We start from the raw sequence: 57,196 nt of genomic DNA on the forward strand, positions 1-57,196 counted from the left end.
GGCACGCCCTACAGCTGGGGCGGCGACGATCCCGTCGATGGTTTCGATTGCAGCGGGCTGGCCCTGTTCGTGTTCCGCGAAACGGCCGGCATCGAGCTGCCGCGCACCTCGCGCGCGCAGCGTCAATCGGGCAACAACGTCAACCGCCGCCAGCTGCGCCCGGGCGACCTGGTGTTCTTCGCGACCAATCGCCGCGGCGTGACCTCGCACGTGGGCATCTATATCGGCCAGAACCAGTTCGTGCACGCGCCCTCGCGCGGCGCCAAGGTGCGCGTCGACAAACTGGACAACGGCTATTGGGCCAAGCGCTACGTCGGCGCGCGCAGCTATGTCGACGACCGCCCCGCGCCGCTGCTGGCCCAGAACGCCGGCTGACACGGGGCGCGCCGCCCTCAGCCGCGGCCCACGAAAGGCATGTTGGTGGCCATGATGGTCATGAACTGCACATTGGCGTCCAGCGGCAGCTGCGCCATGCCGGCCACGGCCTGCGCCACATGGGCGACGTCCATGCGCGGCTCCACGCGGGTCGAGCCATCCGCCTGCAGCACGCCCTTGGCCATGCGCTCGGTCATGTCGGTGGCGGCATTGCCGATATCGATCTGGCCGCAGGCAATGCCATAGGCGCGGCAATCCAGCGAAATCGACTTGGTCAGGCCGGTGACGGCATGCTTGGTCGCGGTATAGGCGATCGAGTACGGCCGCGGCGCATGCGATGAAATCGAACCATTGTTGATGATGCGCCCGCCACGCGGGCTTTGCGCCTTCATGAGGCGGATCGCCGCCTGGGCGCACAGGAACATGCCGGTCAGGTTGGTGTCGACCACCGAGCGCCACACGTCCACGGGCAGGTCTTCGATGGGCACGGCCGGCGCGTTGCGCCCGGCATTGTTGAAGAGCACGTCCAGGCGGTCGTACTCGCGCTGGATCTCGTCGAACAGGGCGCGGACATCCGCCTCCTGCGTGACGTCGGTCGGCACGACCAGGGCGCGCACCCCGTCCTCGCCGGCGGCGATGCGTGTCTGCTCCAGGGGTTCGCGGCGCCGGCCGGCCAGCACCACCTTGTAGCCCTGAGCCAAAAACTCCAGCGCCACTGCCCGGCCGATGCCGGTTCCCGCGCCGGTGACCAGCGCCACCCGGGAACCGGGCGTGTCGTTCGATTGCATAAGCTTCTCCCGCAAGATTCGCAATGCCGGAATCCTAACCCAAACCCCGTCCCCGGATTGAAAGCGGGCGTGACGGAATCCTCGCATGTCCGGACCGGGCCGATGGACACGCGCCGCCCGGCCAGGCGCCCGATTTGCTATGCTTCGTCTCTCGTACCGTGCGTTTCTCTTCCATGTCCGCTCATTCCGGCAATGTCTTCATGGTCGTCGCTCCCAGTGGCGCCGGCAAATCCAGCCTGGTCCGGGCCCTGCTCGACCGCGACCCGTCCATCACGCTGTCCGTCTCCGCCACCACCCGCGCTCCGCGCCCGGGCGAACAGGATGGCCGCGAATATCGTTTTGTCACCAAGGAAACCTTCGCCGCCCTGCGCGAGGCCAACAGCCTGCTGGAGTGGGCCGAGGTGCACGGCAATTTCTATGGCACGCCGCGCGACCTGATCGACGAGGCCACCGCCGCCGGCCGCGACGTCCTGCTGGAAATCGACTGGCAGGGCGCGCGCCAGGTCAAGCAGCGCTACCCCGAGGCCATCGGCATCTTTATCCTGCCGCCGTCGATCGAAGAGCTCGAAGCGCGCCTGAAGGCCCGTGGCCAGGATTCCGAGCAGGTGATCTCGCGCCGGCTGCTGGCCGCCGGCGGCGAAATCGCCCACGCGCCGGAATGCGAATATGTTATTATTAATCAAGAATTTAGCGTGGCCTTGTCGGAGCTGATGCAAGTCATCAGCGCCGCGCGGCTGCGTTTTTCGTCTCAGGCGGTGCGCAACGCCAGCTTGTTTGCGCAGCTCGGCATCCCCGCATCGCACTGAAACGCCCCGTTCCCAACGTCAGCATATCCAGGTAATTCCATGGCCCGCATCACTGTCGAAGATTGTCTGAACCAGATCCCCAACCGATTCAAGCTCACGCTGGCGGCGACCTATCGCGCCCGCGAGCTGGCGCAAGGCCATGCCCCGCGCCTGGACAGCAAGGACAAGCCGACCGTGACCGCGCTGCGTGAAATTGCCTCCGGCCTGACCGGCCTGGAAATGCTGCGTAAAGTCCCGACCTGAGCCCGGCCGGGGAGGCGGCTAGCATGGCTTTTCCCGGACTGAAGTATGCCTCTTCAGGTCTACTCGCAGCGCTGCGCGCGGGCTCGCGCCTGGGCCGGCGCGGCGGCAAAAAGGCGCTAGTCAATGGCGGCCCCGCGCCCACGGCGGAGCAGGCCGCCGCCGTCGAAAACGCGGCCTCCCCCATCGCCTCCCTGGCGCCCCTGACCGAGATCATCAGCACCTATCTCGAACCCAAGGACGTCGAACGGGTGCGCGAAGCCTATCGCTTCGCCGACCAGGCCCACCTGGGCCAGTTCCGCGCCTCAGGCGCCCCGTATATCTCCCACCCCATCGCCGTCACCGAAATCTGCGCGGGCTGGAAGCTGGACGCCAATGCGCTGTCGGCCGCCCTGCTGCATGACGTAATCGAAGACCAGGGCGTCAGCAAGCAGGAGCTGGCCGAACGCTTCGGCCCCGAGGTCGCCGAGCTGGTCGACGGCCTGTCCAAGCTGGAGCGCCTGGACTTCGCGACCAAGGCGGAGCAGCAGGCCGAGAGCTTTCGCAAGATGCTGCTGGCCATGGCGCGCGATGTGCGCGTCATCCTCATCAAGCTGGCCGACCGCCTGCACAATATGCGCACGCTGGACGCGGTCAACCCCGAGAAGCGGCGGCGCATCGCCCGCGAGACCCTGGACATCTACGCGCCCATCGCGCATCGCCTGGGCCTGAACCTGCTGTTCCGCGAGCTGCAGGACCTGTGCTTCGCGGCCATGTATCCCAACCGTTACCAGGTGCTGTATAAGGCCGTGCTGGCTGCGCGCGGCAACCGGCGCGAGGTCATCAGCAAGATCGAGGACGCGGTGCGCGCCGCCCTGCCCGCCGCCGGCATCGAGGCCGAGGTCACGGGCCGCGAGAAAACGCTCTACGGCATCTACCGCAAGATGGCGGACCAGAAAAAGAGCTTCTCCGAGGTCCTGGACATCTACGGTTTTCGTGTCATCGTGCACACCCTGCCCGAGTGCTATCTGGCGCTGGGCACGCTGCATCAGCTCTACCGGCCCGTGCCGGGCAAGTTCAAGGATTACATCGCCATCCCCAAGGTCAATGGCTACCAGTCGCTGCACACCACGCTGGTCGGCCCCTATGGCACGCCGGTGGAGTTCCAGTTCCGCACGCGCGACATGCACCATATCGCCGAAGAAGGCGTGGCCTCGCACTGGCTCTACAAGGATGCCGACCTGACGCTCAACGAGCTGCAGAAACGCACGCACCAGTGGCTGCAATCGCTGCTGGACATCCAGAGCCAGACGGGCGACTCGGGCGAGTTCCTTGAGCACGTCAAGGTCGATCTCTTTCCGGATGCGGTGTATGTCTTCACCCCCCGCGGCAAGATCATCTCGCTGCCGCGCGGCGCCACGCCGGTGGACTTCGCCTACGCCATCCACACCGATATCGGCAACCAGGCCGTGGCCGCCAAGATCAATAGCGAGTTCGTGCCGCTGCGCACCGAGCTTGCCAGCGGCGACACGGTCGAAATCATCACCTCGCCGGCCTCGCGCCCGAATGCCCAGTGGCTCAACTACGTGCGCACCGGCCGCGCGCGCTCCGAGATCCGCCACTTCCTGCGCACGGTGCGCTATGAAGAATCGGTGGCCTTCGGCGAGCGCCTGCTGTCGCAGACCCTGCAAGAACTGCACCTGCCCATGCCGCCGGCCGACGACCCGGCCTGGAGCAAGCTGGCGCGCAGCACCGGCGCCAGTTCGCGCGACGAGATCCTGGCCGACATCGGCCTGGGCAAGCGCCTGGCCGCCGTGGTGGCGCGCCGCTTCGCCCCCGAACACGATCTGGTCGCCACCACCGCCGCGGCGGTGGACGAAATCACCTCGGCGCGCGCCGCGCCCATCCTCATCCAGGGCAACGAAGGCCAGGCCGTCCAGCTCGCGCCCTGTTGCGGCCCCCTGCCCGGCGACCCCATCATCGCCGGCATGCGCCTGGGCCATGGCCTGGTCGTGCATACGGCCGACTGCCCCGTGGCCATGCGCCAGCGCCTGCGCGAACCGGAGCGCTGGGTCACCGTCGCCTGGGACAAGCAGACCGCCAAGCACCTGCCCACCCGGCTGGACATCATCACCCGCAACGAGCGCGGCGTGCTGGGCCGCATCGCGGCCGAAGTCACGGCCGCCGACGCCAATATCGTCCATGTGACCATGCACGATGACGCCGTCTCCACGGTATCGCTGCACCTGACGGTGCAGGTCGACAGCCGCAAGCATCTGGCCCAGGTCATCCGCGCCATCCGGCACGTGCCCCAGGTCCAGAAGATCGTCCGCGTCAAGGGCTGAGGGCCCCCGGGGTGGCGCGCCGGCTTCAGGCCACGTGCTGCAGGAAATCCCTCAGGCGCTGGCTGGGCGGGTCGCTCAGCAAGGCTTCGGGCTTGCCGTCGTGCGCGATCTTGCCGCCGTCGATGAACAGCAGGCGGCTGCCGACCTTGCGCGCGAATTCCATCTCGTGCGTGACGACCACCATGGTCATGCCCTCTTCGGCCAGATCGCGCATGACCTTGAGCACTTCGTGCCGCAGCTCGGGGTCCAGGGCCGAGGTCGGCTCGTCGAACAGCATGAGCTTGGGCTTGATGGCCAGGGCGCGGGCGATGGCCACGCGCTGCTGCTGGCCGCCGGATAGCTCCGCCGGATAGTGGTCCATGCGCTCGGACAGGCCGACCTTGCCCAGCAGATCGCGGGCGATCTGGCGCGCCTCGTCCCGGCCCGCGCCCCGTGTATGCACCGGGCCGAACATCACATTCTCCAGCGCCGTCATCTGCGGAAAGAGATTGAACTGCTGGAACACCATGCCGGCCTCGCGGCGGATGGTGCGCACGTCCTCGGCCGAACCCAGCACGCTGATGCCATCGACGCGCAGATCGCCGCCGTCTATGGTTTCCAGCACATTGATGCAGCGCAGAAACGTCGACTTGCCCGAACCGGACGGCCCCACGACCACCACGACCTCGCCCACGTCGACATTGACCGTGATCCCGTCGAGCACGACCGAATCGCCGAAGCGCTTGATGACGTCCTTGAACTCGACCATGCTCATAGTATGCGCATCCTTTTTTCCAGCAGGCGCAGGCCCAGGGCCATCAGGCCGGTAAGAATCAGGTAGACGATGGCCACCGCCGACCAGATCTCGACCGCGCGGAAATTGCTGGCCATGATCTCCTGTCCCTGGCGCGTCAGCTCGGCCACGCCGATCACGATGAACAGCGATGAGTCCTTCAGGCTGATGATGCACTGGTTGCCCAGGGGCGGAATCATGCGCCGGAAGGCCACCGGCCCGATGATGTAGAACAGAATCTTCGAAAACGGCAGGCCCATGGCCTGTCCGGCTTCTTTCAGGCCGCGCGCCACCGACAGCAGCGAACCGCGCACGATCTCCGCGATATAGGCGCCCGAGTTGATGATGAGCGTGGCGATGGCGGCGGTCTCCGCCTCCACGCGCATGCCCGGCACCAGCAGCGGCAAGGCGAAGTAGATGAACATCACCTGCACGACGATGGGCGTGCCCCGTATCACGGCCACATAGACCTGCGCGATGCCGGAGACCAGCCTGGGCCCATAGGCCCGCGCCACGCCGGCCAGCGCGCCCAGGATGAAGCCCCCGACGAGCCCCCAGAGCGTGATCTTGACGGTCATCAAGGTGCCGTCAAGCAGATTGGGCAGTGCGTCCCAGATTACCGATACATCAAAATCCACGCTTCCCCCCTCCCGGCGGAAAAAACATGGCCGCTCGCGAAGCATGCTCCACGCGCGGCCACCGGTTTGTTCAGCGCAGGCGCATCAGGGCGCCTTGCCGAACCACTTGGTGTAGATCTTGTCGTACTCGCCATTGGCCTTGAGCGCGGCCAAGGCCTTGTTGACCTGCGGCACCAGCTCGCTGCCCTTGGGGAAGGCGATGCCATAGAAGTCGCCGCTCTTGACCGTGCCCACGACTTTCACGCGGCCCTTGCCCGCCGTATTGGCGTAGTACTGGACATTGGGCGTGTCGTGCACCGCGGCATCCACGCGACCGGTGGCCAGTTCGAGATAGGCGTTGTCGATATTGGGAAAGAGCTTGAGCTTGGCCTCGGGCACCTGGGCCTTGAGGAAGTCCACCGTCGCCGTGCCGGTCTTGACGGCCACCGTCTTGCCGGAGAGGTCCTTGGCGGCCTTGATGTCGTTGTTCTTGTCGGAGACCAGGATGGCCAGCCCGCTTTCGTAATAAGGGTCGGAAAAATCGATCACCTTCTTGCGATCGTCGCGGATCGTGATGCCGGCCAGCGCCGCGTCGATATTCTTGGTCTGCAAGCCCGGGATGATGCCGTTGAAATCCATGGGCTGCAGCCTGTACTTGAGGTTGAGTTCCTTGGCGATGGCCGCCCAGAGGTCGATGTCGAAACCGGTATAGGTGCTGCCCTGCTTGAACTCGAAGGGCACGAAGGCCGTATCGGTGGCCACGACCAGTTCCTTGCCCTGGGCCGAGGCGGTGGATATTGAACCGAACATCGTGGCGGACAGACCGATCAGGACGGCCGCGACTTTACCTTTGATCATGGTTTTCTCCTGTGGGTTCAACAGGCTGCGCCCATACCGCCAAGGTGAGCCGAGTCTGGGCGCCAGCCCGGGGCCCGAGGACGGACCGCGGCCTGGCTTGCGAACGATCTTAACGCAACCGTCCCCCGTGGCACAGCCATCGATCGAAATTACAATGGAAGCCCAGTCCCAATTCCCCGGGGAGCCGGCTGTGACGTTCAATCCCATCATCATCGAGGGCGGCCGGCAGCAGATCGGCCTGGAACTGGGCAAGCTGGCGCGCGCCATCATGCCCGCCTACCTGGATCAGAGCAGCACCTGGGCCGCCCTGCGCCCCTGGCGCGGCCATGCCTTCCTGGACGCGCTGGGCGAAGCCGCCAAGGCCGCCCTGCCGCACATCTGGCTGGAGCTCGAGGGCCTGGCCGAGGGGCTGCGCATGCCGCTCGAAGACGTGCTGCTCTGGAATTGCCGCGGCGACCTGCTGCGCAAATCCTCCGACGGCTGCACCTCGCTGGCCTGGCGCGGCGCCGACGGCGCGCGCTGGATGGCCCACAACGAAGACGGCGACCCCTATCTGCGCGGCCGCTGCCGCATCGTGGACGTGCGCCCGGAGGGCGCGCCCGGCTATGTCGGCTTTTACTACCCCGGTTCGCTGCCCGGCCATACCTTCGCCGGCAATCGGGCCGGGCTGGCGCAAACCATCAACAACGTGCGCGCGCGCCAGCGCCAGGCCGGCGTGCCGCGCATGCTGCTGGCCCGCGCCGTGCTGGATTGCACCGATCTGGACCAGGCCCTCGACCTGCTGCGCGACCTGCCGCGCGCCGGCGGCTTTCACCATATGCTGGGCTCGGCCCGCGACCGCCGCCTCTTCAGCGTCGAGGCCAGCCCGACGCAGTGCGCCATCCAGGAAATCAGCAAGGGCTACGCCCACGCCAACCACCTGCTGCACCCGGGCAGCCCGCCCCAGGTGATCACCGACTCATCCGCGGCGCGGCAGCGCCGCGCCGAGCAGCTGATGGACGGCTGGAGCGGCAGCGCCGGCGGCGGCGATCTGGTCACCGCCTTGCTGGATGCCAGCGGCGAGCTGCCCATCCTGCGCACCGACCCGCAGGACCCCGACGAAGAAAACACCCTCGCCACGGCGCTGTTCGAGTTGCGCGACGGGCGCCTGAGCCTGCGGGTCTATGACCGCGGGCCCGAGGCGGTGCTCAAGCTGGACATCCGCGGCGGCGATCAGGCCGGGCCATAACCGCCTCCTCCCGGGGTTTCGACCACGAAGACATCGCCGGCGGCCAGTTCGGTGCTGTCCTGCGGGCCCAGCTCGTCGATGCGGCCATCGGCGCGTTCGACATAGTTGCGGCCCATCCGGCCTTCGCCGCCCCCGGCCAGCCCGAAAGGGGCATACCGGCGGTTGTTGGACAGAATGGCCGCCGTCATGGGCTCCAGGAAGCGCACCCGCCGCACGCCGCCATCGCCGCCCCGATAGCGGCCGGCGCCGCCCGAGCCCTCGCGGATCTCATACGACTCCAGCCTGACCGGAAAGCGCAGCTCCAGCACTTCGGGGTCGGTCAGGCGCGAGTTGGTCATGTGCGCTTGCACCACCGAGGTTCCGGCAAAACCCTCGTCCTGCGGACCGGCCCGGTCGATACGCAAGGGACCGGCCCCGGTGCCGCCCGAGATGGTCTCGTAATACTGGTAGCGCGTATTGCCGAAGGTGAAGTTGTTCATCGTGCCCTGGCTGGCCGCCAGCACGCCCAGGGCCCCATAGAGCGCATTGACCACGCACATCGAGGTTTCCACGTTGCCGGCCACCACCGAGGCCGGCGGATTGGGACGCAGCATGGACGCCTCGGGGATGATGATCTCCAGGGGCTTGAGACAGCCCGCGTTCAGGGGGATCTCGTCATTGACCAGGGTGCGGAAGACATACAGCACCGCGGCCACCGAGATGGCGCCCGGGGCATTGAAATTGTTCTCCAGCTGCGCCGAGGTGCCGGTGAAATCCACCACGGCGCTGCGGGCCTCGCGGTCCACCTTGACCTTGACCTGGATCACCGCGCCGTTGTCCAGGGGATAGCGGTATTCGCCGTCCTTGAGCACCGAGATCACCCGGCGCACGGCCTCTTCCGCATTGTCCTGCACATGGCCCATATAGGCCCGCACCACGTCCAGGCCGAAGTGGTCGCACATGCGCAGCAGCTCCTGCACGCCCTTCTCGTTGGCGGCGATCTGCGCATGCAGGTCGGCGATGTTCTGGTCCGGGTTGCGCGCCGGCCAGCGGCCCGAGCCCAGGATGGCGCGCGCCTCGGCGTCGCGGAACTCGCCGTCGCGCACCAGCTGGAAGTTGGTGAACAACACCCCTTCGTCCTCGACCGTGCGCGAATCGGGCGGCATGGAGCCGGGCGTGGTGCCGCCGATATCGGCATGATGCCCGCGCGACCCCACGTAGAACAGGATGTCGCGGCCCTGCCGGTCAAAGACCGGCGTGATGACGGTGACGTCGGGCAAGTGCGTGCCGCCATGGTAGGGGTCGTTCACCACATAGGCGTCGCCCGGCTTCATGCGGCCCTGGTTGGCCCGCATGACCGTCTTGATGGACTCGCCCATGGACCCCAGGTGCACCGGCATATGCGGCGCATTGGCGATGAGATTGCCCTCGGCGTCGAAGATGGCGCAGGAGAAGTCCAGGCGCTCCTTGATGTTGACCGAATAGGCGGTGTTCTGCAGCCGATAGCCCATCTGCTCGGCGATCGACATGAAGAGGTTATTGAACACCTCCAGCATGACCGGGTCGGCCTGGGTGCCCACCTTGCGGCGCTCTACCCTGGCCTGCACGCGCTTGAGGACCAGATGGTCCAGCGTGCTGACCTCGGCCTGCCAGCCGGGCTCGACCACCGTCGTCTGATTGGGCTCGGAAATAATGGCCGGCCCGGCCATGACGTCGCCCGGCACCAGGTCCTCGCGCACGTAGAGCGGCGTATCGCGCCAGGCGCCGGCGCTATACATGCGCACCGAACCGCGGGCGGCCAGCGCACCCTGGCGATGGCGCGGGGCCACCGTCTCGGTGACGGTCTCGCCGCCGCCGGTGGCTTCGACCGAGATGGTCTCGACCACCAGCTCGCGCCCGGGCATGAGGAAGGAATAGCGTTGGCGATAGGCCGCCTCGAAGGCCGCCCGCGCCGCCTCGATGGGCCCATAGGGCACCTCCAGCGCCGTGTCCGTGCCCCGGTACTTCAGGTGCAGGCGGCGCTGCACCTTGATATCGGCCTCGGGCACATGCTGGCGCCGCAGTTCGCCCACCGCCTGCGCGGCCAGCGCCTCCAGCTCGCCGGCCAGGCTGTCCAGCAGCTCAGGCGTGAGCACCTGCTCGACGGTCTTCTGGCGCATATCGGTCTGGTCGGCCAGGCCCATGCCATAGGCCGACAGCACGCCGCCCAGCGGATGGGCGAAGACCGTGGTCATGCCCAGGGCGTCGGCCACCAGGCAGGCGTGCTGGCCGCCGGCGCCGCCGAAAGTCGTCAGCGCGTACTCGGTGACATCGTGGCCGCGCTGCACCGAAATACGCTTGATGGCCTCGGCCATATTGCCGACGGCGATCTCCAGAAAGCCTTCGGCCAGCTGTTCGGCCGTCATGGCGCGCCCGGTCGCCGCCCTCACCGCTTCGGCCAGGGCCTCGAACTTGGCGCGCACCACTTCGGCGTCCAGCGCCTCATCGGCCTGCGGCCCGAACACGCGCGGAAAGAAGGCCGGCTGTATCTTGCCCAGCAGCACGTTGCAGTCGGTCACGGCCAGCGGCCCGCCCCGGCGATAGCAGGCCGGACCCGGATTGGCCCCGGCCGAATCGGGCCCCACGCGCAGGCGCGCGCCATCAAAGTGCAGGATGGAGCCGCCGCCGGCGGCCACGGTGTGGATGCTCATCATGGGCGCGCGCATGCGCACCCCCGCCACCCGGGTCTCGAACTCGCGCTCGAACTCGCCGGCATAGTGCGAAACATCGGTGGACGTACCGCCCATGTCAAAGCCGATGATGCGGTCAAAGCCGGCCAGCTCGCTGGTGCGCACCATGCCGACGATGCCGCCGGCCGGCCCGGACAGGATGGCGTCCTTGCCACGGAAGCGGTGCGCGTCGGTCAAGCCGCCGTTGGACTGCATGAACATCAGCCGGATGCCCGGCAGTTCCGAGGCCACCTGGTCCACATAGCGCTGCAAGATGGGAGACAGATAGGCGTCCACCACCGTCGTATCGCCGCGCGACACAAACTTGATGAGCGGGCTGGTCTCATGCGAGACCGAAATCTGCGTAAAGCCGATCTCGCGCGCCAGGGCCGCGGCGCGCTGCTCGTGCGCCGGCGTCTTCCAGGCATGCATGAAGACGATGGCCAGGGCGCGTATGCCGCGGTCATAGGCCTGCTGCAACGAGGCGCGCAGGCCGGCCTCGTCGAGGGCGCGCACTTCGCTGCCATCGGCGGCCAGCCGCTCGTCGGCCTCGACCACCTGTTCATAGAGCATTTCCGGCAGCACGACATGGCGGTCGAACAGGCGCGGACGGTTCTGGTAGGCGATGCGCAAGGCATCGCGAAAGCCGCGCGTGGTCACCAGCAGGGTGCGCTCGCCTTTGCGCTCCAAGAGCGCATTGGTGGCGACCGTGGTGCCCATCTTGACGCACTCGACCTGCTCGGCGGGCACGGCCTGCCCGGGCGCCAAGCCCAGAAGCTTGCGGATGCCGGCCACGGCCGCATCGCGATATTGCTCGGGGTTTTCGGAGAGCATCTTGGCCGTCACCAGGCTGCCGTCCGGGCGGCGGCCGACGATGTCGGTAAACGTGCCCCCACGGTCGATCCAGAATTGCCACTTCATAGAAACCTCAGCAAAAAGTCAGGTAAAGGAGAAAACCGCTCAGAGAGACGTCGCCGCCCGCGCGGCCTGGTCATACAGGCCGGACAGGGCGCGCAGGGTATTGGCCAGCTGCCGCGTGAACTCCAGGCCGCCGGCGTTGGCCTCCATGCCGTCGAGCAAGCATTGCTCGCGGATGGTGGCGTAGCGCTTGATATGCCCGGCGCCCAGTTCGGTCACGCTGTAGAACACTTCCTTGCCGCTGCGGTCGCCGCGCACCAGGCCCTGGCGCTCGAGCTTTTTCAGGGCGTAGTTGATGATGTGCGTGTCCTCGACATTGAGCGTGAAGCAGATGTCGGCCAACTTCTTGGGGCGCTGGCGGTGATAGACGTGGTGCAGCACCATGACATCGGTGGCGGTCAGGTCCGGCAGGCCGGCGGCGGCCATGCAGCGCACCGTCCAGCGATCGAAGGCATGGCCGGCGATCATCAGGCCGAACTCGACCTCGGAAAGATCAGGCGCGCGTCCCGCGGCCAAATGCGCCGACGAAGCGATGAGATTCTCTTTCATGATGGCTCCGGCAAGATTCCGATGGAGCGAAATATTAATAATTTATCGACGTTTTCTCAACGAAAATCGGATTTTTTTAACGATAAAAAGGAGAGGGTTTTCCCCAGTCGCGTAAACGGCCCTCCCGTCCCCACAATGCGCACTTTGGAACTGCCCCGAAGCACAGCATGGCCTACTCCGACGTCATGGGCGAACTCTTCATCTGGACCGACATCGACCCCGCGCATGAGGCCGACTTCAACCGCTGGTACGACCGCGAACACATGGCCGAGCGGGCCGCCATCCCCGGTTTTGTCTGGGCGCGCCGCTACCGCGCCCGCCAGGCCGCGCCGCGCTACCTGGCCCTGTACCGCACCGACTCTCTTTCGGTCTTCGGCAGCGAAGCCTACCGCCAGGCCTTCTCCCAGCAGACGGCGTGGTCGCTGGCCAACTTCGGGCGCATGCGCAACACCCGCCGCCGCGTCATGGCGGTCACCCCCCTGGGCGGATATGGCACGGGCGCCATCCTGCTGCTGATTCCGCAAGCGCCGTCGCCCGCCGCGGTGCAAGCGCTGCTGGCCCTGGACGGCGTGCTGGGCCTGCGGCGGCTGACGCCCGACCCCGCCCTGTCCACCCCCTTGCCCTCCGAAGACGCCGCCACGCGCGTGCTGGCGCCGGTCTGCCTGGTCGAGGCCGCGACGCCCGAGGCCGCCCAGGCCGTCCTCGGCCAGCACCCCGACGCGCAGGTCTTCGACCTGCTCTGGGATCTGCAATCGGCCGAACTGTCAGCGCCCCGGGCACCCTAGGAATTACCCGCAAGCACCCTCCTCTTTTAGTCCTAAACCAATTCCGCCACCCTAGAATGCAACGGCCCCCGCGGCCGGTCCGTCCCGAGCGGCATCGCGAACCGCTCCTGTTCCATCCCCACACAAGAAGGACTTTCCATGTACAAAAAGCTCAGCTTGCTCGCCGGCGCTATCGTCCTGGCGTTCAGCGCCGGCGCCCAGGCCCAGACCAAATGGGACCTGCCCACCGCCTATCCGGCCAGCAACCTGCACGTCGAGAACCTGACGCAATTCGTCAAGGAAGTCGACGAACTCTCCGCCGGCAAGCTCAAGATCACGCTGCACAACAATGCCTCGCTGTATAAGGCGCCGGAGATCAAGCGCGCGGTCCAGGGCAACCAGGCCCAGATCGGCGAGATCCTCCTGAGCAACTTCGCCAACGAAGACCCCATCTATGAACTGGACGGCCTGCCCTTCCTGGCGACCGGCTACGAGGCTTCCTTCAAGCTCTACCAGGCGCAGAAGCCCTTTCTCGAGAAGAAGCTCAACTCGCAGGGCATGACGCTGCTGTACGCGGTCGCCTGGCCGCCGCAAGGCATCTTCGCCAATCGCGACATCAAGAAGGTCGCCGACATGAAGGGCCTGAAGTGGCGCGCCTACAGCCCGGTCACGGCCAAGATCGCCGAGCTGGCCGGCGCGCAGCCCGTCACCGTGCAGCAGGCCGAACTGGCCCAGGCCATGGCCACGGGCGTGATCGACTCCTATATGTCCTCCGGCTCCACGGGCTACGACACCAAGACCTACGAGTACATCAAGAAGTTCTACGACACCGAAGCCTGGCTGCCCAAGAACGCCGTCATCGTGAACAAAAAGGCCTTCGACGCCCTGGATCCCGCCACGCAGGAAGCCCTGAAGAAGGCTGGCGCCCAGGCTGAGGCCCGCGGCTGGAAGCTGTCCCAGGAAAAGAACACCTGGTACAAAGAGGCCCTGACCAAGAACGGCATGGAAATCGTCAAGCCCACGGTGGAACTCAAGGAAGGCCTGGGCGTGATCGGCAAGCGCATGCTGGATGATTGGCTCAAGAAGGCCGGCGCCGACGGCCAGGCCATGATCGCCGAGTTCCGGAAGCCCTGATATCCATGCGCCGTCTACTCGATACTCTGTACGGCGCGGCCGGCCTCTTGGCCGGCCTGTGCACCATCGGCGTGCTGGTCTCCGTGCTGGCCGCCATCATCGCCCGCCAACTGGGCCTGAATATCCCGGGCACCGACGCCTATGCCGGGTATTTCATGGCCGCGGCGGGCTTCCTGGCCCTGGCCAGCACATTCAAGCACGGCGAGCATATCCGGGTGACGCTGCTGCTGAACTCCTTGTCGCCGCTCAAGAGCCGGCGGCTGGATATCGCGGCGCTGGCCGTCGGGGTGCTCCTATCGGCCAGCTTCGCCTATTTCAGCGTCAAGCTCACCCACGACTCCTGGCTCTTCAATGACGTGTCGACGTCCAACGACGCCACGCCGCTGTGGATCCCGCAGATCTCGATGGCCGTGGGCACCGTGCTTTTCCTCGTCGCCATGATCGATGAACTGATCCGACGCCTACGCGGCCAGGCCGCCGCCACTTCGCAGCAAACCCATGAATGAAATCTTTGTCATCACCATGCTGGTCGTCTCCATCTTCGCCCTGCTCGCGGGCGGAGTCTGGGTCGGCCTGACGCTGGCGGGCACGGCCTGGATAGGGATGGAGATTTTCTCCAGCCGCCCGGCCGGCGACGCCATGGCCGTCACCATCTGGGGCGCGGCCTCGAGCTGGACCCTCACTGCCCTGCCGCTCTTTCTGTGGATGGGCGAAATCCTGTTCCGCACGCGGCTCTCGGAAGACCTCTTCAAGGGCCTGGCGCCCTGGCTCAACCGCCTGCCGGGCCGGCTGCTGCATACCAATGTGATCGGCTGCGCCATCTTCGCGGCGGTCTCGGGCTCGTCGGCGGCGACCTGCGCCACCGTGGGCAAGATGACCATCCCCGAGCTCACGCGCCGCGGCTACCCCGAGGCCAAGATCCTGGGCACCCTGTCGGGCGCCGGCACACTGGGCCTGCTGATCCCGCCGTCCATCATCATGATCGTCTACGGGGTCGCGGCCGATGTCTCCATCGCGCGGCTCTTCATGGCCGGCATCTTGCCTGGCATCCTGCTGGCCCTGCTCTTCATGGGCTACATCGCCTGGTGGGCCATCCGCAACCCCAAGGAAGTCCCCGCGGCCGATCCCGGCATGAGCCTGCGCCAGAAGCTGGCGCAATCGCGGCATTTGATCCCGGTGGTCCTGCTCATCGGCGCCGTGCTGGGCTCGATCTACACCGGCATCGCCACGGCCACCGAAGCGGCCGCGGTCGGCGTGGTGGGCGCCCTGGCGCTCTCGGCCCTGCAAGGTTCGCTGAACCGCTCGTCCTTCATGCAGTCGCTCATGGGCGCCACACGCCTGTACTGCATGATCGCCCTCATCCTGGCGGGCGCGCAATTCCTCACGCTGGCCATGGGTTATATCGGCCTGCCGCGCGCGCTGGCCGAATGGATAGGCGGACTGGGCCTGTCGCAGCTCGGCCTCATCATGGCGCTGATGGTGTTCTTCATCATCCTGGGCTGCTTCCTGGACGGCATCTCCATCGTGGTGCTGACCATGGGCGTGCTGCTGCCCACGGTGCAGGCCGCCGGCATCGATCTCATCTGGTTCGGCATCTTTATTGTGTTCGTGGTCGAGATGGCCCAGATCACGCCGCCGGTGGGCTTCAACCTCTTCGTGCTCTCGGGCATGAGCGGACGCGAGCTGCCCTATATCGCCCGCGCCTCGCTGCCCATGTTCTTCCTGATGATCCTGGCGGTGCTGATTCTCTACTACCTGCCCGGCATCGCCACCTGGCTGCCGCAGAACATGTAGCCCTGCCCCTAGAAGACGATGGAGGTATTGATGTACCACACCGGCTTCTTGGGCAGGGGCGACCACATCGGCTTGGCGTAGGTCGCCGACACATTCCAGTGGCGGGTGTTCACGCGCAAGCCGGCCGCCCAGCCCGCGATGTTCACCGCGCGGGCGCCTTCGTTGTTGTTCTTGAGTACGCCGGCGTCCAGGCCCACGAAGGGCGTGACGCGGACGCCGCCAAACCAGGGCAGGCTCATGGGCGCGGAGACCGTATTGGACAGATAAACGCCTTTGTCGCCGCTTTGCGAAGTCATGCGGCTGAAGCCGCGCACGGTGTACTCGTCACCCAGCGTCAGCTGATAGCTGTTGAGCAGCATCTGGCGCGAGTACTGGAAACCCAGCTGGGACTGCACCGTCAGCAGCTGGCCGCCGGGCGCGAAATCGGCCTGCCACGACAGGATGCCGTTGACCCGGGAGGCATAGGCATTGGCGTGGGTCGGGCTGAAGGCCGAATACTGGCCCTGGTTCATGCCCAGGCCGCGGTTCCAGGACAGGTCCGCGAACATGGCGTGCCGCCCGTGCTGTTTGCTCCACTGCATCCCCAACGTGCCATCGCTGTAGTGCTTGCTGCTGATGGCGAGCAAATGGCCGGCCAGGTAGTTTTTGTTCTGGCGGGTTTTCAGGCCGCCATACAGGCTGAATTGCGTCGTCGCATCGCGGTAGACGGTGCGCGTGACCCGCAAGCCCAGGTGGCGTGAATTCCCGGCCGACTGATAGGCCAGGCCATGGGCCCGCAACAGGTTTTTATAGCTGCTGTAGCCGGCCTGCAAGTCGATGCGGGTGTAGCCCAGCGGAATACGGTAGGCCAGGTCATAGGTTTCTTCTCCATCGTGGGCCGCGTCGCCAAAATAGCGCCGGCTGGTGAACAGGTTGAGCGTGTCGTTGATGCCCAGCAGATCGCCCATGGCCACCGAGACGTTGTATTTATCGCGTCCACGCTGGGGCGTGCCAAGGCCGGAATTGTCCCGCCCCACCGAAAACCGCGCCCAGGCCGCGCGCTGCACCGTCAGGTCGAGGTAGGAGTAGCCGTACTCTTCCGCCGGGGCGATGGTGACCGTGACCTGTTTGAAGCCGTTGTTCATGTTCTCGATGGCCTGGTCCATATCCCGGATGTTGAGAACGGCCCCCTGCCAGTTGGGCATGGCCCAAGCCACCATGGTGCGGTCGCGCCACGCCTCGACCGGCTTGCCGTCGATGCGCCAGCCCTTGATACGCCCCCAGTTGACGTGCAGCTGCAAACGCCCTTGCACCACGGCCGGCTTGCCCAAGGCGATATTGGAAGTGACATAGCCCAGTTCGTACAGCCGCCCTATCAACTGGCGAACCAGGTTGAATATGCCTTGATTGCCAAGTGGACGATGCAGATAGGAGGCCACCAGGGACTCGGCATCGAACAGGCTGGGCTGCGGCCCGAAATCCAGATCGACGCCACTGAGCGTGACGGTATGCCCCGGTTCGGTGATATCCGGCTCGGCCGGTAGCTCGGGCGCCTCAAGTCGGGTGCCGGGCGGCTGGGTCAAGGCACGGTCGATCAGCCGCTGCTGTTGCTCGCGCTCGAGGCGGTTCTGTTCGATGTTCAGGTCCCGTTGGCCGGGGGTGAGCGGCTGCTGGCCGGAAGGAGGCAGCCAGGGATGGGCGTGCTGGGCCATGGCCGACCAGGCCGGCAGCGACAAGGCCAGCGCCAGCGCAAGGCGCGCCCCACACGAAAAAGTAGTCTTAGTCATAATTGAGCGTAAAGGTATAGACGACCTGCAAGGGGCCGACGTTGATATCGCGGCGGGTCTGGTAGTAGCGGGCGCGCAAGGCGATGGGGATGTTCACGACGTCGCTGGAGGCCACGGCCTCCGCCAGGGGGCGAACCGACGAAAAGTCCCAGGGAACATCGCCGCTGGCGTCCTTGAGCAGCTGCACGCCCACGCCCTTGGTGTCGGCGACATCGGCCAGGCCCAAGCCCGCCACCGAGGCATCCGCGTGGCGCGGCGTGATGGAGAACTTCACGCTGGGCGAGCCATAGCAGGTGATAGGCACCTCGAAGGGCGTTTCGGCCAAGGTGCTCCCGACGCCGCCGAACTCGCTGCGCCGCACCCGCGGCAAGCTGCGAACGACATTGCTGTAGTTGCAGCCCTGCGCCATGACGGACAGCGCCGTGCCGTGCGACATGTCCACCGTGCTGATGCCCACGACCTTGGCCTCGGACGTCCCGTAGCGGACCACCCACTTCACCGTGAACAGACCGAAGTATTGGCCCACGAGCCTCCGTCCGGGCGTGGTTGTCTGGGCGACCTTGGCCAAACGATAGGTCAGGCTCTGCGTGTCGGGCGTCCGGAGCCGGATCTTGCCGTCGTCAAAGAAATAGTTGACCTCGCCGTCAGTGCCGATCACCCATTCCTTCTGGCCGGGCGCGAGCGTCTGGCCATTGGCGGTTTCCACCTGCAGGGCGACACCGATGGCGTCGGTAATGCTCGGCAGGCGGATCATCACGCCGTAGGGACTGTCGATCTGCGGATACTGCGGGCTGGCGGTCAGGACAAGCGCCACGGGTTCGCCGTCCATGCTTTCGGCGAGGTCAGGATCTCCGGTGTCATATTCACAAAACGCCGCCAGAATGCTGTTACTGCCTGTTGGCGGACTGAGCTGCGTGCCTAGCGGCATGTCGGGCGTCACGCGGACTTCGGTGCCTGCCAGGGTGGTGATGAAATTGCTTTTCGTGGAGCAGTTGGCGGGCGGCGCCTCGAAGGCCGCCTGCGCCGGCCCTGCCCAGGACAGCATGGCCAGGCACAGGGGAATGGCCGGCGCCAAGCCGCGCCCAAGCAAACCAAGGGGATTCATGGTTGTTCCTCGCATTGCATGGCGATGACGGGCAGGCCGCCCTCGCCGGTTTTCGTGGTGTCGTCCAGGCGGTAAGGCCTGCGGCACACCGTGCCGTCGCTCAGCCGCGCGTGCAGCTCGCCTTCGGCGGGCAGGCCTCGCAGCAGGGCGCGACCGCCCTGCCCGGTCGTGCCCAGCGTGGCGCCCTGGCCGTCGGTGACCGGGCTGCCAAAGGGCAGACGCTCGCGCAGCGCATCGGCGATGACCAGCAAGGCCGAACGCTCGCGGCGCGTCTTGAACACCAAGGGCACGACGGCGCCGGCGCGCGGAATCGCCTCCTCCACCGTGGACTGCAGCTCGACGTCCAGGGAAAGGTTTTCGGGCGAGAGATGGACTTCGTTGTATGAATAGGGCGACAGGGGCACCAGGCCATAGCCATTGCCATCGACACTGGCATTGCTCATGTTGGCGATGGCCGCGCCTTCCGCCTCGCGCGCATCGATCAGGCCAATGCTGTCGGGCAGTATCTGGCCCAGCGTCACGCCGCCGCCATGCACCACGAGGCCACCGCTGCCATTGACCGAAACCTGCGTGCCCTGCGGCTGGCGGTTCAGCGCGCCGGCAATCTGCCCATAGCGCCCCTGGTAATTGGCATTCAGGCCATAGCTCAGGCTCTTGTCGGCGCTGCGCGTCACGTCCAGGCCGTATGACAACGCCCTCGACTCGCCCACCGTGGCGTCGTAGGAGACACGCTGCGTGTTGCCGCGGTTGCGCTCCTGCTGCAGGCTGGTCCGAAGGGTGCCCGAACTGCCGGAGATCGGGATCGCGAAGTTCAGCATCACCTGCTGGTCGCGGCCGAAGCTGCCGTTGCTGAACGAAGCCGTGAGCTGTACGCCCACCCCTTTGACGCTGGTGCCATATCCCAGCTCCCATTGCGTCTGCCTGGCCTCCGAACGCCAGTAGTTACGCAAGGCGCCGGACACATAGAGACTGCCGTAGCCGCCCAAGGGCTGGCTCAAGGCCAGGCTGAATTCGCCCCGGGGCCGCCCGGGCCGCAAGGTCGTGAAGCCACGCGCCAGCGTGTCGGCAAGCGTCCAGAATCCTTCGGAGGAGTAACGCAAGGTTGCCAGGCGCACGACGGTGCGCGTGGATTCCAGCGTCTTGCTGTAGGACAAGCGATAGCTCGTCCCAAGGTCGCTGCGCTGCCCCACCGGGCGGGCGTAGGCCCAGGTCGTATCCAGGCTGATCGCGCCCAGCGGCGTGTTGTAGGCGCCGCCCAGCGTCATGGCCGCATAGGTCTTGTCCGCGGCCAGGACGCCGCCATACAGGTTGACGCCGTCGTGCACGCCCCAGCGGCCGGTCAGCTGCGCCACCCAGGGTCTGACAGCAGTGTGCCGGTTGCCGGTATAGCGTCCGGCGCTGGCCGCGTACTGGACCTGACCCTTGCGAATCAGGCGCACCGCGTTGCCGAAGGGCACGGTAAAGCGATGCACGGCGCCATTGGACTCGGTGACAATCACCGTAAGATCGCCGCCATACCCAATCGGGGAATAATCGTCGATCGCGAAGGGGCCGGGCGCGACGCTGCCCTGATAGATCACACTATTGGCTTGCAGGATCTTGACCGTCGCCTGGCTGGCCGCCACGCCCCGGACCGTGGGACGGTACAGCCGCTCCGAATACGGCAGCATGGCCGGATCGGTCGACAGCATCACGCCGCGCATCTGATAGGGGCTGAAGTACTCCGAACCGGCAAAGATGTCGCCCAGCACCAGGCGAGCGCGCCATGACGGAATATCGGTCTGCAGGGTCGTACGCTGCGAACGGAAGGCGCTGCGCCCGCCCGCATGGCTGATCCAGGCGCTATTGCGCAGATACCAGCCGCCGATATTCAAGCCGCTGTCGAGCAGGCCGCTGAAGGACTGGAACGACGCGCCGTTGAAGTCATAACGGTTGTAGCTATAGCTATAGTTGCTGCGAAAGGCCGTAATGCCGGTCTGCCACTGGTCGGGCGAGATGTCGCGGTGATATCGATTTCGCACATAGGCCTGCGGCACGCTGATGGACAATTGTCCCGTCGCGAAATCAAAGCTCTCGACGCTATCGGGATAGATATCCTTGACGCTCACGCAGGCGCCGTCCGCCAGCGCCGCGCGCAACGCCGGGTCGAGCGCATCCAGATTGACGCCCAGCGTTTCCAACTGGCCCTGGTCCAGGCAGGCGAGCGCGTCCGCATACTCGGACGTAGAAGACGCTTGTTCGCGGAAACGGACCGTCATGGGCACGGCGCGCTGCTCATTGAGCAGGACCTCGACCTGGTGCAACCCGGGCTGCAGCACATTGCGCCGCGCGAAACGCCGCAGATCAGCCTGGCTGGCCGACCCCCACAGCATCCGGGGATCGAACTGCAGCTCGGCCTGAAGCTCCGGCGCCGCATGCGCGATCGGCGCGGCGACGGAAGCAGCCAGGGAGGCGGCCAGCGAGAGGCAAAGCCGCGAAGCCGTTGGAAAGCGATTGAAAACCATGATCACGCCGGGCCTGCTACTGCTTGCCCACCTCCTTCTCGAAGAAGTGGATGGCGCCCAGGTCGCTGATCGCGGCATAGCGCATCGTCGCCGGCTTGCCGCCACCCAGGTCCAGGGTTTCGCTGCCGAAGGGCGCGATCATCATGGCCGGATAGCGCTGCGTGGGACGGTCTTCGGGTCCATAGGCCAGCTCGCGAAGATTCACGTAGTAAGGCGTGGGATTCGCGACCTCCAACTTGCCGCCGGCCAGCGTCTTGAAACGCAGGTCCGCGGGCGCGCTCTCGGCCGAGCCGGCCAGGCCCTTGGGGCGGAAGAAGAGCTTGAGGCGGGAGCGCACACTGATCTGCAGGATGGCGCCCGCCTCTTCGTCGCTATCGACCTTGGGCGGCACATCCAATACGTTCAGCCAGAACAGCGATTCACGGTCTTGCGGCAGGGGCTGCCCGCCTTCGGTATGGAAAATGCGCAGGGCCTGGCCCTTGCCCGGTTCGACCCGGGCCAAGGGCGGCGTGAGGAAAAAGGGCACATTCATCTGATCCGGCGTGGCCTGGGCGCGGCCGTCATCGATCCAGGCCTGCATCAGCGAGGCCACGGCGCCGTCGTTCGTCAACTTGACGACGACTTCCGACGCACCGGCCTTGTAGACCACGCGGGTGCCTTCGACGACCAGGCTGGCCTGGGCGGAGGCGCCCAGGCCCAGGGCCAGGGCGCCAGCACACGCCCGCAGCGCCAGGCCGCGCCAGAAACCTGGCTTTCGGACAGACAAAAACTCTCCCTTGGCGCGCATCGTGCGCCGCTTAGAAATGTTCATGATCAGAATCCAGTCACAAGTGCCGTCCGCCATCGCAATGCGGCGGATACACGGCGCTTCAGAAAAGAGAGACCGCCGGAAAGGACCCGACGAGCCTCTCCGGGGTCAGGGATACATCACGGAAAACTGCACGGCAGTACCGACATGACTCGCGGCGATTGCTCCCGCCGATATTCGCTTGTAGCGAGCGATAAAACGCGCTGCGGTCTTGTTATCCGTCACTCGGAAGGTGTTGCCTGCAATCGCCTTTTGCACATCCGAGGTGCTGCCCATGGGGATCTGCACGCCGTCCAGGCCGGCGAGCTCGATGCGCAGATGGTCGTAGCGCGTGCCGGCCGCGCCGGCGCCAGGGATGGCGGTGCCCGCCGCCGCCAGCTGATACGGAATCAGGGTCTTGGAGGCGTAGTCGGTGGTGTGCCCAGGTTCGAAATAGATATGGACGTCCTGGCCGTTGATGGCGGCGGGACACTCGGTCAGGTTGATGTTGAACACCGTCGCGCCGGCCGTGTCGTTGACGTTCTTGATCGCCGCCGTGGAGATCTTGGGCAGCCGGACATTGATATTGGCCGGCGGCAGAGCGCCCTCGATCTTGCAGGTGGTGTCAACGATTTCACCGCGAATCGTGATGGTGCCGTCGGCGGCCTGCGCCGCCGCGGCCATGCCGACGAACGGAATCAGCAGCAAGGTCTTTCGCATGAAGTGCATGGTTTTTTCTTTGCGTAGGAGTTAAAGGGATTTCCCACATCCAAACGCAAACCAGAGACAGAAAAAACCAAAAACAGAGCACTCGTGTTTCAGTCTTTTGGCCTTGATTTGCAGGGAAATGAGATAAGAAGAATCCTATTGAGACCACGCGCATCCATCCATCAGCCAACACCTTTCAGTGCGTAGGAAATTTCCTATTGATGAGCAATGATCCGAGGACGGCCGCCTGTCGCCGTCGGCTTGATAAAAAAAAAGCGGAAAAGGGAAACCACCCCTTTTCCGCCCGGCAATTGCCGACAGGAACTACTTGGCCGTCTTGTATGTCACGCGGTAATTCTTGCCGCCGACATCTTCGATCTTCAGCAGGAACTTCTGTTCGGCTCCCTGCGCCGGCTTGCTCGTCAAGACCTTGCCGTCAAGCTTCATCAGCTGCTCACGCTTGGTGATGGTGACTGTTTCCGTGCCATTGGGCCCGGTGAAGGTCAGCTTGATGGGCTTGGCCAGCTTGCCGCCCACGTCTTTCATGAGGTTCATTTCGGACACCAATTTCTGCGCGGCCTTGACCTGTTCCTGCACGGCGTATCGTCCGCCCTCGGACTGAGGCTTGGGTTTGGCCTGAGGTTTCGGCTTGGGCTCAGGCTTGGGCTCAGGCTTGGGCTCAGGCTTGGGCTCAGGCTTGGGCTCAGGCTTCGGCTTGGGCTTGGGCTTGGGCTTGGGCTTGGGCTTGGGCGTAGCCTTCGGTCCGCCATCGACCTGATCAGCGGCCGGCGGCGTCACCAGCTCGGCTTGCTGCGGCTTGGGCGTGGTCGTCAGCGTCGTCGTCTCGGTCTTGACCGCCTTGGTCTTGACCGGCGGCGCCGGCAGACCCGGATCCACCAGCTCGGCCTGCTGCGGCTTGGGCGTGGCCGTCAGCGTCGCCGTTTCGGTCTTGACCGCCTTGGTCTTGGCCGGCGGCGCCGGCAGACCCGGATCCACCAGCTCGGCGTGCTGCGGCTTGGGCGTGGCCGTCAGCGTCGCCGTTTCGGTCTTGACCACCTTGGTCTTGACCGGCGGCGCCGGCAGACCCGGATCCACCAGCTCGGCGCGCTGCGGCTTGGGCGTGGCCGTCAGCGTTGCCGTTTCGGTCTTGACCACCTTGGTCTTGACCGGCGGCGCCGGCAGACCCGGATCCACCAGCTCGGCGCGCTGCGGATTGGACGTGGCCGTCAGCGTTGCCGTTTCGGTCTTGACCACTTTGATCTTGACCGGCGGCGCCGGCAGGCCCGGATCGACCTGCTCGGCACGCTGCGGCTTGGGCGTGGCCGTCACCGTGGCCGTCTCGGTCTTGACCACCTTGGTCTTGGCCGTCGCCGGCGGATGCTCGACCGGGCCATTCTTCTTCGGCTTCTGCTTTGTCTTGTCTCGCGTCGGCCTGGCCAAGGTCAGCGCGGATTCGCCGCCCGCGTAATACTCTTCCCGAGTCACCTCATACTGCTTGGCCTGGTCCGTATTGAGCGGCCCTTGGACGCCCTCGACGGCCTGCACCTTGGCGGGATCGCCAACGTCGACGGTAGCCCTGTGGACCGCCTCGACATGGTCGCGCGCATCGCGCCCATACTCGATACCCACCGTGGGCAGGCCCGTGGTCGGATTCACCCCGATCGACATGCCTCCCTTGCCGCCATCCTTGTCGATCTTGTCGTGCAGGTCGCTAGCGGTGATCTTGCTCACATCAACCGTGCCCGACTTGCCGCTCGCCGTCGCTCCGGTCAGGTCCAGCGTTCCGCCCGCTTTCAGGGCCAGATTGGCGCCCGCCTCGATGCCTGCGCGCTCCGCCACCGTCTTGGCATTGTCGTGGTGATGCTCGGCCGACCAGCCAACCGTGGGCGAACCCGAGAGTATGGTCTTGGTGTTGACGCTGGCCACGACGCCGCCGCTCCAGGTTCCGCCCTCTTGCTTCTTGTTGATATCGTCCTGCAAGCTGGCGGCCCGCACATCGCCCTGGACATCGACGTTGGCGTTTTCAGTCGCCTTGACCTTGGCGCCGATGAGCAGCAGATCGCCGCCGGCCTTGATGTCGATCTGACGTGCATCGGCCTTGCTGGTCTGATACGTCTTGCTGTCTTCGGTCGTGACCATGTGCGAACCCGACATGTCGGTCGCGACGCCCACCCCGGCCGAGGCCATGGGGGCATTGGCCCCGGCATTGATCGACGTGGATGTCCCCGTCGAGTGATCTTCGCCATGGCTGACGGTCCTGGATTCCGCCGCCCGCATCGCCACATCGCCCTTGGCGTCGAAAGCGAGCAGGTCTCCGCCCTTAAACTGCGCGCCGGCCAGATCGATATTGCCCTTATCCGCGGACATCTTGATATTGCCGCCAAAGGTTTGCGTGTTCTCCTTGGTCTCTGTGCTCTTGCTATGGCCCCACTCATAGCCCGCCTTCATCGATCCGGTGAGCGCGCCGGTGTCGGTCAAGAGCAGCTGCGTGGCCTCGGTCGCGGCCATCGCGGCGGCCAGCTCGGGATCGATCTTGCGCTTGGGGTCATCCACGGTTTGCGCGATCATGTCGCCAAAGCGCGTAGCGGTCGTCGCGACGGAAGAAGTCGCCTTGGCTTCGACGCCCATCGTGAAGCTCCAGTGCGAGGTCTCGGTCTCCTCCTCATCGACGTATTTGGTGGTCTTGATATCTCCCGCCGCGATCGTCAGTCCCCCGGTGGCGGCGCCCTCGGGCGTTTCGGAGCGGTCGCTATTGACGTCCGCGCCGCCCAGATCGGCTGTGCCCCCCACCTTCACGGCGCCATCGCCGACATTGAACTGGCCATTGGTATACGTCTTAGCTTGCGTCGTGCTTGCTTCGGACGACACAGTGAAGCTCGCATTCACGCGCGCGCCCGCCATCTTGCCGCGGCCGGCATACGACTGCTCGCCCGTTTCGCTGCTCACCGATGCACTGACCTCATAGCCGCCCACACCCACGGCGACTCCCAGGGAGAGATCGCGCTTGTCTTCGCGGGCGTAGCCATAGTGATGGTTTTCGCCGGCCTTCAGGCTGAGGTCGCCAGCGATATCGACGTCGCTTTCCTGGGCGTTGACCGCGCCGCCGACGACGCTCATGTCGCCGTTGACGTCGACCACCAGCTTCTTCGCGTTGAGCGTGCTTCCCTTGTCCGCGGCGCTGGCCGATTGCTCCACCGTCATGGTCTGCGACAAGAAGCTCAAGAAGTCGCCCAGCGCATTCTCGACCTCGAAGCTGTACTGCGAGCTCACCTCCTTGACCGCGTCAAGCTGGATCTTGCTGGCCTTCAGGTTGACTTCACCGTCCGACTCGACGACGGCCCCTTCGGTCCGGAGGTCCGTGGCGGCGAGCCTGACCGATTCCTCGCCCTTGACCTGGGGCGTGTCATCGCGCGCCACCAGGTTCCCCTTGTCGTCGTAGCGCATGCCGACCACGACCTTGAGCTTGCCTTCGGCCTCGAGATCCACGGTCTTGCCCTGCATCTTGCCGCCGACCACCCGCATATCGCCGGCCTTGATATTCAGGGCGCTGTCGCTCTGGGCGCCGCCCGCCACGCCGCCCGTGCTGGTGAAACTGGCGTCGCCAATGGCCGCCTTGATGGCATAGCTGCCCTTGGCGCGCATCTCGCGCTCGGCCAGTCTCTGGGCGGCCTTGGTCACGCGGGCCACGGCCGGCTTGTCCACGGCCACCGCGCCCGTGGCCATCGCCGCGGCGCGTTGCAGCACATCGATCAGCTGCTTCGTGGTCAGGGGCTCGCCCTTGTCCTTCTCCTTGCGCCAGTCGGCGGCACGCCGAGCCAGCAGACCGCTGGCGTCCTCGGCGGCCAGCGTCCGCTGGGCGACCCGGGTGCCGTCTTCGTTCAGGCCGACCGCGCCGCCGGCCAGATCGAGCAGATCACCGGCGCCCACTTGGCTGTCCCAGTAGAAGTCTTGCGCCCTGGCCTGCAGCTGAGCGAGTTTTTCCGGGCTCAAGGCATCGGGGTCGAACGACGGCTTGCCATCCGGGCCCTTGGACAGGATGCCGCCCACCGCGGCCAAGACCTTGGCGGCGGCGCCCTGCAACTGCCGCTGCTGCGCCTGCGCCAGCGTGTCGATCGCCGCGTTCAGGGGCGTCGCCAGCTCCTGGCCCAACTTGGCCAGCAAGGCGTCGCGCGCGGCCATTTCCTGCTTGGCTTCTTCGCTGCGGGTATCGATGTCAACCTTGCCGCCCACGAAAGCCGCGTTGTCCACTGTGACCGCGGCGCCATTGGTGTCGATGCGGATCGCATTGGCGGAGGCCATGACGGCGCCGCCCTTCTTGCGCATCTCGTCGGCGGCCTGCTTGCTGGCGTTGGCCAGATAGAGGCGCGGCATCAGGACCCTGGTGCCCTGGATGCTGGCCCAGCTGTACCAGACCGTATCCTTGTCCAGCTTGGCGATCTGCTCCTCGGTCAGGGCTTTGCCGACCACCAGGCCGAGCCGGGCGGCCTGCTCCGCGCCATTGTCCATCAAGGCCTTGACCGTCTCGGCGTCGCCGCTGCCCATGCGCCCTTCGACGCCACCCAGCAACCGCGCGCGCTCGCGCAGGATCCACTGCGTATCGAAATAGTTGTCGCCACTGACCTGCATGCCGCTTTGCGGCTTATAGCCCAATCGCTGGAAGAAGTAGTCCGACCCATAGAACTGCTTCTGGTCGATGAACTTCATGCGCGTCTCGAAATAGGGACGAGGCAGGACCCGCCCATCGGGCGCCGTGAGCGTAGCCGTATCCACCCGCTTGGGCGCCCGGCCAAACATGAAGCGGTTGCTCAACAGATCGGCCAGGACCGGATCCCGGAACTCCAGCGTGAAGTTGTCGGCTTCCGGCCCGGCAAAGGCCAGGTCCATGGCGGTCGGGTCGAATTCCCCGAGGTCCAGATCCAGATCGCTCAGGTCGGACGCGCCCGAACCCAGGTCGAAGCTGGCGTCCAGGGTGCCGGCCAGCGCGGAAACCGCCGCCTTGCCGATCTGGGCCTGCTGGCGCTTCTCGGCGTTCAGGCTGGCGGCGGCCGCATCCTGGCTGGAATTGCCGCCCATGACCATGCGCCCGCCGGCATGCTTGACGCCGTCATGCCCGGCCATCACGGTCTGCGCCATGGGATAGAAGTCCAGCGTCCCGCCGCGCTTGCCCTGCTTGAACTCGTTCCAGCGCTGCGAGGCGGCCTGCGCGCCCAGACCTCGCCAGTCGGCGCCCAGGGCCGCGGCCAGGACCTTCTCCAAATCGGGCGCCTGGCTCATGTCGGCCGACATGAGCACCGGCAGCAGGTTCTCCGTCGGCACATACCAGTAAGCGCCGCCCAGGCTGATCCATTTTTTGTGGTCGGCCAGGAGGAAATCCAGCATGTCGTAGAGCGAAGCGAATCGGCCTTCGTGCCCGCCGGTCGGCAAAGCGACCTCCATGACCCAGGAGCGGTAATTGCCCGTGTTCATCTTCAGATAGTCCATGACGCTCAGCTGCTTGGACATGGAGCGGTTTTCGACGCTGCCGTCGACGCGCAATTGCTTGCCGGCCAGCATCGTGCCCTCGTTGTGAACATGGGCTTTGTGCCCCTTTTGTTCGGCCTGGTTGAGGTTCATGTCGCCGCCGGCCCGCATCACGCCCTGCTTCACTTTGAGCGTGCTGACCGGCTTGCGCACCTCGAAATCGCCGATCTGCGTCTTGACCCAACGCCCGCCGCTCCAATAGCCCAGGCTCTTGGAGACGGTGACGCGCTCGTGCTCGCTATCGCTGACCCGCAGATCGCCCGAGAGCTGCGAGAGGTTTTCGATGAGCGGCGCGTCCGCGTTCAGGTCGCGGCCCGCCTCGATACGGCCCATTTCATTGCGCAGCTTGATGGCGGCCTTCAGCGTGACGTCGCCATCCTGAGAGATGATCCAGGCGTCTGTCTGGTTGTGGATGGTCTGGGCCGACAGGCTGGCATCGCCCCCTGCCCAGACCAGCGAGCCGGAATGGTTGTTGATATCTCCCGTGGCCGTCATGGTGAGCACGCCCGGCGTGGCGATCTGCTCGTAGTTGTCGATATCCCCCGCCGTGGCCTTCATGACGACGTTGCCGGGATTCTGCACGCCGCCCTCGCGCACGGCGATGGAGGCGGCTTCCAGGGTCAGCGTGCCGTTGGCGATGGGCGAGCGATGTTCCGCGTCGATGGTCAGGCCGGCCGGATTCTTGATCACCAGGGTCAGATCGTGACCGGCGCTGAACTCGCCCGTATTGCGGTAGTCGTGCGTGGTGGCCGAGAGATCGTTGCTGGCCCGTATGGTGCCGGCATTGGCCAGCGTCTGCGTCTTCAGGACGGCGTCATCGACCAGGATCTGGCCGCTGGCCTGGTTGGTCAGCGTTCTGGCATCGGCCGTGAGTTGCGCGACCTTGATCTGGCCGGCGTTGTCGATGTCCTCCTGCATCTTCAGGTCGGCGGTATCCGATTGGATCAAGGCGCCGTCCTGATTGCTCAGGCCCTTGCCCGACAGCGTCAGCTGCTTGGTCTTGATCTGTCCGGCATTGCGCAAGTCTTGCGACAGGGTCAGCGCGGCCTGATCGGCGCGCAGCATGCCGCCGGCCGCATTGCTCAGCGAGCGCGCCGTGGCGGTCAGGGTCTTGGCCGAGATGTCGCCCGCATTGTCCATATCCTCTTGCAGGGTCAGACGCACGTTATCCGATTGGATCATCCCGCCTTGGCGGTTGTTCAAACCCTTGGCCGCCAGCGTCAGCTGCTTGACCTTGATCTGCCCGCCATTGGCGGCATCGTCCCGCAGCGCCAGCGAGGCGGTATCGGCCAGCAGTGTGCCGCTTGCCTGGTTGTCCAGCGTTTGCGCGCTGGCCTGCAGTTCACCCTGGACCTTGATCTCGCCAGCGTTGCTCAGGCCCTGATCCAGGGTCAAGGCGGCCTGGGCGGCGCGCAGCGCGCCGCCCGCCTCATTGCGCAGCTCATGCGCCTTGAGCACAGCCTGCTCCTTGGCCATGATGTCTCCCGCGTTGACCAGGCTTTGCTTGAGCGTCAGGCGGGCGGTCTGCGCATGGATGCCTCCGCCTTGCTGATTGTTCAGCTCGCGGGCCGTGAGCGTCAGCTCGCTCTTGACCTTGATCTGGCCAGCGTTCGAGGCCGCGCCGCTTGCCGTGAGCGAAGCCGTATCGGCCAGCAACTGTCCGCCCGCGAGATTCTGGATCTTGGCCGCCGAGGCGGTCAGCATCCCGCTGATCTTGATCTCGCCGGCGTTGAGCAGCGCCTGCGTCGTCTTCACCTTGGCCTCGGTGGCATGCAGCTGGCCGCCCGCCTGGTTTTCCAGGCGTCGGGCCTGGATATCGGCTTGCTTGATCGTGATCTTGCCCTGATTGGCGATCTTGCCAGTCGCCGTCAGGCTGCCCGACTGATCACCGTCGATCTTGGCGCCGGCGCGATTCTCGATGCTGGCCGCCTTCAGGGTGAGCGTCTTGCCGCGCATGCGGCCTTCATTGACCATATCGCGGCCGGCCTGCGCCGACAAGGACGTCATGCTACGCATGACGGCCTGGCTGCCCAGGTTGCGAATATCCCGCTGGGCCGACAGATCGAGCTTGCGGGCCTGCAGCTTGCCGCGGTTGATGATATCCTGGCTCGCCTCCACGGTAGCCTCGCCGCTGACGCGAAGCACCCCGGCATTGCTGAGGTCCCGGGTGGTGAGCGTCATATTCTTGGCCTCGACGTTGGCTCCCGAGGCGAATTCCGTATCGTCAGTGACCGCGAGCTTCATGCCCCGGGCCGACTTCAGTATGCCGTCGACGTGCATGCTGCCGGCCCGCAGATCCAGGCTATGGTCGCCGCCGTTCTTGCCCAGGGCCATGAACTGGCCGGTCGAGCGGAACGCGCCATCGACGTCGACCCGGGCCATGCCGTTGCGCGCCGTGGCCACCCCCTCGCTATCGAAGCTTGCGCCGGCGATGGTCAGCTCAGCGCCATCGATGCGGCCGGCGCGCGTATTGACCATCGCGGGGCGGGCCGCCGCGCCGTCCTGCCCGGCGACACCCTCGATCAGGATCTTGCCCGTAGAGGCGACAAAACCGCTGTTGCTGAACGCGCTGCCGGCGCGCAGCGTCAACTGCTGCTCGCCGGCGCCGGGCACGACGCCGGCTCCGACCAGGCTCGAGATTTCGCCCTGGTTTTCGAGCTTTTCGCGCGCGCTGACATCCACCTTGCCCTGGGAGCTGAGTTCGAAGGTGTTCTTGATGTTCTGTGCCGATACGCTCAGGCCCTTTTTGCCTCGGACCAAACCTTGGTTTTCCATATCGGCGGTGAGATCCACCGTCATCTTGCCGGCCAGCGCCGCGATGACGCTGTTCTGGTTCTCCAACGTGCCGCCTTTGAGCAGAACATCGCCCTTGAGGGCGCGTATGCCCACATTGGAGCCCACCACATAACCATGGAGCGTCTCGCCGGTGCTGGCCTTCTGCACGACCGGGCGGCCTTCGATGACCTTGACCAGGGAGTCGGTGAGCACGGCGCCGGCGTCATCGGCCCCGTGCAGGCTGCCCGCCAGCACGATGCGCCCGCTGACGTCGATATCCACGCTGTTGGCCACGCCGTCCTTGCCCGTGACCTCGGCCACCGCGTTGCGCAAGACCCAATTCTTTGCCCTGACCTTGAGCGCGTCGGTCTTGAAACCGCGCGACAGGATGACACTGCCTTGTCGGGCCGAGATGTCGAGCTCGCCCGTCAGTTCGGAGCTGTCGACTTCCCTATTGCCGTCCGGACCCATGCGCAGGTCGCCCGACTCGGCGGTCAGGCGCGCCCCATTGCCGGTCACCAAGGCGTCCACGGCCAGGTTGCCACCCGCGATGGCCGACAGCTTGCCCGCCGTCTGCACCATGGCGGCCTTGACGTCGGCACGCGAATGCAGATCGAGTTGACGGGCCTTGGCGCTGCCGACTTCGATATTGCCCCTGGCATTGATCATGATGTCGCCCGGCGACACCAGCATGCCGGGCTGGCGCACGCCCAGGCCGGCGTCGGTGGAAATCAGCGAGATGGCCCTGCCATGCATGGCGCCAGCGGCGCTGCCATCGATTGCATATCCAGTATGCGCATCGGCCGCCCGGCGAACGCGGCGCACGGCGCTGCTCAAATCGCGCGTCGAGGTGTCGAAACTGCCGCTGCCGGCCACGGCCTTGATGTCGGTCGTGGCGCCTGTGCCGTCGCCGACCGCGCCATCGATACGGATCATCTTGGCGACCAGATCGAAGGTGCTCAGGCCGTCGGTGTTGACCCCGCCGCTGCCCACGGTGATATTGCCCCGGTTGACGTCCAGCGTGACCACGCCGTCACGCGCGTTCGGCACCCCCGTGGACAGGGTCAGGCTGTTGGTGTTCAGTGTGGTCAGGCCGTTGACACTGATGCCATTGGGATTGGCAATGATGAGGCTGGCCTTGCCGCCGAAGACTTCCAGCGTGCCCTGCAGGGTGCTCGGGCCGGTGCCGGTGACTTCGGAAAGAATGGTGCTGGCCAGCGCGCCGCCCAGGTTCGGATTGCGGCTGATCTGGCCGGCAACCTGGGACCGGCCATCGGCCGTGCTGTTGTTGAACACGGCGCCAGGCATCGCGGTATTGAATTGCTGGAAGCGGTTGTGCGACAGGCCATGGGCATCGGGCGCGGCGATATTGACAACCGGCACGCCGGAGGCCGAGTGATGCGTTGTCGTCGCAGCGCCGGCAGCCGGGACGATCTGGGCGGACGACTGGCCCTGCAGGCCAAAGGCCAGACACAAGGCCGATGAGAGCAGGCTCAGCCGGGCGGGCCGGAGCGCGCCCTTGCGCGCCCGCGCGGTCTTGCGGCGGCCGGCGGTCTTGATCTCGGAGACCGGGACATACATCCCCAGCACTTTGCTGAATATCAATCGGTAGAGTGAGGCGTTCACGGTGGATTCCTGCCAACGTTTTCAGTTTTTCCGGCTAATAGGGGTTCTTTTTCGCTTGATGGCCGGACTCGATAGGAAAAGACTGGGCGTATGATGCCGGCCACCTATCGGACGGAATACTTGATGCATTCCTAAGAATGTGTAGGAATGTTCTTAATAGATGCAGAACGGATGCCGGCCTCTCTGAAATCCATAGCCTGAAGTCAGGCAGTCGCCCGATCGGGGCGCAGAAAGGTAGGACAAATTAACCTTCACCATGGCGCGCCTGGGCCCCTGGGCTGTCTTGGGAAGCGCGTATGATTGACGGCGCGCTAGCGCTCACCGATAAGAAACAGACTCAAGGAGATCCCCATGCAACAGGCCCGCGCCGGCCTGGGCAAGCCATCCGGCCTGTCGCATCCCCAGGCCGCGGCCAGCCGTCCTCTGGTCGGCGTGCTGTTGCTGATCCTGTCGCTATGGACACTGTCCTGCCTGGACGCCAGCGGCAAATGGGTCATGGCCGCCGGCGTGCCGCTGCTGGTCCTGTGCTGGGTGCGCTATGTCGTGCACCTGATCCTGGTGACCGCGCTCATCGTGCCGGCGCGCGGCGCGGCCATCCTGCGCGCCAAGCGGCCCCGCGACCAGATCCTGCGCGGCGCGGCCATGTTCTGCGCCACCTTGATGTTTTTCACGACCTTGCGCTATCTGCATCAGGCCGAGGCCACCGCCATCAATTTCCTGGCGCCCTTGATCGTGTTGTCGGTCGCGCCCTGGATCCTGCGCGAGCCGCCGCGGCTGTCGCGCTGGATCGCCTGCGGCGTGGCTTTTCTGGGGGTGCTGATCGTCATCCGGCCTGGCGGCGGCCTGGACCCGGTGGGCGTGGTCTTCGGCCTGTTGACCGCGCTGTGCTTCGCGGCGCAGTTCATCCTGACGCGGCGGGTGGCCAGCGACGACGCCTATACTTCATTGATCTGGAGCGGCCTGGTGGGCACGGTCTGCCTGACGGCCGCCCTGCCCTTCATCCTGCCGCCCGCGCTGCCGGCGCTGGCGCAATTGAGCCCGCTCAACTGGCTGGTGCTGATATCGACCGGCCTGTCCGGCGCCCTGGGGCATTTGCTGCAGATCGCCGCCTATCGCAATGCCTCGGCCTCTACGCTGGCGCCTTTTGTCTACCTGCAGATCGTCAGCGCCACCACCATGGGCTGGCTATTGTGGGGGCACTTCCCGGATGCGCTGACCTGGCTGGGCATCGCCATCATCTGCGCCAGCGGCATCGTGATCGGCATGCTGGAATGGCGCCGCGCCGGCAGGCGCCAAGACCAAGGGCGCTAGGCCTGCAGGCGCCCGGCGGACAGCACCAGCTGGCGGTCGCAGCGCGCCGCCAGCTCGGGATCGTGGGTGACCAGCACCAGGGTGGCCCCGTGCTCGCGATGCAGGTCGAACATCAGGTCGATGACGGTCTGCCCGGTGGCCGCGTCCAGGCTGCCGGTGGGCTCATCGGCGAAAAGCAATGAAGGCTTGACCACGAAGGCGCGAGCCAGCGACACACGCTGCTGTTCTCCGCCGGAGAGCGTGCGCGGATAGTGATGCAGGCGCGCGCCCAGGCCGACCCGTTCGAGCATGAGCTGGGCCGCCTGGCGGGTGTCGGCGCCGGGTTTGCCGGCCAGCTCCAGCGGCAGCATGACGTTTTCCAGCGCGGTGAGGTTGGGCAGGAGTTGAAAGGACTGGAAGACAAAGCCCAGATGGCTGGCCCGCAGCCGCGCCCGCCCGTCTTCGTCCAGCGCGAACAGGTCCTGCCCGGCCAGGCGGACCTCGCCCTCCGAGGGAACATCCAGGCCGGCCAGCAGTCCGAGCAACGTGGACTTGCCCGAGCCCGAGCTGCCCGTGATGGCGACGGCCTCGCCGGCACGGATCGTAAAATCGAGGCCATCCAGTATGGTGAGCTCACCCGTGGCATCGGCCACGCGCTTGCCCAGACCCACCACTTCTATCGCGTTCCTGTTATCCATGCGCTCATTTTTCCGTGTTTTGTCCGCATCGCTGTTGACGCTGGCGCTGCTGCCGGCGGCACAGGCTCAGACCGCATCCGCCGCGCCGGGTTCCCATACCGTGCTGGTGGTGGGAGACAGCCTGTCGGCCGAATATGGCCTGGCGCGCGGATCCGGCTGGGTGCCCCTGCTGGCCCGCCGTCTGTCTGAACAATACCCGAATTACCAGGTCGTCAACGCCAGCATCAGCGGCGACACCACCAGCGGCGGCAAGGCGCGCCTGCCTGCCTTGCTGGCCCGGCATGCGCCCGCCGTGGTCGTGCTGGAGCTGGGCTCCAACGATGCCCTGCGCGGCCTGGCCCTGACCATGACCGAAAGCAATCTCAGCGCCATGACGCAGCAGGCCAAGTCGGCCGGCGCGCGGGTGCTCATCGTCGGCATGCAAATCCCGCCCAACTATGGCCGGGACTACGCCGAGCGCTTTGCCCGCGTGTTCCAGACCGTGGCGCAACAGGAGAACGCGGCGCTGGTGCCTTTCCTGATGGAAGGGATGGCGACGGACCGGGCGCTCTTTCAGGCTGACGGGATACACCCCAATGAAAAGGCCCAGCCGACGCTGTTGGACAACGTCTGGCCGGGCCTGGAACCCTTGCTGCGCGCGGATCAGCCTTCGGCGGGCTGACCTCCCTTGATGACGGGAGACGCGGCGGGCAGGATCTGGACCTTATAGGCTTCGCGCAGCATCTTGAGGACCGCCTGGTCCTCGGCCTCGCCCCAGGCGCTGCCCAGCTGGCGGCCCAGCATCGCGGCGCCCTGGGCATCCGGCTGGCCGGCCTCGACCTTTTCGAGGCGGACCAGCACATAGTCATTGCCCGAGGCCACGCCGGTAAAGGCCGGCAGCTTGGCGGCATCCAGGCGCATGGCGGCGTCCACCAGATTGCTCGGCAGATTGGCCGGATCCTGGCGGGAGATGGTCAGCGCCGCGGCGAAACCTTCGGCCTGGCCCTGGGCTTGCAACGCCTTCAGGGCCTGTTCGCCGGCTTCGCGGGCGGCCTGGGCCGAGCGCTCATCCAGCAGGCGGGCGCGGATGCTGTCCTTGACCTTGTCCAGCGGCGGGATCTGCGAGGGCTCGACCGCCGCCACGCGCAGGGCCAGCAAGGTGTCCGGGGCCAGTTCGATGACGCCGGTATTCTGTTTTTCGCGCAGCACGTCGGCGGCGAACAAGGCCTGGCGCACGCGCGGATTGTCCAACTTGGCGGCATCGGGGCTGGCCGAGGCCGAGCCCGCGCCCACCTGGTCGGCGGGCAACAGGCCGCCGCGGCTGATGCCGGCCGCCGTGCGCAGCTTCAGGCCCAGGGCGTCGGCGGCGGGCTGCAGGCTGTCGCGCTGGTCGTAGACGGCGCCTTGCAGCTTGGTGGCCATTTCGGCAAAGCGGGCCGAGGCCAGCTGCTTGCGGATCTCGGCGGTGATCTGCTCCTTGACCTCGGCCAGGGGCTTGATCTGCGCCGGCTTGATGTCGGTGACCTTGATCACGTGGAAGCCGAACGGGCTTTCCACCACGCCGGAGACCGCATCCTTGGCCAGGCCGGCGACGGCCTGCTGCACGCTGGGCGGCACCGAATTGGCGGCAATCCAGCCCAGGTCGCCGCCCTGGGCGGCCGAGCCGGCATCCTGCGAGGCTTGCTTGGCCAGGTCGGCGAAACCGGCCGGGTTGGCGGCGGCCTGGCGGGCGATATCCTCGGCCTTGGCGCGGGCCGCCTTGCGCGCATCCTGCGATTCGCCGGCCGCGGCATTGATCAGGATATGGCTGGCGCGGCGCTGCTCCGGCGTGCCGAAGCGGTTCTTGTTCTGTTCGTAATAGGTGGCGACGTCCTCGTCCTTGACCTCGATGCCCTGGGTGGCGGCGGCTTCGTCCAGAACCAGGTACTGCGCCTGGACCTGCTCGGGCACGCGCAGCGACTCCTTGTTGGCGTCGTACCAGGACTGGATGTCCTGCGGCGTCACGGTGACCTTGGAGCGGTAATCGGCGGCGGCAAAGCTGCGCAGCTGGATGGTGCGCTTCTGGGTCAGGGCCTGTTCGATACCCTGGACCACGGCTTGCGGCGCGCGCGCCGACAGGCCCACGGGTTCAAGCACGCGGGCCACGGCCAGGTCGCGGCGCAGGCCGTTTTCAAAGGCCGTGGGCGACAGGCCCTGGGCGGCCAGCACCTGGCGATAACGTTCGGGCGAGAAACGGCCATCATCCTGGACCTGCGGGATGGCGGCGATGGTGTTGCGCAGCGTCTCGTCCGAGACCGAGAAGCGGTTGTCGAGGGCGACCTGGGCCAGCAGGCGCTGGTCGATCAGCTGATTGAGCAGCTGTTCGCGCATGGCGGGCGTGTCGAGCACGGCAGGGTCGAATTGCGTACCCAGGCGCTGGCGGAATTGCTCCAGCTGGTTGCGGTGGGCCATGTCGAATTCCGACTGTTTGATTCCCTGCCCCGCGACAGTGGCCAGCTCGGGTTCGCCATTGACGAAATGGGTGTAGCTCTGCACGCCGACCAATGCGAACGACGGCACGATCAGAAGCAGCAGGATGAACTGCATCCAACGCCGATGGGTGCGAATAAATTCAAACATGTATTTCCTGTTGCCAGATTGGCGCGGCCCCGTGCCAAGCCAAAACGCATAAAAAAAGGCGAACACAATTCGCCCGGACGCTCGCCCGGACCCCGCAGCGCTCTTTGCAGAACCGTGCCGGGCCAGCCGCCGGAGTTTACCACCTCCGGGGCCCCTGCCCACCCCCTGCGGGAGCAAGCCCCGTCCCTCGTTAGGGAGTATGCTTGCAAGCCGTGAAACCCGCTGTTTCCGACCTGTATTTCTTGCTTGAGGTCTTGCACATGACGTCCCCCCTGCCGGCCTGGCCCTATTCTCCTTATATCGCCCATCGCGGCGGCGGCCATTTGGCCCCCGAAAATACCCTGGCGGCCATGCATGTCGGCGCGGCGCAGGGCTTCACGATGTTCGAGTTCGACGTGAAGCTCAGCCGCGACAATGTCGCCATCCTGATGCACGACGACAACGTCGACCGCACCACGAACGGCCGCGGGCCGGCCCGGGACATGAGCTATACCGAACTCTCGTTGCTGGACGCCGGCAGCTGGCACTCGCCCGCCTATGCCGGCGAGCCGGTGCCCAGCTTTGTCTCGGTCGCGCGCTACACGCGCGCCAACGGCATCGCCTGCAATGTGGAGATCAAGCCCTGCCCGGGACGGGAGGCCGAGACCGGCGCCGAAGTCGCGCGCCTGTGCGCCGAATACTGGCAAGGCGCCGCCGTCCTGCCCCTGCTTTCTTCCTTCGAGGAGCCCTCGCTGGCCGAAGCCCAGCGCGTCGCCCCGCAGCTGCCCCGCGCCCTGCTGGTCGAGAAAGTGCCCGCCGACTGGCGCGAACGCCTGGCGCATCACGGCTGCATCGCCCTGAACATCAACCAGAAGGACGCCACGCCCGAGCTCATCGACGCCGTGCATGCCGCCGGCTACCGGATCGCCGCCTGGACGGTCAATGATCCGGCCCGCGCCCGCGAACTGCTGGGCTGGGGCATGGACGCCATCTTCACCGACAAGCTGGCCGATATCCGGCCGACGGCATAAAGGGCCGCCGTGTTCAGTTACCGCCACGCTTTTCATGCCGGCAACCACGCCGACGTCCTCAAGCATGCCATCCTGATCCACACGCTGGCGTATTTCAATCGCAAGGACGCGCCCTATTGGGTGGTCGACACCCATGCCGGCGCCGGCCTGTATGCCCTGGACAGCGACTGGGCCAGCAAGAACGCCGAATTCGCCGACGGCATCGGCCGGCTGTGGGAGCGCGATGACCTGCCTGCCCTCCTGGCCGATTATGTGGCCCAGGTGCGGGCCTACAACCCTTCGGGCAAGCTGCGCCACTACCCCGGCTCGCCCTGGCTGACGCTGGACGCCTTGCGCGACCGCGACCGCCTGCGCCTGTTCGAGATGCACCCGAACGAATCCGGCATCCTGGTCAACAACCTGGAGCAGCGCGACCGGGTGTCGCTGCGCCAGACCACGGTCTATTCCACCGACGGCTTCGAAGGGATGAAGGCGCTGCTGCCGCCGCCCACGCGGCGGGGCATGGTGCTCATCGATCCTTCCTATGAAGACAAGCAGGACTACCGCCGCACGCTGACGGCGGTCAAGGAAGGCATCAAGCGCTTTGCCACCGGCACCTATGCCGTGTGGTATCCGCTGGTGCAGCGACGCGAGGCCGGCGAGATGGCCCGCCTGCTCGAACGCCTGCCGGTCAAGAGCTGGCTGCATGCCACCCTGAGCGTCAAGCGTCCGGCCGCCGACGGCTTCGGCCTGCACGGCAGCGGGATGTTCCTGGTCAACCCGCCCTGGACGCTGGAAGCCGCCCTCAAGGAGGCCATGCCCTATCTGGCGCGCGAATTGGCCCAGGACGACCGCGCCGGGTTCACGCTGCAATACGTGGAAAACCCCGGACGCGCCGCCTGAACCGCCACCCTCAGGCGGCGCGCCGCGCGCCGGCCTGGGCCAGGCGGGCCGCCGCATCGCGCAAGGCGGTGCGCAAACCCTCCTCCACCACCGGATGGTAGAAAGGCATCTCCAGCATCTGGGCGATGGTCAGCTCCTGCTGCGCCGCCCAGGCCAGCAGATGGCCGATATGCTCGGCGCTGGGGCCTATCATCTCGGCGCCCAGGAAACGGCCCGTGGCGATGTCGGCATAGACATGCAGCATGCCGCGGTTTTTCAGCATCACGCGCGAACGCCCCTGGTCGCCGAAATCCACCGCGCCGGTCACGAACTGGCCGGTCTGCAGGCGCGCATGGGGCGTGCCCACCAGCGCGATCTGCGGGTCCGAAAACACCACGCCCAGCGGCGCGCGCCGCAGGCCCGGGCGCCGCTCGGGATAGCGCGCGGCATTCTCGCCCGCGATGCGGCCTTCGTCGGCCGCCTCGTGCAGCAAGGGCGCATCGGCGTTGGCATCGCCGGCGATGAAGATGGCCGAGTCGCCGGCCTGCATGGTCAGTCGGTCATAGTGCGGCACCCCGCGCCCGTCGAGCTTGAGCGTGGTGTTCTCCAGGCCCAGCTGGTCGACATTGGGCCGGCGGCCCGTCGCCACCAGCGCATACTCGAAGCGCTCGACGCGCTCGGTATTGTCCAGGGCGATATAGCGGATCTCGACCTCGTCGCCGACGCGCTGGGTCTCCAGCACCCGGGCATCCGGATCGAGGTAGAACTCGCCCTGGAAGATCTTGCGCGCGGCCTGGCGCACGGCCGGGTCGCTAATGCCGCCCAGGCTGCCGCTCACGCCGAAGACACGCACTTTCACGCCCAGGCGCGCCAGCGCCTGGCCAAGCTCCAGGCCGATGACGCCCGGGCCGAAGACCGCCACGCTGGCCGGCAGCGTGTCCCAGGCGAAGACATCGTCATTGACCACCAGCCGGTCGCCCAGGGACAGGAAAGGCGCGGGAATGGCGGGCCGTGAGCCCGTGGCGATGACCACGCGGGAGGCATGCACCTCGGTGTGGTCGTCCACGCGCAGCACTGTGTCGCTCACAAAGCGCGCATAGCCATGCAGCTTGTCCTCGGCGGGCAGATTCTCCACGCCTTCGAGCACAAAGCCCACGAAACGGTCGCGCTCGCGCTTGACCCGGTCCATCACGGCGGGGCCGTCCACGCTCACCGCGCCGGCCACCCGCACGCCAAAGGCATCGGTGTGGCGGGCCGCATGGGCCGCCTCGGCGGCCGCGATCAAGAGCTTGGAGGGCATGCAGCCCACGCGGGCGCAGGTGGTGCCATAGGGGCCGCCCTCGATGATGACGGCGCGCTTGCCGGCGGCGCGCGCCGCCCGGTAGGCCGCCAGGCCGGCCGTGCCGGCGCCGATGACAGCGATATCGGTATGGAGGGTTTTCATGTCTGTCCTTTGATCTGCAAGCGCGCATGCCCGCCGGCCACCGCGCAAGGCGGCCGGCGGGCACGACGCAAGGGAGAGGGAAGCGCGGGGCCTGACCGCCCCGCGGCGATCAGGCGAAGTGCGCCTTCAGATCGTCCAGGCCGCCGATGAGCTTGCCGTTGATGAAGACCTGCGGCGCGGTGCCGCGGCCCGAGACGGCGCCGATCACGCGGCCGCGCACCTTGTGCTCCAGCGGGATCTCGATGGGGTCATAGCCCTTGGCGTCCAGCAAGGCCTTGGCCTCGACGCAGAAGGGGCAACCCGGCTTGGAGAACACCACGACCTGGTCAGGCTTCTTGGCGGCCGGAGCAAGATAGGCCAGCATGGTGTCGGCGTCCGAGACTTCGAAGGGATCGCCGTCCTTCTCGGGCTCGATGAACATCTTCTTGACCACGCCGTCTTCGACCAGCATGGAGTAGCGCCAGCTGCGCTTGCCAAAACCGAGGTCGCTCTTGTCGACCAGCATGCCCATGCCGGCGGTGAACTCGCCATTGCCGTCGGGCAGCAGGGTGATGTTGGCGGACTCCTGGTCCTTGGCCCATTCGTTCATCACGAAGGTGTCGTTGACCGACACGCAGATGATGTCGTCCACGCCATTGTCGAAGAAGGTCTGGGCCAGCTCGTTGTAGCGCGGCAGGTGGGTCGAAGAGCACGTGGGCGTGAAGGCGCCCGGCAGGGAGAACACCACCACCGTTTTGTTCTTGAACAGGTCGTCGGTGCTGACCTTTTTCCAGGTGTTGTTCTCGCGGACGGGGAAAGTCACGTTCGGGACACGTTGGCCTTCGTGGTTTTGCAGCATCTAGTTCTCCTGAGGTGTTGGGAAGGCGGCGTCTGGGCACCACCGAAGGCTTAACTTTAGATTTTTACTATCAATTAGTCTAATTTAATTATTTCAATTGATTGATAGCTAATCCCAATCACCTCAGGAAAATCAATTATTGTTTTTGGGGATCATAACCGGCTTCGCGGATGGCGGCCTCGATGGCGGCCGCCTGGCCGGCGGGACTCACCGTGACGCGGTGGGCGGACAGGTCCACCTCGACCGTGGCGCCGGGCACGGCCTGCTGCACGGCCTGGGTAATGGATTTGACGCAATGGCCGCAGGTCATATTGGGGACAGTAAAGACAACGCTCATGTTCGACTCCTGGAAAGGGTGGCGACAGGCCACCGCAACACCGAGCTTAAAGATTCCCACAATGGGAAGGTCAAGCATAAAATAACGGTTGACCTTCCCATTATGGCAAGGATCAGACTGCATGCATCGCAGACTCATGGGATTTTCCATCATGACCTCTTCCTCGCTCACTACCGGCCGCCTGGAGCTTGCCATCGAAGGCATGACCTGCGCGTCCTGCGTCAAGCGGGTCCAGAATGCGCTGGCCGCCGTGCCCGGCGTCAGCCAGGCCAATGTCAATCTCGCCACCGAGACGGCCCAGGTGGAGCTGCGTGACGCCGATCCCCAGGCGCTGGTGGCCGCTGTGGCGCGCGTCGGCTACGAGGCCCGCCCGCTGACGGCCGATGATCATCATGCCGAAGCGCTCGCCGGCCAGCGCGCCGCCGAGGCCGATCGTCTCAAGCGGGCCTTTGGCTGGTCGCTGGCGCTGACCCTGCCTGTCTTCATCCTGGAAATGGGTTCGCACCTGCTGCCGCCCATGCACCACTGGGTGATGGACACGCTGGGCCAGCAGAACAGCTGGCTGCTGCAATTCGTGCTGACCACCCTGGTGCTGATCGGCCCGGGCCGGGCCTTCTTCAGCAAGGGCTTCGCCGCGCTGGCGCGCCGCGCCCCCGAGATGAATTCCCTGGTGGCCCTGGGCTCCGGGGCGGCCTGGGCCTATTCGGTGGTCGCCACCTTCGCGCCGCAGTGGCTGCCCGAAGCCTCGCGCAACGTCTATTTCGAGGCGGCCGCCGTCATCGTGACGCTGATCCTGCTCGGGCGCATGCTCGAGGCGCGCGCCAAGGGCAAGACGGGCGCGGCCATCCAGCGCCTGATCGGCCTGCAGCCCCGCACCGCGCGCGTGCTGCGCGACGGCCAGGCGGTGGATATCCCGATCGAGCGCGTGCGCATGGGCGATACCGTGATGGTGCGGCCGGGCGAGAAGGTCCCCGTGGATGGCGAGATCACCGAGGGCCATTCCTATGTGGATGAGTCCATGCTGACGGGCGAACCGGTGCCGGTCGAAAAACAGGCCGGCGACCAGGCCACCGGCGGCACGCTGAACACCTCGGGCAGCTTCAGCCTGCGCGTGACCCATACCGGCTCGGACACCGTGCTGGCGCGCATCATCCGCATGGTGGAAAACGCCCAGGGCGCGCGCCTGCCCATCCAGGCCCTGGTAGACCAGGTCACGGCCTGGTTCGTGCCGGCCGTCATGGCCGCGGCCGCCCTCACCTTCCTGGCCTGGCTGATCTGGGGCCCCTCGCCCGTGCTGAGCCATGCCCTGGTGGCCGCCGTGGCCGTCCTCATCATCGCCTGCCCCTGCGCCATGGGCCTGGCTACGCCGACCTCCATCATGGTGGGCACCGGCCGCGCCGCCGAACTGGGCGTGCTGTTCCGCCAGGGCGATGCGCTGCAAAGCCTGCGCGACGTGCGCACGGTCGCCTTCGACAAGACCGGCACGCTGACGCTGGGCAAGCCCACCTTGACCGACATCGCGCCGGCCGCGGGCATGGACCGCGATACCGTGCTGGCCTGGCTGGCCGCGGTGCAGGCGCGCTCCGAGCACCCGATCGCCCACGCCATCGTCAACGCCGCCCGCGAACAGGGTCTCAGCCTGGCGCCGGCCGAAGGATTCGAAGCCATCACCGGGGCCGGCGTGCGCGCCCGTGTCCAGGGCCGGACCATCGTCGCCGGCGCGGCCCGCCTGATGCAGGCCGAGCAGGTGGATGTCACGGGCTTTGGCGACCTGGCCCGCCAGTGGGGCGACGCGGGCAAGACGCCCATCTATGTGGCCGCCGATGGCCGCGCCGTGGCGATGATGGCCATCGCCGATCCCGTCAAGCCCTCGGCCCGCGCCGCGCTGCGGGCGTTGCACGGGCTGGGCGTGCGCGCGGCCATGATCACGGGCGACAACCCGCATACGGCCGCCGCCGTGGCCCGCGAGCTGGGCATCGATGATGTGCGCGCCGAAGTCCTGCCCGACGGCAAGGTCGAGGCCCTGGAATCACTGCGCGCGGCTTACGGCAAGGTGGCCTTCGTGGGAGACGGCATCAATGACGCGCCCGCCCTGGCGGCCGCCGATGTGGGCATCGCCATCGGCAGCGGCACCGACGTGGCCATCGAGGCCGCCTCGGTGGTGCTGATGGCCGAGGACCTGCGCGGCGTGCCCAATGCGCTGGCCATCAGCCAGGCCACCATGCGCAATATCCGCCAGAACCTGTTCTGGGCCTTTGCCTATAACGCCGCCCTGATCCCGGTCGCCGCCGGCGTCCTGTACCCGGCCTTCGGCTTGCTGCTCTCGCCGATATTCGCGGCCGGCGCCATGGCCTTGTCCAGCGTCTTCGTGCTGGGCAATGCGCTGCGGCTCAAGGCATTGCGGCCCCTGGGAGACCAAGCATGAATATCGGCCAGGCCGCGCAGGCCAGCGGCATTTCCGCCAAGATGATCCGCTATTACGAGAGCATCGGCCTGATCCATCCGGCCGCGCGCAGCGATTCCGGCTACCGGCGCTACGGCGAGGATGATCTGCACACGCTGCGCTTTATCCGGCGCGCGCGCAATCTGGGGTTTTCGGTCGAACAGATGCAGGAGCTGCTGGCCCTGTGGCGCGACCGCAGCCGCGCCAGCGCCGACGTCAAGCGCATCGCGCTGGAGCATGTGGCCGAGCTGGAGCGCAAGGCCGCCGAACTGCGCGAGATGGCCGACACGCTCAAGCACCTGGCCCGGCATTGCCACGGCGATGACCGGCCGGACTGCCCCATCATCGCCGACCTGAGCCAGCCGCGGACTTAAGCCGCCTGCTGCGCCGCCTGCGCCTGTTCGGCCTTCAGGCGCGCCTGTTCCTGCACGCGCAGCACATCCGCCTCGGGCAGGGACTCGAAGACGGCGATGGATTCGACATGGCCGGTGTGCGGGAACATATTGATCACCCCCGCGGCCTGGAGCACATAGCCGCCCTCATGGACCATGATGGCCGCGTCGCGCGCCAGCGTGGCCGGGTTACAGGACACGTACACAATGCGGCGCGGCCGCTCGGCCGGCGTCAGCAGCGACAAGGCCTGGGCCACCGCCTGCGCGCCTTCGCGCGGCGGGTCGATCAGCATGCGGTCGAAATAGCCCAGGCCGCGCAGCCAGGACACGTCCACCTCGAACAGATTGAGCGTCGCGAAGCTCGTGCTGGCGGCCAGGCCATGGCGGGCGGCTGCTTCCAGCGCCCGGTCGGTCAGGGCCTTGCTGCCCTCCACGCCCACCGCCTCGCGGCCCTGGGTGGCCAGGGGCAGCGTGAAATTGCCCAGGCCGCAGAACAGATCGGCCACGCGGTCGGTCGGCTGCACGTCCAGCAGGGTCAGGGCGCGCGACACCATGGCGCGGTTGATGGCGTGGTTGACCTGCGTGAAATCGGTGGGCCGGTAAGGCATGCGCAGGCCGAACTCGGGCATGGTGTAGGCCAGGGCGTCGGCATCGGCCGGCTCCAGCGGGTGCACCGTGTCCGGGCCCTTGGGCTGCAGCCACCACTGCACATTGTGCCGCGCGGCGAAGGCGCGCAGGATGGCGATGTCCTGCTCGTTGAGCGCTTCGAGATGGCGCAGGACCAGGGCCGTCACGGCGTCGCCCAGCGCGACTTCGATCTGCGGCATGCGGTCCGGGCGCGACATCGAGGCGATCATGGCGCGCAAAGGCAGCAGCAGGTCGCTGACATGGCGCGGCAGCACATGGCATTCGCGCATATCCGCGACATAGCTGCTCTTGCGCTCATGGAAACCCACCAGCACGCCGCCCTTCTTGGGCACGACGCGCACCGACAGACGGGCGCGGTAGCGATAGCCCCAGGTCGGGCCGTGCAGCGGCGGCAGCACGCGCCGCGGCCGGATCTTGCCCACGTGCCAGAACGTATCCTCGAGCGCGCGCTGCTTGATGGCGACCTGGGAGGTCGGCTCCAGATGCTGCATGGCGCAGCCGCCGCAGACCCCGAAATGCGGGCAGCGCGGCGCCACCCGTTGCGACGAAGGCCGCAGCACCGTCTCGACGCGGGCGATCTCATAGGAAGGTTTTTTGCGCACGGTGGCGGCGAGCACGCGCTCGCCCGGCAGCGCGCCTTCCACGAACACCACTTTGCCATCGCGGCGGGCAATACCCCTGGCTTCCAGGTCCAGGGACTCGATATTCAGCACTTCGTCGGCCATCTCACAAGCGTCCAGATTCTTAGACAGCCGAGCATTGTAATCGGGCCGGGCGCGCCGGGCGGGACCCCACCCGTCCCGCTCAGGCGCCTGGCCCCCGCCAGGTCAGAAGCTGCGCGACACCGAGAACACGGCGCCCAGGCGGCCCGAGGGATGGCCGTATTTGGTGGGCAGCCAGTTGTCCTTGCTCGCGCCCACGGCGGCCAGGCCCAGCACCCAGCCCTTCAGGTCCTTGGTGACGCCCAGTTTGTAGTCCACGTAGTGGCCGATGCTGTCGCCGTCCATATTGACCTGGTTCTTGAGCTTTTGGTAGCCCAAGTGCCCCACCAGGCCCCAGCCGTCGCCCAGGTCGAAGGTCGCCGTGCCGTCCAGATACCAGGTGCCCTTGGTGTCCGGCGCGCTGAAGAAATCGCTGGGGGTATAGGAATACTTGAGCGAGTAATTGGCGTAGCTCAGGCCGACATAAAGGTCGGTGTTGTTGTAATTGCCGCCCTTGGGCGAGCTGGAGCCCGGGTAGTAATAGTGCAGCACGCCCACGTCCAGGCCCAGGCCGCCGCCGACATCGCCCTTCCAGCCGCCGTAGAAATCCATTTCCAGGTTGCCGTCGGTAAAGACGAAGTCGGAGACGTTGGAGTTCCAGTTGCCGAGATAGAAGCCCGAGCTATGAGCCAAGTCGAAACCCACTTGCACGGCCGGACGGAAATCGGTCTGCGAGTATCCGCGGAAGCGATAGTCGCTGACGATGGCGGCATTGCCGCTCAGGGAGAAGCCGGCGCCCAGATCCGTGGGCTCCGCGTGCGCGGGAAACACCGTGACGGCGCCGAGCGCCAGAGGCAGGCAAAGCAAGGTCTTCTTCATCATTCCTGGATCCTGATTGATTGAATGTGGGCAGACGCACTGCGTCCGTCCGCCGGTCGCGTGGGCTAACCGGCGCATACAATCAGAAGCATTTTCCGTGCCAGGTTTTTGAAAGCCTGATGCCCGATCTGCGCGCCTTCTTTTTGCACTATTGCGGTGCCAGGAGGGATTCAGGGACAGGCTGGCGGCCTTGAAATGGTGAAATGCCCCGCGCCACGCCCCAGGATGGCGCGCAAAACAAAAACCCGGCCGAAGCCGGGTTGTCCTTGCCTGCGCAAGCGGGCTTACTGGGCCTTGGCGGCCGGTTGGGCCGCGGTGGCCGGTTGGGCTTCGGCGCCCGACTGGGCGGCGCGGCCCGGGCGGTGTTCGCCGCGCTTGGCGTGGCGCTCCTGCATCTTGGCCTGGCGCTCCTTGACGATTTGCGTCACCTGGGCGCGTTGGCCGTCGTTCAGGCTATCCCACACGGCCAGCCACTTGTCGCGCAGCTGGGTCTGCTGGCCTTCGAACTGCTGGCGGCGCTTGTCGCCTTCGGCGGCCAGGGCGCGCGGATCCAGCTTGCCCGCCTTGAGTTGGGCGTCGAGCAGCTCATGCTGGCCGCGGCCGGCGTCGCGGCGGGCCTGCATCGCCTCGCGGGAGGCGTCGCGGGCCTGGTCGAACAGGGCCTGCTGCTTGGCATCAAGCTTGAGCGCCTCGACCTGCGTCTTGGACAGAGGGCCCAGGCCAGGCACCCACAGGCCGTCACGCTCCATCATGGGGCCGCGATGGTGATGGCCCGCGGGACCCGCGCCGGGCGCGGCGATAACAGGCGCGACCGCCGTGCCGGCGGCAATCGCCACGGCCAGGACGGCCAACGAGGAACGAATAACGGAACGGGACATATTGATCTCCTGGATTGAAAGAATGCAGGGTCATTGTGCGAGCCCGCGGATTTCATTCAGGTTTCAGGCAGCCCGGGCAATGTTTCAGTCGATTGCTTGGCCCCGCCCCTCAGGCCGCGTCCCAGGCCGCCAGATATTCTTTCCAGTGCGGCGCATCGCTGGCGGCCAGCGTGTCGCGCACCAGGGCGATTTCGGCGTCATAGGCGGTCTGGTCGAGCTCGCCGCGCAAAAAGCGGAAGCGGCAATAGACCAGCCAGGTATTGACGACGTCGGTTTCGCAATAGGCCCGCACGGCGTCGGCCTGGCCTTGGTTCCAGGCTTCCCAGACCTTGCTGCCGTCCATGCCCAGCTTGCCCGGAAAGCCGCAGAGCTTGGCCAGCTCGTCCAGCGGCGCATTGGCGCGGCCGTTGTACTTGGCCAGCACGTCCATGAGATCGAGGTGGCGGGTGTGATAGCGGCTCAGGTAGTTGTTGTACTTGAAGTCGCGGTCCTCGTCGCCCCAGTCCCAGTAGCGCGGCGCGGGCACGCCGTGGATGAGGCTGCGGTAGTGCAGCACGGGCAGGTCGAAGCCGGAGCCGTTCCAGCTCACCAGCCGAGGCGTGTAGCGCTCGATGGTCTTGAAGAAGCCGGCCAACAGCGCGGCTTCGGGATCGTCGGGCTGGCCCAGCGTCTTGACGCGAAAGCCCTGGTCGTCGCGAAAGACGCAGCCCACCACCGCCACGCGGTGCAGGTGCAGCGGCAGGAAATCATGGCCGACCGCCTCGCGGCGCGCCGCGAAGGCGCGCTCGGCGACCTCGGTGTCGCTGACGTCCGGACCCCAGCCATGCAGCCGGCGCAGGCCGGCCACATCGGGCAGGGTTTCAAGGTCGAAAACCAGGGTGGGTGTCATCGCGCCGGCAGATATTGCATGGGATCGACCGGCGTGCCCTGACGCCGGATCTCGAAATGCAGCTTGGGCGCGTTGGTGTCGGACTGGCCAAGCTCGGCGATCTTGGCGCCGCGCTTGACGTCCTGGCCGGTCTTCACGAGCAGGGCCCGGTTATGGGCATAGGCCGTGATGAAGCCGTTCTGGTGGTTGATGATGATCAGGTTGCCCAGACCGCGCACCCCGTTGCCGCTATACATGACCTTGCCGTCGGCGGCGGCCACGACCGGATCGCCCGGATTGCCGGCGATGTCGATGCCCTTGCTGTTGGCATTGAAGGTCTGCAGGATCTGGCCGCTCGAGGGCCAGCCCCAGTTGATGACGCCGGCGTCGGCGGCCCGGGCCACGGGCTTGGTTTCGGCCGGCGCGGGGGCCGGCGTGGCCGGGGCGGCTGGCGTGGCCGCGGGCTCGCCAGCGCCGCCTTCGGCGGGCTCCAGCGGCTTGGCCGGGATCTTGCCGCCGGTAATGGGCTGGGGCTGGCCGCCGCCGCTGCCCGACAGCTTGAGCACCTGGCCCACATGGATCTGGTTAGGATCGGACAGGCTGTTCAGACGCTTGATCGTTTCGACGTCGACGTTGTTGGCCCGCGCGATCTTGAACAGGGTGTCGCCGGGTTTGACGACATAGCTGCCTGGCGTGGCCGAGGCCGAGGAAGCGGGCTGGTTGGTCAGGTCGACCACCGGCGCGCGCTGGCCCTTGCTGGCGCAGCCGGCCAGGGCGATCAGGCCCAGCACGCCCAGCCAGCGCACGGACCGGTTGGTGTTCATGAAAAAAGTCCCGGTCAGTGGCAACTGCCCGTTGAGCATACGTATCTCCTGTTTGCTCAAGATTGTATTCCTGCCTTCAGGGGAACGAACCGCACGGCTTCGAGTTCCGTGCGCTTCCAGTTTGCGGCGCCGGTGCGTTCGATCAGCACCAGCCGTTGGCTGGTCGAGCCCTCGGGTGCGATCAGCCGGCCGCCCGGCGCCAGTTGGTTCAAAAGGGCCTGGGGAATGGCCAGGCCGGCGGCAGCCACAACAATAGCATCGAATGGCGCCACGCCGGGAACGCCCTGGGTGCCATCGCCGTAGATCAGCCGCACGCGGGTCGTCAGCTTCAGGGCGCGCAGATTGGCGCGCGCCAGTTCGTAGAGGCCGCGGATGCGCTCGATGGCATGCACCTCCCTGACGAACTGGGCCAGCACGGCGGCCTGGTAGCCGCAGCCGGCGCCGACTTCGAGCACCCGCGTGGGCGTGCGCCCTTCGCAGACGGCGGCGATCATGCGCGCCACCACCCAGGGCTGGGAAATGGTTTGCGAGTGCCCGATGGGCAGGGCCGCGTCCTCATAGGCGCGGCTGGCCAGGGCCTCGTCGACGAACAGATGGCGCGGCACGGCGGCCATGGCGTCGAGCACGCGCTCATCGGTCGCGCCCTGCTGGCGCAGGCGCTGCACCATGGCCTGGCGCAGGCGGTCGGAGTTCAGGCCCAGGTTGGCCGGGCCCGCGGCCGGCTTGAGCGGCTCGGGACGCTGCAGGGTGGCGGCCGAGATGCGGGTATTGCTGTTGGCCGGCGTGTAACCCGGCCCCAGGCCCTGGCGCGAGTAGCCGCCCGCCGCGTCCTTGGGATCTATACGTTTGCGCATAGGGGGCTCGCCCATTGGCCGACCAGATCGAGCTGGGCGTGTTGCGTCAGATCCAGCCGAAGCGGCGTGAGCGACACCGCGCCTTCGGCGATGGCGTGGAAGTCCGTGCCCGGGGCGGCATCGGCGGCCAGGCCGACCGGCCCGATCCAGTACACCGTATCGCCGTAGGGCGTGGTCGTGCGGACCACGGGTTCGGAGGGGTGGCGTTTGCCCAGGCGGGTGACGCGCAGGCCGCGCATATCCTCGTAGGGCCGGTTGGGGATGTTGACGTTGAGCAGGATGGGCGCGGCCAAGGGCTCGGCTATCTGGCGCTCGACCACGCGGCGCGCGGCGCGCGCGGCCGACTCCAGGTGGGACCATCCTTTTTCGACCAGCGAGAAGGCGATAGACGGGATGCCGAACAGATAGCCTTCGCTGGCGGCGGCCACCGTGCCCGAATACAGGGTGTCATCGCCCATGTTGGCGCCGTTGTTGATGCCGGACACGACCAGGTCGGGCCGCGCGTCCATCAGGCCGGTCAGCGCGACGTGGACGCAATCCGAGGGCGTGCCATTGACGTAGACGAAGCCATTGGACGCCGTGCGCACCGTCAGCGGCCGGTTCAGGGTGAGCGAGTTGGAGGCGCCGCTGTGATTGGTTTCCGGCGCGACCACCGTCAGCTCGCCCAGGCCCGAGAGCGCGTCGACCAGCGCTTCCAGTCCGGGCGCGTTATAGCCATCGTCGTTGGAAACCAGAATACGCATTACATCTCCACAAGGCGGCCAGCGGCCGACAGGCAGCGATTGTACCGTTACCGCGATGACAATCGGCGCAAGAACGGGTGGACAGCGGCGGTCAGCGGGGTAGAATCGCCAGCCACGACACCACGCGGCGCCCCGCGCCGCCCACCAAAGGGATTCTGATACGCCATGGTTCTGACCGAGCCCTCGCCGCTGTTCGCCGCGCTTCTCATCGTGCTGGCCTATCTGATCGGCTCCATCCCCTTCGCGGTGGTCGTCAGCAAGCTCATGGGCCTGCAGGATCCGCGCAGCTACGGATCCGGGAATCCCGGCGCCACCAATGTGCTGCGCACCGGCAACAAGGCGGCCGCCGCGCTGACCCTGCTGGGCGACGCGGCCAAGGGCTGGTTCGCCGTCTGGCTGGCGCAGCAGCTGGCGCCGGGTCTGTCGCCGCTGACCTACGCGCTGGTGATGCTGGCCGTCTTCCTGGGCCACCTCTACCCGGTCTTCCTGGGCTTCAAGGGCGGCAAGGGCGTGGCCACGGCGCTGGGCATCCTGTTCGCCCTCAGCCCCTGGCTGGCGCTGGCCACCGTGGCCACCTGGCTCATCGTGGCGGTGTTCTCCCGCTACTCTTCGCTGGCCGCCCTGGTCGCCGCCTTTTTCGCCCCGGTGTATTACTTCTTCGGCGGCGGCGTGGCCTGGAGCATGAATGTCCTGGCCGCCGCCGCCCTGGTGGCGATCAGCGCCCTGCTCTTCTATCGCCACAGCGCCAATATCGACCGGCTGCTCAAGGGCAAGGAAAGCAAGATAGGCGGCAAGAAGGCCTAGCCGGCCAGCTTGCGGAACATCGTGCGCCGCGTGTTGCGGAAAGCCGGGCGCACGCGCGAACTCCAATCGCTGGCGCGCACCGCCAGCCAGGGCTCGCTGCCGAAGGTCTCGCGCGTGGCCAGGTCATAGGCGGCGTGATAGCGCGGGCTGCCGTCGGGGCAGCGCCAGCGGCGCGCCCGCACCGTGCCCGGCACCCCGGCCAGGCCGGGCAGATGCTCGCCTTCGTACCAGTCATTGAAATCCGCCTCCCTCTCCGGCAGCACATCGGTCTCGACCACATAGTGCCAGGCGGCGGCCTGCCCGTCCGAGTGTCCCGCCAGATCGGCCAGCAGGTCCAGCACACGGGTCTGCGCCCCCGGATAGCGCTCATCGACCAAGGCGCGCATGGCCGCCAGGCCCTGGGCCGAGGCCGCACTGCAATAGACATAGGTGAAATCGCCGTCGGCGTCGATGGCCAGGCAGATCTCCACGCGCGCCTGCGGACAGGCCGCCAGCATATGGCCGCGCAGCTCGCGGGCGGCGGCCTCGTCGAGGGCCTGCCCCATGATGCGCAGCAACAGGGTTTGCATCGGCATGGTCGTCATCCGGATCAATGGCCTACCCGCAAGGCGACGAGCAAGCGGGAAACCATGTTGTAGGCGGCCGCCGTGGCGGTCAGGTCCAGCAGGCCCTGCCCGCTGAAATGCGCGCGCAGGGGCTCGAAGACCGCGTCGGGCACTTCGATGTCGCGCGTCATGGCGTCCGTATAGGCCAGGGCTTCGGCCTCGCCTGGCGCCAGGCCGGGGATCGCGGCCGGCGCGGCATGGGCGCGCAGCGCCTGCAGCGTCTCGGGCGCGACGCCGGCGGCCTGGGCATGGGGCACATGGGCGTCGAACTCATAGGGCGCGCGATTGAGGATGGCCACCCGCAGGATGACCAGCTCGCGCAGGCGCGCCGGCAGCGAATTGCGGTTGCGCACCGCGCTCAGCATGGCTTCCCAGCCCTCGCAGATGGGAGCGCTGTTGAGCAGCACCTGATAGAGCGGCGAGATGCGGCCGCGCGCGGCCTGGATGCGCGCTTCCAGCGGCGCCAGTTCGGCGCGGGATCCCGGCGCCACAGGCGCCAGGCGGGAGGCTTCGGTCATGCGCTTACTCCGGTTTGATCTGTTTGCGCTCGATCAGCGAGGACCATTTCTGGCGGTCCTGCTGGATCAGGGCCGCGAAGGCCTCGGGCGTGGACGGCGCGGGCTCGGCGCCGAAGGCTTGCAGGCGCTGGCGCGTGCCGGCGTCTTCCAGCGCGGCGCGCACGGCCTGGTTCAGTGTAGCGATCGTGGCGGGCGGCGTGGCGGCCGGCGCGAGCAGGCCGTACCAGTTATTGGATTCCACGCCGGCGATGCCCTGCTCGGCCAGGGTGGGGACTTGCGGCAGCAGGGGATGGCGGGCCGGGGCGGCCAGGCCCAGAGCCTTGAGCTTGCCGCTCTGGATATGGCCGATCAGGCCCGGCACATCGCCGAAAAAGCCCGCGACCTGATTGCCCATCACATCGTTGATGACGGGCGCGGCGCCCTTGTAGGGCACGTGCATGACCTTGGCCTGGCTGGCGTCGGCGAACATCTCCAGCGTCAGATGCGGAATGCTGCCCACGCCGGACGAGCCTATGGCCACGGATTGCGAGCCCGCCTTGGAGCGCTGGACGAAATCGGCCGCGTCCTTGGCCGGATTGGCCGGATTCACGACAAAGACGGTCGCGTTGTTGACCACCAGGGAGACCGGCGCGAAGTCTTCCTTGGGCCGATATGGCAGGTCTTTGTAGAGCGCCGGGCTGATGGCGACGGCGCCCACGCTGGTCAAAAACAGCACCGAACCGTCGGCCGGCGCCTTGGCGACAAAGGCCGCGCCGATATTGCCATTGGCGCCGGCCTTGTTCTCGACGATGACCTGGCGGCCCAATGCCTTGCCCAGGCGCTCGGCCAGCACGCGGCCCACCAGGTCCACGGGGCCGCCCGGCGGGAAGGCCACGATCAGGCGCACGGGCTGTTCGGCATGGACGGGCGCGCCGCCCGCCAGGGCGCACAGGGCCAGCGCGCAGGCGAGTAGGGATTTTTTCATGTCTGTCTCCTGTTATCGGAATGGGGGTCAGGCGGTTGCGTACAAACGCGCGGGGTTGTCGACGAGGATGGCCTGGCGCAGCGCCGCATCGGGCACGGCCAGAAACAGGGCGTCGGCCAGCTCGCCGTCGTCGGGCATGTCGCCGCGCACATTCGGGTGCGGCCAGTCGCTGCCCCAGAGCACGCGCTGCGGCATGGCCTCGGCCAGGGCGCGCATGAAAGGCAGGCCCTCATGGAAAGGCCGCTTGCCCTGGCTGATGCGGTCGATGCCGGAGATCTTGACCCAGGCGTCCGGCTCGCCGGCCAGCCCCAGCAGGCCGCGGAAGGCCGGGTCGTCCAGGCCCCGGGCGGCCTGCACCCGGCCCATATGGTCCACCACATAGGGCAGCGGCAGGCGCTTGAGCAGGGGCAGCAGGGCCGGCAGGCCGGCGCCATCGACGTGCAGGCAGAGATGCCAGCCCAGCGGCGCGATGCGCGCGGCCAGGGCAAGCACCGCGGCCGGCTCGGGCGGCGCGCCCAGATGCGGCACGAAATTGAGACGGGCGCCGCGCACGCCGGCCGCGTGCAGGGCCTGCAGCCCGGCTTCGGCGATGTCGGGCGCCACCACCGCCACGCCCCGGTAGCGTCCCTCGGAACGGGCCAGCGCGTCCAGCAAGGCGCGGTGGTCCGAGCCATGGCAGGCGGCCTGCACCACCACGGCGCGCGCCACCCCGAGATGGCGGTGCAGCGCGGCCAGCTTTTCATAGGGCGCGTCGGGCGGCGTGTAGCTGCGGCCCTCGGCATAGGGGAAGCGCTCGGACGGCCCGAACACATGGCAATGCGTGTCCCAGGCGTCCGGCGGCAAGGCCTGGCCGGGACGGCTGGGATGGTCTAGCGGAGGCAGGCAATCCGGCATCGTGCATCCAAGAAAGAAAGAGACCGCCATGTTGCGCGCGCCGCCCGCCGTCTAACAATGCTATATCTATGATTTCAGTTATGCTTTTTATCTATATCGTCAGCCGGACAGCGGGCGCATGGACCTCAAACAGATCGAATACTTCGTGAACGTGGCCGAACGGCGCAGTTTTTCGCGCGCGGCCGAAGCCCTGGACGTGGCCCAGCCCACGCTCAGCCGCCAGGTCCGCCTGCTGGAGCTGGAACTGGAGCAGCACCTGCTGTATCGCAACGGACGCGGCGCCGAACCGACCGAGGCCGGCCTGCGCTTTCTGGGCCATGCGCGCGGCCTGCTGGCCCTGGCCGAGCGGGCGCGCGAGGATTTGCGCGGCCTGCGCGCCACGCCCAGCGGCAAAGTGGTGGTGGGCCTGCCCCCGCGCATCGCGCGCGTGCTCACGCCGCCCCTGGTGGCGGCGTTCCGCCAGGCCTATCCGGAGGCCGCCATCACGGTGGCCGAGGGGCTGTCGGCGCAGATGCGCGAATGGCTGCTGTCGGGCCGCGTGGATCTCGCCCTGCTCTATGATCCGCCGGCCACCCCGCAGCTGGCGACCGAGCTGCTGCTGCGCGAGGAACTGGTGCTGGCGGCCGCGCGCCAGCGCCAGCCCGCCTTGCCCGAGCGGCTGGCCCTGGCCGACCTGGCCGGCATCCCCCTCATCCTGCCCAGCCTGCCCAATGCCATCCGCACCCTGGTCGAGGGCGTGTGCCGGCGCCATGGCGTGCGCCTGAACGTGGTGACCGAGGTGGACGCCGTGCAGACCATTGTGGAGCTGGCCTCCCAGGGGCAGGCTTGCGCCCTCCTGCCGCGCTCGGCCGTGCTGGACGACGGCGCGCTGGCGGTCTGCCGCATCGAGTCGCCGCGGATCCGCAACCAGCTGGTGCTGGCCACGCCGCGCCAGCGGCCGGCCACCCGCCTGGCCGAGGCCACGGCGAAGCTGATGCGCGGCATGGATCTGCAGGCGCTGCTCTACCGGCAGCCGGCCTAGCTCAGGCCGCCTTGAGTTCGTCCAGGTCCCAGCGCGGACGCACGGTGAAAGCGTGGTCGCCCTCGGCCAGGTCGACCAGGCCGGCCTTGACGCGCTCGGCCGCGGCAAAGGCGATCATGGCGCCGTTGTCGGTGCAAAGCTCCAGCGGCGGGAAATAGGCCGTGGCCTTCATGCGCGGCAGGACCTCGCCCAGGCGCTGGCGCAGCAGCTTGTTGGCGCCCACGCCGCCGGCCACGACCAGGCGGCGCAGGCCGGTCTCCTTGAGCGCGCGGATGGACTTGGCGGCCAGCACCTCGATGATGGCCGCCTGCGTGGCCGCGGCCAGGTCGGCGCGCGTCTGCGCGTCGAGCGCGCCGTCCTTCGCGGCGGCCTTGACCCGGGTGAGCACCGCCGTCTTCAGGCCGCTGAAACTGAAATCCAGGTCGCCGCTGTGCAGCATCGGCCGGGGCAGATCGAAACGCGCGGCATCGCCCTGCTCGGCCAGGCGCGAAAGCGCCGGGCCGCCGGGATAGCCCAGGCCCAGCAGCTTGGCGGACTTGTCGAAGGCTTCGCCGGCCGCGTCATCCAGCGTCTCGCCCAGCAGGGTGTAGCGGCCCACGCCGTCGACCCGCATGAGCTGGGTATGCCCGCCCGAGACCAGCAAGGCCACAAAGGGGAAATCCGGCCGCGGATCGGCCAGCAGGGGCGAGAGCAGATGGCCTTCGAGGTGGTGGATGGCGATGGCCGGCAGCCCCAGGGACCAGGCCAGCGACTGGGCCACGCTGGCGCCCACCAGCAAGGCGCCGGCCAGGCCCGGGCCGGCGGTATAGGCCACCGCGCCGATATCGGCGCGCCGCAGGCCGGCGCGCGCCAGCACCTCGCGCGTCAGCGGCACGATGCGGCGGATATGGTCGCGCGAAGCCAGCTCGGGCACCACGCCGCCATATTCCTGGTGCATCGCGATCTGCGAATGCAGGGCATGGGCCAGCAGGCCGCGTTGCGTGCAGACGGCAGCCACGCCTGTTTCATCGCAAGAGCTTTCAAAACCGAGAATAATCATGGCCCTGGAGTTTACACGGTGCCAAAATACGCGATGCGCGGGGGGGCCGCGCTTTTTCTTAATCCGCACGCTACCGGGAATAATAATGCTGGAAAAGCTATTCAAACTGCGCGAGCACGGCACCACGGCCAAGACCGAAGTCATCGCCGGGCTGACGACCTTCCTGACGATGTCATACATCATCTTCGTCAACCCCGACATCCTGTCCACGACGGGCATGGACCGCGACGCGGTCTTCGTGGCCACCTGCCTGGCCGCGGCCCTGGGTTCGCTCATCATGGCCCTGGTGGCGAACTGGCCGATCGGCATGGCCCCGGGCATGGGGCTGAACGCCTTTTTCGCCTTCACCGTGGTCAAGACCATGGGCTATAGCTGGGAACAGGCGCTGGGCGCGGTCTTC

Annotated in this window: 47 protein-coding genes (2 of these 47 cut by a window edge); 18 read left to right on the forward strand and 29 right to left on the reverse strand. The window is 66.8% G+C overall.

Annotation, left to right across the window (positions count from 1 at the left end; all coding sequences use genetic code 11):
* A protein-coding gene (locus tag L540_RS00260; RefSeq protein ID WP_043209096.1) for a C40 family peptidase crosses the window boundary here: on the forward strand, nt 1–375 show its 3' portion. It extends 210 nt beyond the left edge of the window; the window shows 375 of its 585 coding nt (coding positions 211–585); its start codon lies beyond the left edge, outside the window; the stop codon is at nt 373–375.
* Nucleotides 376–392: 17 nt separating this feature from the next.
* Here the strand turns inward: L540_RS00260 and L540_RS00265 are convergent, their stop codons facing one another.
* On the reverse strand, nt 393–1,163 hold the full coding sequence (locus L540_RS00265; RefSeq protein ID WP_043209100.1) for an SDR family oxidoreductase: 771 nt from the start codon (nt 1,161–1,163) through the stop codon (nt 393–395).
* A gap of 173 nt (nt 1,164–1,336) precedes the next feature.
* On the opposite strand from L540_RS00265, the gene gmk reads away from it, so the two are divergent.
* Genes gmk through L540_RS00280 form a run of 3 tightly spaced genes read left to right on the forward strand, consistent with a single transcriptional unit; the run spans nt 1,337 to nt 4,533 of the window.
* Complete coding sequence (gene gmk, locus L540_RS00270; protein WP_082149495.1) at nt 1,337–1,969, forward strand: guanylate kinase; 633 nt, start codon at nt 1,337–1,339, stop codon at nt 1,967–1,969.
* A gap of 39 nt (nt 1,970–2,008) precedes the next feature.
* The gene (rpoZ, locus tag L540_RS00275) at nt 2,009–2,212 is read left to right on the forward strand and encodes a DNA-directed RNA polymerase subunit omega (protein WP_003811126.1); all 204 of its coding nucleotides are present in this window, start codon (nt 2,009–2,011) and stop codon (nt 2,210–2,212) included.
* A 23-nt stretch (nt 2,213–2,235) separates the two neighbouring features.
* Entirely contained in the window at nt 2,236–4,533 is a 2,298-nt protein-coding gene (locus tag L540_RS00280) for a RelA/SpoT family protein (RefSeq protein WP_043209105.1), read from the forward strand.
* Nucleotides 4,534–4,558: 25 nt separating this feature from the next.
* On the opposite strand, the gene glnQ is transcribed toward L540_RS00280, so the two are convergent.
* The 3 genes from glnQ to glnH all read right to left on the reverse strand — a co-directional run bounded on the left by glnQ (nt 4,559) and on the right by glnH (nt 6,780).
* Nucleotides 4,559–5,287 carry a glutamine ABC transporter ATP-binding protein GlnQ gene (glnQ, locus tag L540_RS00285; protein WP_043209107.1) on the reverse strand — a complete coding sequence of 243 codons (729 nt, stop codon included), beginning with the start codon at nt 5,285–5,287 and terminating at the stop codon, nt 4,559–4,561.
* On the reverse strand, nt 5,284–5,943 hold the full coding sequence (gene glnP, locus L540_RS00290) for a glutamine ABC transporter permease GlnP (protein WP_043209109.1): 660 nt from the start codon (nt 5,941–5,943) through the stop codon (nt 5,284–5,286). The genes glnQ and glnP overlap by 4 nt, the downstream gene beginning before the upstream one ends.
* 84 nt (nt 5,944–6,027) lie before the next feature.
* A complete protein-coding gene (gene glnH, locus L540_RS00295; protein ID WP_043209111.1) occupies nt 6,028–6,780 on the reverse strand; it encodes a glutamine ABC transporter substrate-binding protein GlnH in 753 nt (250 codons plus the stop codon).
* 190 nt (nt 6,781–6,970) lie between these two features.
* Here glnH and L540_RS00300 point away from each other — a divergent pair, with 190 nt between their 5' ends.
* Nucleotides 6,971–8,008, forward strand: coding sequence for a C45 family autoproteolytic acyltransferase/hydolase (locus L540_RS00300; RefSeq protein WP_068945282.1), 1,038 nt, complete (start codon nt 6,971–6,973; stop codon nt 8,006–8,008).
* On the opposite strand, the gene L540_RS00305 is transcribed toward L540_RS00300, so the two are convergent.
* Together L540_RS00305 and L540_RS00310 are read right to left on the reverse strand one after the other, a co-directional pair.
* Nucleotides 7,993–11,616 carry a hydantoinase B/oxoprolinase family protein gene (locus L540_RS00305; protein WP_043209113.1) on the reverse strand — a complete coding sequence of 1,208 codons (3,624 nt, stop codon included), beginning with the start codon at nt 11,614–11,616 and terminating at the stop codon, nt 7,993–7,995. The genes L540_RS00300 and L540_RS00305 overlap by 16 nt on opposite strands.
* 39 nt (nt 11,617–11,655) lie before the next feature.
* On the reverse strand, nt 11,656–12,162 hold the full coding sequence (locus L540_RS00310) for a winged helix DNA-binding protein (protein ID WP_043209114.1): 507 nt from the start codon (nt 12,160–12,162) through the stop codon (nt 11,656–11,658).
* 167 nt (nt 12,163–12,329) lie between these two features.
* Here L540_RS00310 and L540_RS00315 point away from each other — a divergent pair, with 167 nt between their 5' ends.
* The 4 genes from L540_RS00315 (at nt 12,330) to L540_RS00330 (ending at nt 15,854) form a co-directional block, all read left to right on the forward strand.
* Nucleotides 12,330–12,947: a DUF4286 family protein gene (locus L540_RS00315; RefSeq protein WP_043209117.1), complete on the forward strand. Its 618-nt coding sequence runs from the start codon at nt 12,330–12,332 to the stop codon at nt 12,945–12,947.
* A 138-nt stretch (nt 12,948–13,085) separates the two neighbouring features.
* Nucleotides 13,086–14,060 carry a TRAP transporter substrate-binding protein gene (locus L540_RS00320; protein ID WP_043209119.1) on the forward strand — a complete coding sequence of 325 codons (975 nt, stop codon included), beginning with the start codon at nt 13,086–13,088 and terminating at the stop codon, nt 14,058–14,060.
* A 5-nt stretch (nt 14,061–14,065) separates the two neighbouring features.
* Nucleotides 14,066–14,566: a TRAP transporter small permease gene (locus L540_RS00325; protein WP_043209120.1), complete on the forward strand. Its 501-nt coding sequence runs from the start codon at nt 14,066–14,068 to the stop codon at nt 14,564–14,566.
* Nucleotides 14,559–15,854 (forward strand): TRAP transporter large permease, encoded by a 1,296-nt coding sequence (locus L540_RS00330; RefSeq protein ID WP_043209124.1) that lies wholly within the window; start codon nt 14,559–14,561, stop codon nt 15,852–15,854. Before L540_RS00325 ends, L540_RS00330 begins: the two co-directional genes overlap by 8 nt.
* An 8-nt stretch (nt 15,855–15,862) precedes the next feature.
* Here the strand turns inward: L540_RS00330 and L540_RS00335 are convergent, their stop codons facing one another.
* From L540_RS00335 to L540_RS00360, 6 genes are all read right to left on the reverse strand, one after another.
* Entirely contained in the window at nt 15,863–17,620 is a 1,758-nt protein-coding gene (locus L540_RS00335; RefSeq protein WP_231584717.1) for a ShlB/FhaC/HecB family hemolysin secretion/activation protein, read from the reverse strand.
* On the reverse strand, nt 17,613–18,725 hold the full coding sequence (locus tag L540_RS00340; protein WP_231584718.1) for a fimbrial protein: 1,113 nt from the start codon (nt 18,723–18,725) through the stop codon (nt 17,613–17,615). Before L540_RS00340 ends, L540_RS00335 begins: the two co-directional genes overlap by 8 nt.
* On the reverse strand, nt 18,722–21,229 hold the full coding sequence (locus L540_RS00345; protein WP_109842440.1) for a fimbria/pilus outer membrane usher protein: 2,508 nt from the start codon (nt 21,227–21,229) through the stop codon (nt 18,722–18,724). The genes L540_RS00340 and L540_RS00345 overlap by 4 nt, the downstream gene beginning before the upstream one ends.
* Before the next feature lie 16 nt (nt 21,230–21,245).
* Nucleotides 21,246–22,040 (reverse strand): fimbrial biogenesis chaperone, encoded by a 795-nt coding sequence (locus L540_RS00350; RefSeq protein WP_043209427.1) that lies wholly within the window; start codon nt 22,038–22,040, stop codon nt 21,246–21,248.
* Between the two features lie 105 nt (nt 22,041–22,145).
* Nucleotides 22,146–22,745: a fimbrial protein gene (locus L540_RS00355; protein ID WP_231584719.1), complete on the reverse strand. Its 600-nt coding sequence runs from the start codon at nt 22,743–22,745 to the stop codon at nt 22,146–22,148.
* 303 nt (nt 22,746–23,048) lie between these two features.
* A complete protein-coding gene (locus tag L540_RS00360) occupies nt 23,049–32,645 on the reverse strand; it encodes a two-partner secretion domain-containing protein (protein WP_156185328.1) in 9,597 nt (3,198 codons plus the stop codon).
* A 351-nt stretch (nt 32,646–32,996) separates the two neighbouring features.
* Between L540_RS00360 and L540_RS00365 the strand changes: the two genes are divergently transcribed.
* Nucleotides 32,997–33,956, forward strand: coding sequence for a DMT family transporter (locus L540_RS00365; protein WP_043209127.1), 960 nt, complete (start codon nt 32,997–32,999; stop codon nt 33,954–33,956).
* Here L540_RS00365 and L540_RS00370 read toward each other — a convergent pair.
* Nucleotides 33,953–34,633, reverse strand: coding sequence for an ABC transporter ATP-binding protein (locus tag L540_RS00370; RefSeq protein WP_043209128.1), 681 nt, complete (start codon nt 34,631–34,633; stop codon nt 33,953–33,955). The two genes, L540_RS00365 and L540_RS00370, sit on opposite strands and share 4 nt — an antisense overlap.
* On the opposite strand from L540_RS00370, the gene L540_RS00375 reads away from it, so the two are divergent.
* Nucleotides 34,632–35,294, forward strand: a complete 663-nt coding sequence (locus tag L540_RS00375) for an arylesterase (RefSeq protein ID WP_043209130.1) — start codon at nt 34,632–34,634, stop codon at nt 35,292–35,294. The genes L540_RS00370 and L540_RS00375 overlap by 2 nt on opposite strands.
* On the opposite strand, the gene L540_RS00380 is transcribed toward L540_RS00375, so the two are convergent.
* Nucleotides 35,276–37,231, reverse strand: a complete 1,956-nt coding sequence (locus tag L540_RS00380; RefSeq protein WP_043209132.1) for a SurA N-terminal domain-containing protein — start codon at nt 37,229–37,231, stop codon at nt 35,276–35,278. The genes L540_RS00375 and L540_RS00380 overlap by 19 nt on opposite strands.
* A gap of 260 nt (nt 37,232–37,491) precedes the next feature.
* On the opposite strand from L540_RS00380, the gene ugpQ reads away from it, so the two are divergent.
* Nucleotides 37,492–38,241 (forward strand): glycerophosphodiester phosphodiesterase, encoded by a 750-nt coding sequence (ugpQ, locus tag L540_RS00385; RefSeq protein ID WP_043209430.1) that lies wholly within the window; start codon nt 37,492–37,494, stop codon nt 38,239–38,241.
* Nucleotides 38,242–38,250: 9 nt separating this feature from the next.
* Entirely contained in the window at nt 38,251–39,123 is an 873-nt protein-coding gene (locus L540_RS00390) for a 23S rRNA (adenine(2030)-N(6))-methyltransferase RlmJ (protein WP_043209134.1), read from the forward strand.
* A gap of 10 nt (nt 39,124–39,133) precedes the next feature.
* Here the strand turns inward: L540_RS00390 and L540_RS00395 are convergent, their stop codons facing one another.
* From L540_RS00395 to L540_RS00405, 3 genes are all read right to left on the reverse strand, one after another.
* Nucleotides 39,134–40,546: a dihydrolipoyl dehydrogenase gene (locus L540_RS00395; RefSeq protein WP_043209135.1), complete on the reverse strand. Its 1,413-nt coding sequence runs from the start codon at nt 40,544–40,546 to the stop codon at nt 39,134–39,136.
* 109 nt (nt 40,547–40,655) lie between these two features.
* Nucleotides 40,656–41,384 (reverse strand): glutathione peroxidase, encoded by a 729-nt coding sequence (locus L540_RS00400; RefSeq protein WP_043209140.1) that lies wholly within the window; start codon nt 41,382–41,384, stop codon nt 40,656–40,658.
* Nucleotides 41,385–41,520: 136 nt separating this feature from the next.
* On the reverse strand, nt 41,521–41,721 hold the full coding sequence (locus L540_RS00405) for a heavy-metal-associated domain-containing protein (protein WP_043209141.1): 201 nt from the start codon (nt 41,719–41,721) through the stop codon (nt 41,521–41,523).
* Nucleotides 41,722–41,872: 151 nt separating this feature from the next.
* Here L540_RS00405 and L540_RS00410 point away from each other — a divergent pair, with 151 nt between their 5' ends.
* A complete protein-coding gene (locus L540_RS00410; RefSeq protein ID WP_043209431.1) occupies nt 41,873–44,146 on the forward strand; it encodes a heavy metal translocating P-type ATPase in 2,274 nt (757 codons plus the stop codon).
* Nucleotides 44,143–44,538: a Cu(I)-responsive transcriptional regulator gene (cueR, locus tag L540_RS00415; protein ID WP_043209142.1), complete on the forward strand. Its 396-nt coding sequence runs from the start codon at nt 44,143–44,145 to the stop codon at nt 44,536–44,538. Before L540_RS00410 ends, cueR begins: the two co-directional genes overlap by 4 nt.
* Here cueR and rlmD read toward each other — a convergent pair.
* The 7 genes from rlmD to surE all read right to left on the reverse strand — a co-directional run bounded on the left by rlmD (nt 44,535) and on the right by surE (nt 50,951).
* Complete coding sequence (rlmD, locus tag L540_RS00420) at nt 44,535–45,929, reverse strand: 23S rRNA (uracil(1939)-C(5))-methyltransferase RlmD (protein ID WP_043209144.1); 1,395 nt, start codon at nt 45,927–45,929, stop codon at nt 44,535–44,537. The two genes, cueR and rlmD, sit on opposite strands and share 4 nt — an antisense overlap.
* 102 nt (nt 45,930–46,031) lie before the next feature.
* On the reverse strand, nt 46,032–46,784 hold the full coding sequence (locus tag L540_RS00425; protein ID WP_043209432.1) for a TorF family putative porin: 753 nt from the start codon (nt 46,782–46,784) through the stop codon (nt 46,032–46,034).
* Nucleotides 46,785–47,068: 284 nt separating this feature from the next.
* Nucleotides 47,069–47,662 (reverse strand): periplasmic heavy metal sensor, encoded by a 594-nt coding sequence (locus tag L540_RS00430; protein ID WP_082149496.1) that lies wholly within the window; start codon nt 47,660–47,662, stop codon nt 47,069–47,071.
* A 109-nt stretch (nt 47,663–47,771) separates the two neighbouring features.
* Nucleotides 47,772–48,551: a 3'-5' exonuclease gene (locus L540_RS00435; RefSeq protein WP_043209146.1), complete on the reverse strand. Its 780-nt coding sequence runs from the start codon at nt 48,549–48,551 to the stop codon at nt 47,772–47,774.
* Nucleotides 48,548–49,393, reverse strand: a complete 846-nt coding sequence (locus L540_RS00440) for a peptidoglycan DD-metalloendopeptidase family protein (protein ID WP_043209147.1) — start codon at nt 49,391–49,393, stop codon at nt 48,548–48,550. Before L540_RS00440 ends, L540_RS00435 begins: the two co-directional genes overlap by 4 nt.
* A 17-nt stretch (nt 49,394–49,410) precedes the next feature.
* Nucleotides 49,411–50,208 carry a protein-L-isoaspartate(D-aspartate) O-methyltransferase gene (locus L540_RS00445; protein WP_043209149.1) on the reverse strand — a complete coding sequence of 266 codons (798 nt, stop codon included), beginning with the start codon at nt 50,206–50,208 and terminating at the stop codon, nt 49,411–49,413.
* Nucleotides 50,193–50,951, reverse strand: coding sequence for a 5'/3'-nucleotidase SurE (gene surE / locus L540_RS00450; protein WP_043209151.1), 759 nt, complete (start codon nt 50,949–50,951; stop codon nt 50,193–50,195). The genes L540_RS00445 and surE overlap by 16 nt, the downstream gene beginning before the upstream one ends.
* 165 nt (nt 50,952–51,116) lie before the next feature.
* On the opposite strand from surE, the gene plsY reads away from it, so the two are divergent.
* Nucleotides 51,117–51,755 (forward strand): glycerol-3-phosphate 1-O-acyltransferase PlsY, encoded by a 639-nt coding sequence (gene plsY, locus L540_RS00455; protein WP_043209153.1) that lies wholly within the window; start codon nt 51,117–51,119, stop codon nt 51,753–51,755.
* Here plsY and L540_RS00460 read toward each other — a convergent pair.
* Genes L540_RS00460 through L540_RS00475 form a run of 4 tightly spaced genes read right to left on the reverse strand, consistent with a single transcriptional unit; the run spans nt 51,752 to nt 54,736 of the window.
* Nucleotides 51,752–52,330, reverse strand: a complete 579-nt coding sequence (locus tag L540_RS00460) for a DUF4286 family protein (protein WP_043209436.1) — start codon at nt 52,328–52,330, stop codon at nt 51,752–51,754. The two genes, plsY and L540_RS00460, sit on opposite strands and share 4 nt — an antisense overlap.
* Nucleotides 52,331–52,344: 14 nt before the next feature.
* Entirely contained in the window at nt 52,345–52,878 is a 534-nt protein-coding gene (locus tag L540_RS00465; protein WP_043209155.1) for a carboxymuconolactone decarboxylase family protein, read from the reverse strand.
* Nucleotides 52,879–52,882: 4 nt separating this feature from the next.
* A complete protein-coding gene (locus L540_RS00470; RefSeq protein ID WP_043209156.1) occupies nt 52,883–53,842 on the reverse strand; it encodes a Bug family tripartite tricarboxylate transporter substrate binding protein in 960 nt (319 codons plus the stop codon).
* A 27-nt stretch (nt 53,843–53,869) separates the two neighbouring features.
* Nucleotides 53,870–54,736 (reverse strand): amidohydrolase family protein, encoded by an 867-nt coding sequence (locus L540_RS00475; RefSeq protein WP_197085625.1) that lies wholly within the window; start codon nt 54,734–54,736, stop codon nt 53,870–53,872.
* A gap of 118 nt (nt 54,737–54,854) precedes the next feature.
* Here L540_RS00475 and L540_RS00480 point away from each other — a divergent pair, with 118 nt between their 5' ends.
* Nucleotides 54,855–55,757, forward strand: coding sequence for a LysR substrate-binding domain-containing protein (locus tag L540_RS00480; protein ID WP_043209158.1), 903 nt, complete (start codon nt 54,855–54,857; stop codon nt 55,755–55,757).
* A gap of 1 nt (nt 55,758) precedes the next feature.
* On the opposite strand, the gene tsaD is transcribed toward L540_RS00480, so the two are convergent.
* On the reverse strand, nt 55,759–56,796 hold the full coding sequence (tsaD, locus tag L540_RS00485; protein ID WP_043209161.1) for a tRNA (adenosine(37)-N6)-threonylcarbamoyltransferase complex transferase subunit TsaD: 1,038 nt from the start codon (nt 56,794–56,796) through the stop codon (nt 55,759–55,761).
* 85 nt (nt 56,797–56,881) lie between these two features.
* On the opposite strand from tsaD, the gene L540_RS00490 reads away from it, so the two are divergent.
* Nucleotides 56,882–57,196, forward strand: the start of a protein-coding gene (locus L540_RS00490; protein WP_043209163.1) for an NCS2 family permease. It continues 978 nt past the right edge of the window; only the first 315 of its 1,293 coding nucleotides appear in the window; the start codon lies at nt 56,882–56,884; the stop codon falls past the right edge of the window.

Source organism: Bordetella pseudohinzii (genome assembly GCF_000657795.2).
Classification (GTDB): domain Bacteria; phylum Pseudomonadota; class Gammaproteobacteria; order Burkholderiales; family Burkholderiaceae_B; genus Bordetella; species Bordetella pseudohinzii.

Bases quoted from the DNA above. Each gene is read 5' to 3' on its own strand.
- L540_RS00265 (WP_043209100.1), bottom strand. From the start codon at position 1,163: ATGCAATCGAACGACACGCCCGGTTCCCGGGTGGCGCTGGTCACCGGC.
- L540_RS00320 (WP_043209119.1), top strand. From the start codon at position 13,086: ATGTACAAAAAGCTCAGCTTGCTCGCCGGCGCTATCGTCCTGGCGTTC.
- glnH (WP_043209111.1), bottom strand. From the start codon at position 6,780: ATGATCAAAGGTAAAGTCGCGGCCGTCCTGATCGGTCTGTCCGCCACG.
- tsaD (WP_043209161.1), bottom strand. From the start codon at position 56,796: ATGATTATTCTCGGTTTTGAAAGCTCTTGCGATGAAACAGGCGTGGCT.
- L540_RS00410 (WP_043209431.1), top strand. From the start codon at position 41,873: ATGACCTCTTCCTCGCTCACTACCGGCCGCCTGGAGCTTGCCATCGAA.
- L540_RS00445 (WP_043209149.1), bottom strand. From the start codon at position 50,208: ATGCGCAAACGTATAGATCCCAAGGACGCGGCGGGCGGCTACTCGCGC.
- L540_RS00395 (WP_043209135.1), bottom strand. From the start codon at position 40,546: ATGAAAACCCTCCATACCGATATCGCTGTCATCGGCGCCGGCACGGCC.
- glnQ (WP_043209107.1), bottom strand. From the start codon at position 5,287: ATGAGCATGGTCGAGTTCAAGGACGTCATCAAGCGCTTCGGCGATTCG.
- cueR (WP_043209142.1), top strand. From the start codon at position 44,143: ATGAATATCGGCCAGGCCGCGCAGGCCAGCGGCATTTCCGCCAAGATG.
- L540_RS00475 (WP_197085625.1), bottom strand. From the start codon at position 54,736: ATGCCGGATTGCCTGCCTCCGCTAGACCATCCCAGCCGTCCCGGCCAG.
- ugpQ (WP_043209430.1), top strand. From the start codon at position 37,492: ATGACGTCCCCCCTGCCGGCCTGGCCCTATTCTCCTTATATCGCCCAT.
- L540_RS00315 (WP_043209117.1), top strand. From the start codon at position 12,330: ATGGCCTACTCCGACGTCATGGGCGAACTCTTCATCTGGACCGACATC.
- rlmD (WP_043209144.1), bottom strand. From the start codon at position 45,929: ATGGCCGACGAAGTGCTGAATATCGAGTCCCTGGACCTGGAAGCCAGG.
- L540_RS00310 (WP_043209114.1), bottom strand. From the start codon at position 12,162: ATGAAAGAGAATCTCATCGCTTCGTCGGCGCATTTGGCCGCGGGACGC.
- L540_RS00325 (WP_043209120.1), top strand. From the start codon at position 14,066: ATGCGCCGTCTACTCGATACTCTGTACGGCGCGGCCGGCCTCTTGGCC.
- gmk (WP_082149495.1), top strand. From the start codon at position 1,337: ATGTCCGCTCATTCCGGCAATGTCTTCATGGTCGTCGCTCCCAGTGGC.
- L540_RS00480 (WP_043209158.1), top strand. From the start codon at position 54,855: ATGGACCTCAAACAGATCGAATACTTCGTGAACGTGGCCGAACGGCGC.
- L540_RS00345 (WP_109842440.1), bottom strand. From the start codon at position 21,229: ATGGTTTTCAATCGCTTTCCAACGGCTTCGCGGCTTTGCCTCTCGCTG.
- L540_RS00435 (WP_043209146.1), bottom strand. From the start codon at position 48,551: ATGACACCCACCCTGGTTTTCGACCTTGAAACCCTGCCCGATGTGGCC.
- L540_RS00380 (WP_043209132.1), bottom strand. From the start codon at position 37,231: ATGTTTGAATTTATTCGCACCCATCGGCGTTGGATGCAGTTCATCCTG.
- surE (WP_043209151.1), bottom strand. From the start codon at position 50,951: ATGCGTATTCTGGTTTCCAACGACGATGGCTATAACGCGCCCGGACTG.
- L540_RS00465 (WP_043209155.1), bottom strand. From the start codon at position 52,878: ATGACCGAAGCCTCCCGCCTGGCGCCTGTGGCGCCGGGATCCCGCGCC.
- L540_RS00305 (WP_043209113.1), bottom strand. From the start codon at position 11,616: ATGAAGTGGCAATTCTGGATCGACCGTGGGGGCACGTTTACCGACATC.
- plsY (WP_043209153.1), top strand. From the start codon at position 51,117: ATGGTTCTGACCGAGCCCTCGCCGCTGTTCGCCGCGCTTCTCATCGTG.
- L540_RS00400 (WP_043209140.1), bottom strand. From the start codon at position 41,384: ATGCTGCAAAACCACGAAGGCCAACGTGTCCCGAACGTGACTTTCCCC.
- L540_RS00470 (WP_043209156.1), bottom strand. From the start codon at position 53,842: ATGAAAAAATCCCTACTCGCCTGCGCGCTGGCCCTGTGCGCCCTGGCG.
- L540_RS00350 (WP_043209427.1), bottom strand. From the start codon at position 22,040: ATGAACATTTCTAAGCGGCGCACGATGCGCGCCAAGGGAGAGTTTTTG.
- L540_RS00335 (WP_231584717.1), bottom strand. From the start codon at position 17,620: ATGACTAAGACTACTTTTTCGTGTGGGGCGCGCCTTGCGCTGGCGCTG.
- L540_RS00280 (WP_043209105.1), top strand. From the start codon at position 2,236: ATGGCTTTTCCCGGACTGAAGTATGCCTCTTCAGGTCTACTCGCAGCG.
- L540_RS00355 (WP_231584719.1), bottom strand. From the start codon at position 22,745: ATGCACTTCATGCGAAAGACCTTGCTGCTGATTCCGTTCGTCGGCATG.
- L540_RS00460 (WP_043209436.1), bottom strand. From the start codon at position 52,330: ATGCCGATGCAAACCCTGTTGCTGCGCATCATGGGGCAGGCCCTCGAC.
- L540_RS00340 (WP_231584718.1), bottom strand. From the start codon at position 18,725: ATGAATCCCCTTGGTTTGCTTGGGCGCGGCTTGGCGCCGGCCATTCCC.
- L540_RS00405 (WP_043209141.1), bottom strand. From the start codon at position 41,721: ATGAGCGTTGTCTTTACTGTCCCCAATATGACCTGCGGCCATTGCGTC.
- L540_RS00440 (WP_043209147.1), bottom strand. From the start codon at position 49,393: ATGCTCAACGGGCAGTTGCCACTGACCGGGACTTTTTTCATGAACACC.
- L540_RS00430 (WP_082149496.1), bottom strand. From the start codon at position 47,662: ATGTCCCGTTCCGTTATTCGTTCCTCGTTGGCCGTCCTGGCCGTGGCG.
- L540_RS00370 (WP_043209128.1), bottom strand. From the start codon at position 34,633: ATGGATAACAGGAACGCGATAGAAGTGGTGGGTCTGGGCAAGCGCGTG.
- L540_RS00425 (WP_043209432.1), bottom strand. From the start codon at position 46,784: ATGAAGAAGACCTTGCTTTGCCTGCCTCTGGCGCTCGGCGCCGTCACG.
- L540_RS00375 (WP_043209130.1), top strand. From the start codon at position 34,632: ATGCGCTCATTTTTCCGTGTTTTGTCCGCATCGCTGTTGACGCTGGCG.
- L540_RS00330 (WP_043209124.1), top strand. From the start codon at position 14,559: ATGAATGAAATCTTTGTCATCACCATGCTGGTCGTCTCCATCTTCGCC.
- L540_RS00365 (WP_043209127.1), top strand. From the start codon at position 32,997: ATGCAACAGGCCCGCGCCGGCCTGGGCAAGCCATCCGGCCTGTCGCAT.
- rpoZ (WP_003811126.1), top strand. From the start codon at position 2,009: ATGGCCCGCATCACTGTCGAAGATTGTCTGAACCAGATCCCCAACCGA.